The organism is Bacillus cereus group sp. BfR-BA-01408, assembly GCF_022663305.1.
Lineage (GTDB): Bacteria > Bacillota > Bacilli > Bacillales > Bacillaceae_G > Bacillus_A > Bacillus_A pacificus.
In genome coordinates, this window is sequence record NZ_JAKUFF010000001.1 from 115,344 (window position 1) to 172,795 (window position 57,452).

The window sequence follows — 57,452 nt, forward strand, 5'->3', positions numbered from 1 at the left end:
TGGTAGTATCATACTTCAACATTCAACTCCAGGTGGACGCCTGCAAGGATCTGTAGAGGCACTGGACCAAATCATTCCGCAGTTAAAAACGAAAGGGGCACGTTTTGTAACGCTGCCAAGCATGTTCCAAACATCGAAAGAGCGAAAGTGAATGTGTTGTAAAATTGGAAAAAACAGGATTGTGTCGTATAATGAAGCTGTAGGTTAGGAGGGGATATAATTGATGTATGCACTAATAAACATAGGAATGAGTATTTTAATAGGTATTATATTTATACTTGCGGCAATTGTCCTTCAAAAAAATCCACCGACCGATATTAATGCGGCATATGGTTATCGTACGAAACAATCTATGAAAAATAAAGAATTATGGGATGCAGGTAATAGGTATAGTGCAGAAGTGATGAAGCAAAACGGATTCATTATGATGTTAATTGGAAGTGTGATTAGTATACTGTTTAGATATCCACATACAATGATAGCGATTATGGTGATTATGCTGTTATTAATCATTCGTTTATTTATACAAGTAGAGAGTAGATTGAAAATACTTGAACAATAATGAAAAACTAGGACTCCTTGCAGTACGATGCTAGGAGTCCTAGTTTATTTATAGACTATTATTTTCTAGTAAGTCTTTTCCTTGTTCAACAACAAATTCATAGTATGCAAAATCATATGGATAAATATCATCAAAAGTTATCGTTAGCGGTGTATTGCTCAAAACAGAAGTAGCGGTAAAAGATGAAATCTCTCTTTTTAATAGCTGTAGAAAAGAAGTTGCATGTATTTTCATCACATCGTCTACTTCTTGACCCGGTGCGAATGGAAGTGGGTTAATGACATTGTGGAAATACATATGACAAAACTCGCGATCTGTAAGATTTGAAATTTCATAATCTATTGTAAAGATGCCCTTATATGCTAAATCAGTCGTTTGAAAAGAAAGCCCTAATTCTTCTTCAATTTCACGAAGACCACCACTTTGTACATCTTCATCATGCATAATATGTCCAGCGGAAGTAATATCCCAAATGTTCGGAGCTTCTTTTTTATTTTTAGAGCGTAATTGGAAATATAAAAACATATCTTCATCATCTTTTTCTACAAACCAACAATGAAATGTTTCGTGCCAATCACCGTCACGATGCACTTCATCACGTAATTTCTTCCCAAGTATATTTTTTTCAGTATCAAATATTGTTAACCACTCTGTCATTTAAATTCCCCTTTCTGCAAATTTTATTATACAATATTTGTAATGAATTTTGGGAAAATAAAGAAAAAAGGAGAGGGTATAAGTGGGTATAGAGAGGACGGAAATAAAATCGATTATTTCAACAGAGGAAGAATTACGGAAAATATTGGGACAACCAAGTGAGAGAGCGTTAAAGAAAGTTATTTCATCACTAGACCACCATTGTATAGATTTTCTATCCAAATCTCCTTTTCTAGTATTATCTACAGCAAATAAATTAGGAGAGTGTGATGCTTCACCGAGAGGAGATGCACCTGGATTTGTTTACGTATTAAACCATAATAAAATCATCATCCCAGAAAGACCAGGCAACCGCCGTATAGACTCTATTTTGAATATTATTTCAAATCCACGTGTAGGATTACTCTTTTTTATTCCAGGCCTTGGGGAGACACTCAGAATAAATGGCCGAGCGTATATAACAAACGACGAAGAAATTTTGCAAGAAATGCAGGCAAATGGACGCACTCCGCTACTTGGGATTGTTGTTGAAATAGAGGAATGCTACATTCATTGTGCAAAAGCTTTTATTCGTTCGAAAATGTGGGATCCAGAATCTTGGTTACATAAAGAAGAGTTACCTTCAGCAGTAAAAATGTTGTTGGAGCACGCGAAAGTAAATACTTCTGAAGAGGATGTTGCACATTCTTTAGAAGAAAGTTATACGAAAAGATTGTATTGAAAAATTTTATTGGTATAGTTTTTTGTGGGTATGTATGTGTTTTAGAATGGGATATTTATATGTGAACTGTTGATTTGAAAACTGGAGAAATAACAAAATAGGTAAATTGAGTGGCAGTTGCATAATGATATTGTGAAATATAATAAAAAAATTTCTTGAAAATAGTTAGTAAAAATAGGCTTGCTTTTTAAAAAGTTGATAACTATAATAAGTTAACAAATAGACATGAACGAAAAAGTAACGATAAGGACACGGAATCATTTTTACGGTTTACAGAGAGGGAAGTCAAGGGTGTGAGCTTCCTAACACGAGAAATGATTTTACCACCTTTGAACTTCAATAGTGAACGAGTAATCTAGTAATTATTGACGGAATCAGCCGTTATCTGAACTTGAGCAATCTAGAGAGAAATACGTCTAGATTGGAACAAGGGTGGAACCACGAAAACACATTCGTCCCTTTCCTAGGGATGAGTGTGTTTTTTATGGTTTTAGAGATTGAAAATTAAAAATAATTAAAAAATAGTATTGATTTTGTTTTTTATGCGAGTATAATGAGTTAACAAATAAACATGAACGAAAAGTAACGATAAGGACATGAAATCATTTTTACGGTTTACAGAGAGGGAAGTCAAGGGTGTGAGCTTCCTAACACGAGAAATGATTTTACCACCTTTGAACTTCAATAGTGAACGAGTAATCTAGTAATTATTGACGGAATCAGCCGTTATCTGAACTTGAGCAATCTAGAGAGAAATACGTCTAGATTGGAACAAGGGTGGAACCACGAAAACACATTCGTCCCTTTCCTAGGGATGAGTGTGTTTTTTTATTACTTTGAAAGGAGGTGCTGTAACATGAAACGATTTGTACGTACGGAAATAACCACCACCTGCATGATTGAAAAGCAGAGCAAGGTGATTGATACAGATAAAAAATAAAATTGTAGGAGGAGATTAGAAGATGAATAATGTTGTTAATGTAGGGGTGTTAGGATTAGGTACGGTCGGAAGTGGTGTTGTCCATATTTTGAAAGAACATTGTAAAAAAATTGCACTTGATACAGGGTATGAAGTGAAAGTGAAGACAGTTGTTGTACGTGATTTAGAAAAAGAACGTGATGTTTGTATTGATGGAATCGTAGTAACAAGTCATGTCGATGAAGTTCTAAATGATTCAAATATTGATATTGTAGTAGAGGTAATGGGCGGAATTGAAGAAGCGAAGCAGCATATTGTTAAGGCTTTACGAAATAAGAAACATGTCGTGACAGCAAATAAAGATTTAATGGCTGTATACGGTGCAGAACTTCTCCAGCTGGCGAACGATAATGATTGTGATTTATGTTATGAGGCAAGTGTAGCGGGCGGTATTCCGGTGTTAAGAGGGTTAACAGACGGATTAGCATCAGATCAAATTGAAAAAATAATGGGAATTGTAAATGGTACAACAAATTACATGTTAACAAAGATGAGTCAAAATGGATGGTCGTATGAAGAGGCTTTACAGGAAGCACAAAAATTAGGTTTCGCAGAATCAGATCCGACAGCGGATGTAGATGGGCTAGATGCGGCGAGAAAGGTAGCGATTCTTGCAAACTTAGGTTTTTCGATGAATGTTTCTTTAGATGATGTGCAAGTAAGAGGGATTCGAAAGGTCGAAAAAGAAGATTTACAAATGGCTGAAAAGTTAGGGTTTACAATGAAATTAATTGGTAAAGCAGAGAAACAAGGATCAGCCATTCATTTAAGTGTAGAACCGACTCTTTTACCTAGTCATCATCCATTATCGAATGTAAATAATGAATTTAATGCGGTATATGTTCACGGTCAAGCAGTAGGAGAAGTAATGTTTTACGGACCAGGAGCTGGGAAATTACCGACTGGTTCTGCTGTAGTAAGTGATATTATTTCAATCGTTAAAAATATGAATCAAGTTCAGAAAAATAAAAGTGCGTTAAAAGAACCAGAACCGTATGAATTACAAGGGGATGAAGAAGTCGTTTCGAAATATTTCTTACGTATTTCATTACGAGATGAACCTGGGATGTTGCAAAAAATAACAGAATGTTTCGTTAATTATTCCGTAAGTTTAAAAGAAGTGATTCAATTACCTTTAAATCGTGAACTTGCAGAAGTCGTTGTTGTAACACATCAAACTTCAAAGTATCAATTCGAACGAGTTTTAGGAGCGATAGAAGATGTCGCAAGTGAAATAAACAGTTACTACATTATTGAGGAGGAAAAACAATATGTATAAAGGATTATTAAAACAGTATGCTTCTTATTTACCGGTCAATGAAAATACACCTGATGTGAGCTTAATGGAAGGGAATACACCGCTTATTCCGTTATTAAATATATCAAAACAATTAGGAATTCAGTTATATGGTAAGTATGAAGGAGCGAATCCGACAGGTTCTTTTAAAGATCGTGGTATGGTAATGGCAGTTGCGAAGGCGAAAGAAGAAGGTTCAGAGGCTATTATTTGTGCATCGACAGGTAATACATCAGCATCGGCTGCCGCATACGCGGCACGTCTTGGAATGAAATGTATTATCGTAATCCCAGAAGGGAAAATTGCACATGGAAAATTAGCGCAAGCAGTTGCCTATGGTGCTGAAATTATTTCAATAGAAGGAAATTTTGATGATGCACTAAAGGCTGTAAGAAATATTGCTGCAGAAGAGCCAATCACATTAGTTAACTCGGTAAATCCTTATCGAATTGAAGGGCAAAAAACAGCAGCATTTGAAATTTGTGACCAATTGCAAAGTGCACCAGATGTTTTAGCGATTCCTGTTGGAAATGCTGGGAATATTACAGCGTACTGGAAGGGTTTCTGTGAATATGAGAAAGAAAAAGGATATAAGAAGCCAAGAATTCATGGATTTGAAGCGGAAGGAGCAGCTGCTATTGTAAAAGGGCATGTAATTGACGAGCCAGAAACAATTGCAACAGCGATACGCATCGGTAACCCAGCAAGTTGGTCATATGCAGTAGAGGCTGCTGAGCAGTCTCACGGTGAAATAGATATGGTATCAGATGAAGAAATTTTACATGCGTATAGATTATTAGCAAAATCGGAAGGGGTTTTCGCTGAGCCAGGATCGAATGCTTCATTAGCTGGCGTAATGAAACATGTTCAATCTGGAAAAATCAAAAAAGGAGAAACAGTTGTTGCAGTTTTAACTGGAAACGGCTTGAAAGATCCTGATATCGCAATTTCTTCTAATACATTAGATATTGCAAGTGTTTCAAATAATATAGAACAAATTAAAGAGCATATTAAAGGGGTGATTATGTCGTGATACCATTAAGTATTCGTGTTCCTGCTAGTACAGCGAATGTTGGACCTGGATTCGATTCAGTAGGAATAGCTTTGTCATTGTATTTGCATGTAGTAGTAAAAGAGAAATCTAATAAATGGCAAGTGATCCATTCTTTTGATGAGTCGATTCCGACAGACGATAAAAATTTAATCGTTAGTACGGCATGTAAAGTGAGTCCTTCTTTATCACCTTATATAATAGAAGTTACTAGTAATATCCCATTAACAAGAGGACTAGGAAGTAGTGCATCAGCAATTGTAGCTGGGATAGAGCTTGCGAATCAACTAGGTAACTTGAACTTAACGACTGATCAAAAAGTTCAAATTGCTACAAATTTTGAAGGTCATCCTGATAATGTTGCTGCTTCTATATTAGGAGGAACGGTAATCGGAGCACTTGATGGAAAGAATGTTTCGGTTGTAAGAATTGAAAGTAAGGAATTAGGCGTTATTTCTCTTATTCCAAATGAAGAGCTAAATACAGATGAAAGTCGATCTGTATTACCAGATGTATTCCCGTTTCATGAAGCTGTTAAGGCTAGTGCAATAAGTAATGTATTAGTAGCTGCTTTATGTCAAAAGAAATGGGAAGTTGTAGGCGAAATGATGGAAAGGGATCATTTTCACGAGCCATATCGTTTAGAGCTAGTACCGTTATTACCATCTATTCGTAAATGTGCAAAAGAATTCGGTGCATACGGTACAGCGCTTAGCGGTGCAGGACCATCTATTTTTATATTAACGCCTTATGAGAAACGTCAAGAAATTGCTGAGCAATTAGCGAGAGTATTTACGTCTATGAAAGTGTGTGAGCTAGAAATCGATCATACAGGAATTACTGTAAATAAAGAAGAACGTATAGAACTATAAAAAAGCTAGCATTGCTAGCTTTTTTTGTTGTAAATAGCTTTTCAGTTGGCATATAAAAGAAAAGTAATCATGTATAATTTAGTAAAGTGTGTATTCATTTGGAGGTGATCCTATGAAGCAAGAGTCACCAGAAGAAAAAAGAGAACGTATAAGGCAAAGTGAATTGAAAAATAATCCTACAGGTTCTTTAAAGGATGGATTAAACAGAGCTGAAACAGGTAGTCCAGTTGATATGGCAGGTGGTATGAATTGGAAAGGTACAGCGCTAGTAATTTTAGTGCTAGCTTTAGGCTATATTATATACACTTATTTCTTTAGTTAAGAAATAAGTGTTACAACTTAGAATGATTTGCCTTTATTCCGCGTTAACGGACAGTAAAACTCCCATCTCAAAATTCAGTTGGAGCAAAGAAGTTAGGTGGGAGATGAACTGTCCGTAAACGTCCGATTGGTGAGGGCTAATAATCAGTGGGGGATGAACAAAACCCCCACTGATTAAAGTTTCACTTTATTTTTAATACGCAAATAGAGCTAGTTTATGCTAGTTCTATTTTTTTGCCACATTCCTGTAACAAAGCCCCTGTATATTCGGTGGTGGAGGTGCAGAAGATGAAAAAAATGATAGCGATATGTCTTCTTACAACGATGTCATTTTCGACTTTAGTCGGGTGTGATGTAAAAGATAGCAATACTGTTCAAGAGTCTAAAATAAAGAAAGCAACGTATAAAGAATTTACTTATGATGTCAATCCAGAGACTTTCACGTTAACTGTAGAACATGATGGTGTAAAGGAACAGGCGTCACAGCCCTTGCCGAAAATGAAGGTGTCGAATGTAAAAAAAGATAAGGATCGTACATCTTGGGAATATCCAGATCAAAAAGTAAAAGTGAGTCTAGAGAAGAAAAAAGATCACTTAAATATTGAAGTAGAATCGACTGGTGCAGAAAGCTTTACTTGGCCGAAAGTACAAGCTGAAAATTATACACTTCCGTTATGGGAAGGGAAGCAAATTCCGAGTAATGATGAAAATTGGAAGAAGTTTTTAAAGGATGATGCATATTCATTTGCTGAATCATTTTCTATGAAGTTTTTTGCGTTAAATGGTTCTAAATATTCGATTGTATATATTGCGAACAATATGTTTAATAATGAATTGAAATTTCATTCGGATCCGAAAATAGGATTTGATTTTACACATGAATTTCCGCGTATAAATAAAAGTAAAACATATGGATTTCAATTATATGTGACAAATAATGATGCAGTCAGTATTGCTAAACTGTATAAGGATAATATTGCTGGAAAAGGTGAATTTAAAACATTAAAAGAAAAGGCTAGAAAAAATAAAGAGATAGAAAAGCTTTACGGTGCGGCTCATTTCTATTTTTGGAATCAAAATGGTTTGTCTGACAGTAATGTAAATTGGCCGAAGATAAGAGAGCAAATAAATAGTCCTGTATTTAGCCATATAAAAGAACTTATCCAAAAGAATAGTTCGGAGTCTGGGGAATTGAATGTATTAGATCAAGTAAGTAAACAAGATTTCATTGATAAGTATCAAAAAAATGTTATTTTACGTTATATAAACGAAGTGTTATCTATGAAAGAATTTTATAAAGAGGATATTTTTCAAAACGTTAATCAGGAAGCTAGTGTGCTATTAAAGAAAGGTGTAGGTCACTTAACGAATACAGAATTGTATAGCTTAAATAAGCATTTATTAAAGTCGCTACTTGGTGATGCGGTTGATGAGGTAAGTAAATGGGGTAATGCAGATGGAACGGACATACTAAAGGAAATGAAAGAGGCAGGAATAGAAAAAGCGTGGATTGGTCTGCCGAACTGGGAACAAGGATTTATGCAACCTAATTTCGTGACAAAAGCTAAGGAAATGGGGTATTTAGTTGGTCCGTATGACTCATATCATTCCATTCACGAAAAAAGTGATAAAAATTGGAACACAGCATCCTTTAATGACCCATCATTATACGAAGAGGCTACTGTAACGAAGAAAAATGGAGAAAAGGTGCAAGGGTTTTTAGGTAGAGGGCGAAAATTAAATCCAACTTTATCTCTTCCTAGTGTAAAAGAACGAATGAACGATATATTACAAAATGGACCTAAATATAATTCATGGTTTATTGATTGTGATGCAACAGGTGAAATTTATGATGACTATTCGGCTAAACATATAACGACACAAGAACAAGATTTAAAAGCAAGACTGCAACGAATGGATTATATTTCACAAGAAAAAGGTATGGTAGTGGGTTCTGAGGGTGGAAATGATTTTGCAAGTAGCACGATTGCATTTGCTCATGGTATTGAAACACCTGTAATTAAATGGGACGATGAAGATATGAGGAAAAACAAAACAAGTCCGTATTATGTAGGCGGATATTGGTCACCGAATCAAAATGTTCCAGAAAAATATGCAAAACAAGTACCGTTAAAAGAAGAGTATAAACAAGTGTATTTAAATCCTGTATATTCAGTACCGTTATATAAATTAGTATACAATGATTCTGTAATTACAACGCATCACTGGGAATGGGGAAGTTTGAAAGTAAAAGATGAGGTCGGAAACCGTATGCTATACGAATTATTGTATAACGTTCCTCCGTTGTACCATTTAGATGAAGTAGAGTGGAATAAGCATAAACAAGAAATTACGCAGCACCTGAAAGTTTGGAATGAAGTTCATGAAAAGGCAGTAAAAGAAGAAATGACGGACTTTGCATATTTGTCAGAAGATAAGTTAGTACAATTAGCTTCGTATGGAAAAAATATTAAAATTATTGTGAATTTCTCAAATGAAGAGATAGAAATACAAAGGACGAAAATAAAAGCAAAATCAGCTTTCATTAATAATCATGGGAAGAAAACAATGTATACACCGTTGGAGAAAAAATAATATGAAATGTACATTACTATATTCATACGGATTGTATTACTAATTTTGTTCTTTATTCTTGCTGCCCATTAAAGTCCGATTGGTGAGGGCTAATAATCAGTGGGGGATGAAGAAAACCCCCACTGATTAAAGTTTCACTTTATGGGGGAATTGAACGATTCGAAATGAATGAATTTATAAATCGGTAATTTTGGAAAATGCGAAATGCGAAATGTTAAATATTTGAAGTTGAAAAATAGTGACTTGCCAAAAATAAGCACGAGAGTATAATGTGAAATGGAGTACATATTGAATTTGCGCAGTAACATTACAAAATTGTAAGGTAATTGAAAGGAAATTCAATATGAAGGTTAATAGACTTGCATTATAATTGGGAAAGAGAAAGAGAGGCGAATGGATATGAGCTCTGAATTAGAACAAAATACGAGAAGCAGTAAAAAACGTTCTAAAAGAAAGTCAATAAAATGGTTCATTTTAATTCCGTTTTTCCTACTTATTTTTGGTGGAGTAGGATATGGATCGTTAATATATAATAAAGCAAAAGCAGTAGTAAGTGATGCATATGCACAAATTGATAAATCATCGAAGCGTGATAAAGAAGTGGAACCTTTAAAGGATAACATTTCAATTCTAATCATGGGTGTTGATGGTAGTGAAATGAGAAAAAGTCAATACGGAGAAGCTGTTCGTACAGATGCACTCTTATTAGCAACAATTAATAAAGATGATAAATCAGTTAAATTAGTAAGTATTCCGCGTGATTCACGTGTATATATTCCATCTAGAAAGAAATTAGATAAAATTACACATGCACACGTATTTGGTGGTGTTGAAAGTACACGCGATACAGTGGAAAGATTTTTAAATGTTCCCGTTGATTATTATGTGAAGTTTAACTTTGAATCATTCGTACAAATTGTCGATTCACTTGGTGGTATTGATATTGATGTACCAGTTACTTTCACAGAACAAGATAGTAAAGACCAAGCTGGTATGATCCATTTAGAAAAAGGGTATCAACATTTAAATGGAGAACAAGCACTTGCGCTTGCAAGAACGCGTAAAATTGACAGTGATGCAATGCGTGGTCAAAGACAACAACTTGTAATTGAAGCAATTGCTAAAAAAGCGATGTCTGTTCAATCTATCAGCAAAATGGGCTCTTTACTTGATGCGGTTGATAAAAATATGAAAACGAACTTAACTTTTGATGATATGCTTGCTATTACGAAAAATATGGCAGGATCTAATTTGGAAATGGAAAAAATGCAAGTGGAAGGTACGGATAAACGTATCGGAGGTATTTATTATTACATTCCAAATGAAAAAAATGTAAAAGATATTTCGAAAAAATTAAATGAACATTTAGGTGTAGCACCAAAGCCAGTTCGAAATGAATAATAAAAAAAGATTGGCCTTTGCCAATCTTTTTTTATCGAGATGGATTAGCAACTTTTCTGTAACGATTTTTTATACTTAAATCATTTCAATTTATATAAACAAAAGGTGCAATTATACGATATACTAGAGGAGACGATTTGGCAATTAACTCCTAATGCTGAAGAGAAGCAAATGCAATTCATCAAAACTATAGAACGAATTGAATTGATAGGAGATCGAAATAGGTTAAAGCAAATTTTCTTGAATATTGTTCAAAATGCCATTAAATATTCACATAAAAATGGTAAAGTATATATTGAAGCGACTAAAAATGAAGGACAAGCAGTGATAAAGGTGAAGGACGAAGGGATTGGAATTGCTAAAGAGCATTTACCATATATAGAATAGTCATTTTACCAGATTAATAATCATGCTACAGGTGCGGGTCTTGGTTTAGCTATCGTTAAAAAGATGGTGGAGCTTCATGGAGGTACAATAAATATTATAAGTAAAGAAGGAATAGGAACGACCATTTTGATAAAACTCCCATTATAATACATATACAGTTTGTTTTATATAGTGTAATAAAATAAATAGATGTATAATTACATTGGGTGATTTATATATAAGATTAATAGGGAGAGGAATTCGATAGAATGGAAAAAGCTTTTAAAATTAAACGAGTAGTATTCGTTTTAATAGCGATTGCAGCAGTAGCTATTGGGTATTTCATGTTTCAATCCATTACTTCACCAGCAAAGGCTGTTGCAAAACAAGAAAATGTAGTACAACTCGCAAGTGAACAACCAAAAGTAGAAATGAATAAAACGGCACCAAGTCGTTTTAATGGCAAGGAAAGAAAAGTTGCTTATCTTACATTTGATGATGGCCCAGGGAAATATACGGCTGAATTATTAAATACGTTAAAACAACATGATGCGAAGGCGACATTCTTTTTAATTGGAGCGAATGTAAAAGAGTTTCCAGATTTAGTGAAACGTGAAAATGCAGAAGGTCATTATGTAGGAATGCATAGTATGACGCATAATTTTGCAAAGTTATATAAAAATGGCGAGTATGTAAATGAGATGAAAGAAGATCAAAGTTTAATCGCTAATATTATTGGGAAATCACCTAAATTAACACGTCCACCATACGGTTCAATGCCTGGATTAAATGAAAGTCTTCGAAATAAAGTGGTAGAAGGCGGCTTTAAAGTGTGGGATTGGACAATTGATTCATTAGACTGGAAATATAACAAAATGCAAGTTGATGCAGCTGCAGCACAAATTGCTCAAAATGTATTAACAAATGCAACAAAACCACAAGAAGTCATTTTAATGCATGACATTCATCCACAATCAGTTGCTGCTGTGCCAGCAATTTTAAAAGGGTTAAAAGAAAAGGGTTATGAGTTTGAAGCTTATCATGAAGAGAGTCACTTCCCAGTGAATTTCTGGCATGATAACCGTATGTAATGGAGGAATGAACGTTGAAGTATGGAAAAGTAGCAGTAGTTGGAGCACTATCAGTAGGACTATTAACAGGTTGTTTCGGTGAAAAACCAGAAGAAAACTTATATACAGCTTTTGAAACAGCGGCGAAGCAAGAAAAATCATTAGTTGATGAAGCGAAAAAATTAGAGAAGTTAGAGAAGGAAGGCCAAGAACTATATTCTCAAATTTTACAAGAAGGTAAAGATCATAATGACGCTGTTATGAAGAAAATAGAGCAAGCTACTGCAAATGTAGATGATCGTGAAAAAGTATTGAAAAATGAGAAAGAAATGCTAGAAAAAGCTCAGAAAGAAACAAAATCTGTTCAAGGAAATATAGAGAAGCTTGAAGATAAAAAGTTACAAAAACAAGCGAAAGCAGTAGAAGAGTCGTATAAAAATCGTTATGATGCATTCCAAAAGATGAATGAAAATTATACGAAGGCGTTGGCGACTGAAAAAGAACTGTATGAAAAATTAAAAGTAAAAGAAACGAAATTAAAAGAGATTGGTGAAAAAGTTAAAGCTGTTAATGAATTAACTGTGGAAGCACAAAAATCAAAAGAGCAATTTAACAATTTTACAAAAGAGTATAATGACAGTAAATTAGCATTCTACAAAGATGCAGAGATTAAGATTAAAGATCAGAAATAAAGAAGAATCTTAAAAGTAATAAAAAGCCGGGGAAACATCGTCACAAATGTTTTTTCGGTTTTTTACGTTAAATGAATAGAAAAGACTGGAATTGATATCATAAAAGAGTTATAGTGAATTATTCTAAGGGAAACATTGTTAAGTAAGGAGACTAGAAATATGTCATATGAATTTTTACTCAAATTAGGTTTAGCACTCTTTTTAGGATTATTCATCGGGATAGATAGGCAGCTAAAGAATAAACCGCTTGGCGTGAAAACAAGTATGGTTATTTCTGTAGCAAGTTGTTTAATTACGATGGTTTCAATTGAATCTGTACATGTATATTCTGTTCCAGGGCATACCAATATGGATCCAATGCGTTTAGCTGCTCAAATTGTGAGCGGGATTGGTTTTCTTGGAGCAGGTGTTATTTTAAGAAGAAGTAATGATGTTATTTCGGGATTAACGACAGCTTCTATGGTGTGGGCTGCTTCAGCTTTAGGTATTGCGATTGGAGCAGGATTTTATTTGCAAGCGACGGTTGCTATGATTTTAATCATTTTAGCAATTAATGTACTTCCGCAACTTGTGAAAATTGCAGGACCGTATTCATTAAGACAAAAGGACTTGTCTATTAAAATTACTGTAAAAGAGCATCATGAGTTAGATGGTATATTTAAGCAGATTAAAAATTTAGGAATGCATGTAAAACGCGTGAAGATTAAAGATATAGATAGTGGGGCATTTCAGCAATTAGAGATGGTTATTTTAGCTCCAGAAGACTTGTATACGACGGAGTTATATAGTTCCCTAAAAGAGATTGATCGAGTAGTTTCAGTTGAAGTGGAAAGTAGATAATGGTGCTAAAAAAGAGTGAAGTGAATTTACTCTTTTTTAATTTGGATTTTTTAGGAAATAAATTGATATAATGGTGAATAACAAGGGGGGAGAAATGATGGAAATACATATTAGAAGAGCGATAAAAGATGATATACCAGGTATAGCAAAGGTCCACGCTGATAGTTGGAAAACGACATATAAAGGCATATTCCCTAACGAGATTTTAGAAAATATAACATATGAGCAACGGGAAAAACAATGGGAAAATATTTTTCAAAAAGAATGTAATCATCAATTTAGATTTGTAGCAGAGACGTTAAATGGAGAAATAGTTGGATTCATCGATGGGGGAGTTGAAAGAAGTGGTGCATATAATTGTAATGGAGAATTATATGCGATCTACCTTTTACAAGAGTATCAAGGAATGAAAATAGGACAAAAGTTATTTCAAGCTTTACTATCTGAATGTATAAAAAATGATATGCAATCACTTTTAGTATGGGTTGTTACGAATAACCCTTCTAAAACGTTTTATGAAAAATTTAATCCAGAAAAAATTGATACAAAATTTTTAGAGAGATTACAGGTGGAAGAGACAGCGTATTGTTGGAAAGATATTAATAATATTATTATGTAAAGTGTATGTTTGAGAGAGGTATACCAATTAAAGTTTACCTCTTTTGTTTCACTCGAATGGTTTGGACATAATGCGAAAGATATATGAAAAGAAGAAATGAAAGTACTAACAAATAGAAATTTAGAAGTAGTAACTTCTTAGTATAAAATGATGTAAGAGTCTCTCATTGTAGAGACTCTTTTTTTAAAATACAAATAACCAAAAATTACCATGTATTTAAATTAAAATTTAACACAATTTATATATAAATAAGGAGGTGATTGGTAATGGCTAGAAATCGTAATTCTAATCAATTAGCATCACATGGAGCACAAGCGGCTTTAGATCAAATGAAATATGAAATTGCACAAGAGTTTGGTGTACAACTTGGCGCTGATACTTCTTCACGTGCAAACGGTTCTGTAGGCGGTGAAATTACAAAACGCCTTGTAGCGATGGCAGAACAACAACTTGGTGGCGGATATACTCGCTAATTGTAGAAGGTTATAGGAGAAAGGAAGGATTCTTCCTTTCTTTTTTTTCAATTAATTGGTATGGATATATTGTGAACTGGATTCAAAGAATAGGAATAATACTATATTTTCCCCAATTTCTTTTGTTATGAATGGGAAGTAGTAAAAATGTAATAGCCCTGGTGGAATGAAAAGTTACGTTCCAGCAGGGCTATTATATGGTAAGAAATATATGATGAAAGGTTTCGAAGCCAACATGTTAAAAAAAGAAAACTGTTGTTTAATTGCGCTTGCATCAGTTCCACTTGTTATGACATTAGGGAATTCAATGCTCATCCCAATTCTGCCGACTATTGAAAAGAAATTACATATTTCATCATTTCAAGTATCCATGATTATTACAATTTACTCTATCGTAGCCATTCTACTTATACCGATTGCTGGTTATTTATCAGATAGATGGGGACGAAAGATGGTAATGGTTCCGAGTTTGCTGATTGCGGCTATAGGAGGAGCGATAACTGGTTGGGTATCTTGGAAAGTTGATAATCCCTACACTTGGATATTGATTGGTAGAGCGATTCAAGGTATTGGTGCTGCTGGTGCAATGCCAGTTGTTATACCGTGTGTTGGTGATTTATACAAAGATGAAAAACAAGTTAGTACAGGTTTAGGAATCATCGAAACATCCAATACATTTGGGAAAGTGTTGAGCCCTATTTTAGGGTCTGCTCTTGCTGCCATTGTATGGTTCCTACCGTTTTGGGCGATTCCAGTTTTATGCGTAGTATCAATTGTTTTATTACTTGTTCTAGTAAAGGCAAAGAAACAAGAAGGAGAAGTACCACCGCTTAAAGAGTTTATAAAATCAATTCTTGCTACGTTTCGAGAAAAAGGAAGATGGTTAATTGCCATTTTTGCATTAGGTGCAATTATTATGCTTATTTTATTCGGAATTCTCTTTTATTTGTCAACTATACTGGAATCAAAGTATGACATTCATGGTATTTGGAAAGGGTGTGTACTTGCAATCCCGTTACTTGTACTGTCACTTAGTTCATATATGGCTGGCAAAAAAATTGGAGACAACCAAAATGTGATGAAGAAGTGTATTTACATTGGTTTTTTAATGGCTGCTGCATCAGTCATCATTCCTTTATTTATAAAAGGAATTTATTTACTACTTCTTTGTCTCGTTATTATGGGGGTAGGAATTGGTATGGCACTCCCATGTTTAGATGCTCTCATTACACAAGGAATTGAAAAGGAGCAAAGGGGGACGGTTACGTCATTTTATAGTTCTATGCGATTTATCGGTGTAGCAGCTGGACCACCTCTATACTCTTTTTTCATGAAAGGTGCTGACCATGAAGTGTTTTATTTAACAAGTATTTTCGCTGGGATCGGTGCTGCTATAGCAATCATTTGGATTAAACCAGCAAAAGATGCAAAGAACGTAAAAAAGAAACCAGAACCTACTTCATAATTTGAAAGAGAATTGCATGATGTTTTCAGTAACATGCAATTCTCTTTCGTTCATTAGGAATAAATAACTTGTTTTAACATATAAAGTGCGACACTCCATATGATGAGACCAGAAAATTTATTTAATAATACGATTGTCTTTCCGGTCGAGTCTAGCCTTTTTAGAAATTTCCCCGCTAAAGCTAAACTTATAAACCAAATCCAAGAAACGATAATAGTTGCAAGTGTGAAAGCCCATTTTTCATTTCCTATGTATTGAATAGAATTGGTTCCAATTACACCGATTGTATCTAAAATTGCATGTGGATTTAATAACGAAACCGATGCGGCGAAAAGGATTTGCTTTTTTAAGGGCATGCTTTTTTCTTGTTTTACATCGTTGGAAGGGTTACTTCTCCAAATAACAAAGCCCATGTATAGGAGAAAGAAAAATCCAATTATATATAACGAGTTAGTTAGCCAAGAAAAAGTAAGGAGTACAAGGGAAACACCTTGTACCGCTATCAATATGAGTAACGTATCACATATAGAGGCAGTTAATACGACAGGGGCTGCTCTCCAAATATTCGGTTGGCTCGCACCTTGGTTAAAGACGAAAACATTTTGAACACCTAATGGAATGATAAGGCCAAATGCAAGAATGATACCATGAATAATTGCTTCACTCATCATATTACCTCCTATTTTAATTCGTTATGATAGTGTATATTGTATAGAAGAAATGAAAATTTGTATCCATCCATATGGTTGGGGAGGTTACCAACCAAAAAGAATGTAAGGTGATATGATGGAAAGAATCGTTTGGAAACCGAATATGTCTCTAGCGACGCCTCTATATAAACAAATAGAAATGTATATAAAAGAAAGAATCGTTAATGGAGAATGGACTGTTGGAACGAAATTACCTTCACAAAGAGAATTGGCATATACATTTGGTGTGAATCGAAGCACAATTGTAATGGCTTTCGATGAACTAGTTGCAAAGGGGTACATTGAAGGGAATGGCAGGAAAGGAACAATTGTTGTAAATAATAATGTGAATGCTTCCACATACGCACCCCCGCCTAATTGGCAGTCTTATGTAGAAACAGGACTTCATTATCCGAATCTGCCTGCTATTCAAGAAATAAATCAAGCTGAATTTGATCCGCATGTAATTCGTTTAGGAACAGGTGAGCTCGCGCCAAGTCTTTTACCTGAAAAAAAGATGAAAGATATTATGAATAAGCTTTTAGGAGCCAAGATGATACTTGGCTATGAAGAGCCGAAAGGAAATCTTTCTTTAAGGAAGAAGATTGCAGATTATTTAAAAGGACAGGGTATATATGTATCTCCTGACTCTATATTGATTGTTTCAGGAGCAATTCAAGCGCTTCAACTTATTTCTATTGGGCTTCTTCCGAAAGGAGCGTCAATTTTATTAGAAAAACCATCATATTTATACTCTCTCAATGTTTTTCAATCAGCAGGAATACGTTTAATTGGAATGCCATTGGATGAGAGTGGGCTAGATGTGTCATATATTGCGAAATATAAGAAGCAATTTAATGCTTCTATTTTATATACAATCCCTTCTTTTCATAATCCAACTAATTTTAGCATGGATACGAAGAAGCGGACAGAAGTGATGGAGATATGCAATGAGATTGGATTGCCTATTATAGAGGACGCAGTGTATCAAGACTTATGGTTTGATGCTCCTATTTCGAAACCTTTAAAAGCATATGATAAAAATGGAATCGTACTACATATTGGAAGTATGTCTAAAGTTATTAGTCCGGGATTAAGAATTGGATGGATTGTTGGGTCTGAGCCTGTTATTCAAAGATTGGCAGACATAAAAATGCAAACAGATTATGGATCGAGTTCTATATCCCAGCAAATTGCAGCGGAATGGTTTACAAATGGATTGTATGATGAACATTTACAGTTTGTAAGAACTAAGTTGAAAAAACGCAGAGATTTTATGTTACAAATGTTAGAGAAATATTGCCATGATATAGCAACTTGGTATGAACCAGCAGGTGGTTTTTATATTTGGTTACATATGAATATCCCCGTTTCAAATCGTAGCTTATTTGACAAAGCTTTGAAAGAAAAGGTTTTATTAAATCCAGGTACTTTGTATGATAGAAGTGCAAATCAATTTTTGCGTTTATCATATTCATACGCAACGTTAGAAGAAATTGAAATAGGTATAAAAAAACTTGCACAACTAATGAAAAAGTAAGAGGAGAAAGTAATGAAACAATATGTAATTTGCCAAATTATCAATGGAGAAAAATATTTAGCTGCTTATGCGGAGACGAAGCAGGAAGCAATTGAAAAAGCAGAATTGTTAGGATTACGAACGGGAAATCGATACACCGTTATTACTGCAGAGGAAGCAGAAGGGTTAACTTATCCTTAAACAACGTATAATAATGATGCAGAAAGTAAATAAGCTTAGTAATATATTATTACTAGGCTTATTTTTTTGAAAGCGTTACGTGTTCTCGTATAAAAGATAATAATATTATGAGTCAAGTTGACGGAAATAACGATTTGATTTTCGATCCTGATTTCCGTTTCTATAGTTATCAATATATTGTCTGAAGTTCCACGATTGTAAAAACTTATTTGCGGCGTTATAACCAGAATTGTATAGCCACTCTTTTTCTTCCATTGTTAACTCAAAGTTTGTACTAGTAATGGACCCTGTTGGGATTGTAATTGTTCTTGCTTTTGATTCCTTGTCTAAATGACGTAAATCATGGGCTTGCATCATTGTTTTAAAAAGTCCTTTGAACATGGAGATCGGCTCGTTGTAGTGGGCTGGGTCAGCTTGAATCTCATCTTTTACGAAATGAAACCCAAAAGTCGGCCAGCGGGGAGAGGTAGGGGAGTCGAAAATCCAAATTGGATAATTGCTTAAAATTCCTCCATCAACCATATAACAAGGCTGCTTCCATTTTGGGGTTCTCCATTTCACCGGTTCAAAAAAGAAGGGGATTGTACTACTCATTCGTACAGCTTTAGCAATAGAGAAGCGATAATTTAAAAATCCGTAGTTTGGTAAATCATCGGGAAAGATAACCATTTTACCATTACTTATATCAGAAGCGATAATTTTAAGCTTATTTAAATCAGGTAAATCTGTAAATAAATGAACTCCTTTTTTTCGAAGTAATTCTTCAATCCATTCTTCTATAAAAATATTAGAGTAAATACCAAGAGTAGTCCATGCGCTTAATCCTTTTCCGATAAATGGGATTCTGTCAATAAAGGTTTTCTTCGTAAATTTATTATAATCAATATTTGTTATAATCGTTTTTAGCTCTGAGCAAGAGTATCCTGCTGCTAGGAGCGCAGCGATAATCGAACCAGCTGATGTTCCAGCTACACGTTCCCATTCATAGCCTTTTTCAGCTAACGCGCAAATTGCCCCTACATGCGCAATTCCGCGTACACCGCCTCCTTCAAAAACACCATCAATCTTCATAAAGCATACTTCCTTTCACATAAAAAATTTGAAAATGGCAAAAAAGCACGTATTGTACGTGCTTTTTTACAATAGTTTTTAAATTTACTAGCAGCCTACAAAGCCGCCCCAACAGCTAGCTCCGATGATGATTAGAAGGATGAATAAAACGATTAATAAAGCGAAACCTCCATAACCACATCCACCACAACTACCGCCGTAACCGCCGTAACCGTAACCGTAGCCGCCGCAACTATATCCGTAACCCATGTGGAATTCCTCCTTATATTAAAAATAAAAATGAACGAGGGGAAAATGTACTGGAAGAAATAATGAACTATCGTGTTTGTAGGAACAATGTATACTATGCTTTTTTAAACTTGTTCGCGTATGAAGGAAGAGCCCGTTTTTTCGGAGGCTTGTTGTTTTTATAAAGAATGGAGTATAATTTTTGTGCGATGATACAAATAAGTATGTAAATATAAGGAGAATGTATGAATAAACAAATTGAAGTATTAATTGATAAATATGGGCTGACGCATTTAAAAGAGGAACTTATGAATACTGTATTTCCTTGTATAAAAGTTGTGCCAAAGCAGGAGGAAACAGTAGCGATAGGTAGTTCGAAAATGGGAGGGGTTCCTGACTTGCCATTTACATTTGAATATCCAACGCATAAAGGAAATCCGTTACAGTTTATTGCACAATTTAATTTAAAGGATTTACAAAATGTTGGTATAGATCATAATCTTCCTAAGACAGGGATGTTATATTTCTTTAGCGTTGAAAATTACTTTGAAGAAGATGTGAATCCAACCGAAGCGGGACGTGTACTTTATTATGATGTTCCTGTTGAGCAATTACGGAGAGCGGATGAATTGCAAACGGATTATAACCAGTGTGCAACTACTTTTGAACTGACATATAAATTGCCAGAGCTTTTCATTGAAGATGAGAATGATTCAGATCGTTTCTTACAATTACTTGAAGAGCTAATCCCAGATAACTACGATAACCATCAAATATTTGGTGAGCCATTTTCTGTACAAGATGAGGTATTGTACGAAACTGGACAGTATATGGAAATAGACCCGCAGCAAATGACGCTTTTATTCCAAATTGACTCAGATACTAAAAATTGTAATATGATGTGGGGAGATTTAGGGATGCTTTATTTCTGCATTGGAAATGAAGACTTGAAAAATCGACGTTTTGAAAATGCATGTTGTGTATTACAAACTTGTTAAGGAAGAAGGTTGTTCTTATAAAAAGAACAGCCTTTTTACAATGTTAAATATGCATAATCTCATATGACCTATACGAAAAAGTATTGTATACTCTGAAACTATACGATACTTTTTCGTATAGTTATAGAATGTAAGGAGTGACATGATGGGAAAGACAAGTAAGTATGTGACAGCTGCCGCACTTTGTTCAACGATAGTAATGGGAGGCTTACAGGCTTCATCTGTATCTTATGCAGCTACGAATTCAACTGTAGCGACATCACAATCAGATGCAAAGTTGTTAAATGATTTTAGAAAAGAATTAAAAAAACAGGTTGATAATCGAGAAGAAAATATTACAATCACATATAAAACGAAAGATAGAAATGCTAGAAATGTGATGGACCAATTGTACGGCGAGTTTAATAAAGTTGTAGATGCAGATGAGTATGTAAAATATAATGTAGCGTCTACTAAATATTCTATTAAAGGGTTACCAGGAAACTATACGTTTACACTGCAAGTTAAGTACCGTGAATCAAAAGAGCAAACACAATATGTAAAATCCCAGGCGAAAGCGATTATAGGCTCGATTGTAAAACCAGGAATGGATGAGCATGAGAAAGTGAAAGCTATTCATGATTACGTTGTAAAACATGTATCGTATGATACGTCTTATGGAGCATATACAGCATATGAAGCGTTAGCGAATCGTTCTGCCGTTTGCCAAGGATATACGTTATTAACATATGAATTACTAAAAGAAGCGGGTATCCAAAACCATATTGTAACAGGTACAGGAAATGGACAAGCTCACGCATGGAATTTAGTGAACATTGAAAACAAATGGTACCACCTTGATACTACATTCGATGATCCGGTACCGGATAAAGCTGGGCGCGTAACATATTCATATTTTAATATGTCTGATGAGCAATTAAGTAAAGATCACGACTGGGATCGTAGTAAATATCCTGCAGCATCTACAAGTTATTTTAATGAATTAACAAACAAAATAAAAGCGGGTAGTTCAAAGACTGCGGCGTATGAACAAATGTTAAAAGAAACAAATTTAAAATATATGTCTACACAATACGGAGCAGAGAATTATAGTGAGTTTAAGAAGAAATTACAGCAACAATTTGCTTCTAAGCCAGAAAAGGTAGAAGTACGATATAAGCAGTCTATGGATGGAACAATGCAAGATATAAAGAAAGTGTTAAATGAAATAAATTGGCCAAAAGGTGCAAAGCGTGTATCTTATCAAGTAGCACCTTATAGTGCGATGGCAGATTATTCATTAGCGACAATTACATTTACGTATTAAGTAATGAAAAAGAGCATCTGTAAAAAGGTGCTCTTTTTACATTTGTTTATCACTTTAAAATATTGGGAATTATGTGATAAAATAACGAGGAGAGGATGTGAATGCTGAATGAACTTCTTCGAAAGTAATATATTTACATTGATATATACTTGTTTAGTAATCGGACTTATTGTTTTGTTTTTCATATCATTTACTTTGTTTATTAGAAGCGTATTACAAAGCAGTGCTGCAAAGAAACACCACGCGATTAATATGAACCAGAAGCTAGATCGAATTATTGAATTGCTTGAAAAAGATAAGAAATAGTGATAAAAGAAGTATGAAAAGGGGAAAGAGAATGGCCAATTATATAAAAGAATTACGTGAAAAAGTAGGACATGATTATGTTTTCTTAAACTTTGCCGGTGGTTGTGTATTTAATAAAGAAGGAGAAGTATTACTGCAAAAAAGAGGAGACTTTAATGCCTGGGGCTTTCCTGGCGGGGCAATGGAAATTGGAGAATCGGCTGCAGAAACTGCAATTCGAGAAATAAAAGAAGAAACCGGGTATGATGTAGAAATAAATGAGCTTATTGGAGTGTATACAAAATATTTTCAATCATATCCAAATGGAGACAAGGCACAGTCAATTGTGATAGTCTTTTCATGCTCAATTGTTGGAGGAGAGAAAAGAACAGACGGTGATGAAACATTGGATTTGCAGTTTTTCCCGTTAGATAAAATGCCGCCTTTATTTTGTAAACAACATGAAGATTGCTTGCAGGATGTATTGGAGAAAAGAGTAGGGGTATATCGTTAACATATAAAAAAGAAGCTAAATGAGATTAGCTTCTTTTTTATGTTTTACTTACTTCCACCAATCATCAAACATAGATGCTGGAACTTGTCTCTTATGTTCGCTCACTGTGTAACGTTTTTCAATTTTTTCTGCAACGTCAGTTGGAACTGCTTTACCTTCTAAATAGTCATCAAGTTGATCGTATGTAATACCTAACTCTGTTTCATCAGCTTGACCAGGTTTTTCATCCAATAAATCAGCTGTTGGCATTTTTAAATAAAGTCGCTCGTCTGCACCTAATTCTTGTAGTAAAGCACGTCCTTGGCGCTTCGTTAATCCTGTTAATGGTAATAAATCTGCACCACCATCTCCGAATTTTGTAAAGAATCCCGTTACAGCTTCTGCAGCGTGATCTGTTCCGATAACAAGAAGGCTGTTTTGTCCACCGATTGCATATTGTGTAACCATGCGGATACGTGCTTTCACGTTACCTTTATTGAAATCTGTTAATGATTCACCTAATAAGTTTTCGTATTGATTTGAGAAAGCATCAACTGTTGAAGCGATATCAAATGCAACAGATTGATCAGCTTGAATAAATTGTAATGCTAATTGCGCATCATCTTCGTCTTTTTGCACTTTATAGGGAAGGCGCACGGCGATAAACGTTGCGTTACCACCTTCATTACGAATTTCTTCAACTGCAAGCTGGGCTAAACGTCCCGCTAATGTAGAGTCTTGTCCGCCACTAATTCCAAGTACAAATCCTTTCGCACCTGTTTTTTTTACATAATCTTTTAAGAAATCAACACGTTTACGGATTTCTGCTTTCGGATCAATTACAGGTTGAACGTGTAATGCTTTCATAATCTGTTCTTGCAATGTCATTATGTTTTCCTCCTATTCATATTAAAGCGGTAAATAAGTTTATATGTATATTGGTACATACTTCTATCCTTTATTATTTCGCAAAATTAACGAATATACAATAGGATGTGTGTATGAATATGAATGTAGTCATTATAATGAAACTGCATCGTTTAAGCAATTTTTTTGAAACCTTTCAATAATGTAAGGTTTTTGTCATTTGAATCGATGGAAGCTATTTCCGCATTTTACTAATATAAGAACATAGTTAGTAGAAGGGCGGAGAAGGAATATGAACATTAGAGAACTTGCATACCGAAATGTAACGCGAAATAGACGAACATACTCAGCATATTTTTTAAGTAGTGCATTTGCTATTATGGCTTTTTTTGTTTATTCATTTTTTGCGTTTCATCCGGCGTTAAGTGCTGGAGAATTGGGACAATACGTGTTCGTAAGTATGTCGTTTGCACAGTCCATTATTTACTTATTTACATTTTTCTTTATTTTATATTCGATGGGAATGTTTTTAAAAACGAGAAAGCGTGAATTAGGAATTTTAATGATGTTAGGTATGACGAAATATCAATTAAAGCGTCTTATCTTTTTTGAAAATATTATGATTGGGATAGGGGCAATTATTTTTGGAATTCTAGCAGGAATGTTATTTTCTGGAGTATTAATGTTTGTAGCTCCCATGATATTAAAGTTAGATATTTCCTTGCCTTATTACATTCCAATGAAAGCCATTGTTGTAACGAGTATTATGTTTTTCGTATTATTTATGATTATTTCATTGTTTAGTGCAGGAATGATCCGGAAGAATAAAATTATGAAATTGTTTAGAGGATCAGCAGAAGCGAAGCCGGAACCGAGAGCATCCATTATTTCTTCTATATTAGCAGTCATATTGCTTAGTGCGGGATATGCAGGAGCGCTTATGTCACACGGTGCAATGGTATTTATCATGATGATTCCTGTTACAACGGTAGTCATTATTGGTACGTATTTGCTGTATAAGCAGTTGAGTGTCTTTATTATTAGACTATGTAAAAAAAGTAAACGTTTCTATTGGACACAGACAAATATTATTACGTTGTCAGATTTAGCTTACCGTATGAGAGATAATGCAAGAATGTTCTTTATTGTAACCATAATTTCAACTGTAGCATTTTCAGCAATAGGTACATTAGTTGGCTTTACATCAATGACAAAGGCGATTATGGAGAGACCAATTGCGTTTCACTATCATTCTAAGCAAGGAAATAGTAATGAATCACAGCATTTGAAAATGATTGATGAAGGATTAAAGAAACATAGTATAGCAGCTTCAAAAACTAATATTTCAACGAAGAAAACGGAGGAGCAGTCGTTAAAAAGCGCCACCTTTATAAAGGAATCAGACTATAAGGAATATGCGAAGTTAACAGGAGAACCCTTTCATGCGGTATCCCAAAAAGAAGTTTTATTTTTGTCAGTCGATATACCAGGACCACCGATGAAGGAAAGAAAAGAAATTACTTTACCACATTTGAGTGAACCTTTACATGTGAAAAAAGTTAATACTTCTTCATTAAGTAAAATATTAAGAGGTAACGTTTATGTAATCTCTAAAAATCAATATGATGCATTACAAGATGGGTTTAAAGAGGAAAAAGATTATGTGTACAAAACAGAAGGAACGAAAGATGAAGTTGAGGTTGGTAAAGAACTAACGCATCTGATGAAGCCTTATGAAGAACATACAACGTTTAGTGCAGAAGAGTACGAACAAAACCAAAGTTTACAAATTGCAGGACCAATTCTATTTGTAGGTTTCTTTATTGGTATTGTATTTTTCGTATGTGCAGGAAGCTTCCTTTATTTCCGTTTGTTTTCTGACTTGGAGGATGATACTCGTTTGTTTGAAATGATTCGAAAAGTAGGCTTAACAAGTGGAGAATTATCGAAAGTAGTTACAATTCGATTGGGACTTTTATTCTTCGTTCCAATAGGTGTTGCAACATTACATGGGGCAGTAGCGTTAACTGCACTCGGACAGATGTTTGAGTACTCACTATTTAAAGAAAATGCGATTGTATTAAGTATTTTCATAGGAATTCAAGTTGTATATTTTTTACTGATTCGATCTCGTTATTTAAAACAATTGAAAGAGAGATTACGTATTCGTTAAATGTGTTTTTTTAACTTGAGTACAAAATTTTCTAAAAAGAGGCAGGTATTACCAAAAAGTGATAAAATGGAAAAAGCGAGGTGGAAAAATTAATAAAAAGTAAGGGAGGAAGTAATATGAAAGCAACAGGAGTTATTCGAAAAGTAGACGAATTAGGACGAATTGTAATTCCTAAAGAATTACGTGATGTATTGGGAATACAAATTAAATCACCGCTTGAAATTTTCGTAGAAGAAGACAAAGTCATTTTACAAAAATATCAACCTTACAATGCTTGTCAAATAACAGGTGATGTTTCAAATCAAAACATATCATTAGCAAATGGAAACATTACTGTTAGTATAGATGGAGCGAAATATTTAATAAAAGAAATAGAAAAATTTTTAAACAAGAGTGAGGTTTAGTCTTAATTCAAATTATTTTTAAAATTTCATATCATTCTTTAAAAACTATAAAAGGACCATTCAATTGGTCCTTTTATTTATCTCGTAATTTTTCGTTTCTAAAAATTACGAGATAAATAAAGTGAAACTTTAATCAGCCCTCACCAATCAGGCTGCCCATTAAAGCGGGATAAAAGAGTAGTATAAAATTCGTAAGCCTTATTGAGAAACATTTTTAAGGAAGGAAAACGAAACACATAAAACGAATGTTACATGTAAGTGTTTTCAAAAGTGGTCTGAAATGAAAATAATATATTTTCAGGAGGGATTACGATGAATAGTAGTACAGCGAATAAACAAAAAGGTATACAATTGATTCCTTTTACAGTAGATAAGGTGGTTGAACAAGTAAATGAAATTCCACCAGGTGTACAACTCATTCATGCTCCGCAAGTATGGGAGAAGAGTGCGAAAGGAAAAGATATTGTCGTTGCCGTATTAGATACAGGGTGTGATACGAATCATATAGATTTAAAGGATCGTATTATCGGCGGAAGAAATTTCACGAAAGATTACGAAGGAGATCCAAATATTTATCTTGATAATAACGGACACGGTACTCATGTAGCGGGGACAATTGCAGCGACTGAAAATGGAATCGGTGTTTTAGGAGTGGCACCACTTGCTAAAATGCTAGTGTTAAAGGTTTTAGCAGGGGATGGTTCTGGAAGTTATGAGCAAATTATTGAGGCGATTCATTATGCTGTAAATTGGAGAGGGCCTAATAAAGAAAGAGTTAGAGTCATTTCCATGTCACTTGGTGGCCCGCAAGACGTTCCGGAATTACATGAAGCAATTCAAAATGCGGTAAAGCAAGATGTTCTCGTCGTATGTGCTGCTGGGAATAATGGAGATTGTAATGATAACACGGAGGAACTAGATTTCCCAGGTGCATACTCAGAAGTAATTGAAGTCGGCGCTGTCAATTTAGATCGGAAAATCGCATGTTTTAGTAATTCAAATCAAGAAATTGATTTAGTGGCGCCAGGCGATGAAATATTATCTACGTATCCTGAAGGGAAATATGCTGTATTAAGTGGTACTTCTATGGCGACACCGCATGTCGCTGGAGCACTGGCATTGCTCATAAAGCAGTGTGAAAGGGAATATGGTAGAAAGTTATCAGAACCAGAAATATATGCACAACTTATTAAAAGAACTGTACCTTTAGGATATGAACGTACATCTGAAGGGAATGGTTTATTAGATTTATTGAAAGAATAACAATTACTAAAAAACATCTCATATTTTTATGAGATGTTTTTTAGTATGGCTCTGTCGCATGTAATACGACATCTAATAAACCGGGGAATCTAGCATTTAAGTCATCTTCACGAATTGAAATGAAACGTTGAGTTCCTTCAAGGCGTGTATACATAACACCGGATTCACGTAAAACTTTGAAATGGTGTGATAAAGTTGATTTCGCGATTGGAATGTTTAACGCGCCACAAGATTGTTCGTTTTTTTCTAGTAGCATAGTTACAATTTGTAAACGAATTTGATCGCTAAGTGCATATAGAACAGAAGAGAATTGAATTTCTTCTCGATTTGGATGATAGAGAGTACGCATTTTTTCACCTGCTTGTATAAGTTAATATATTTGCACTATAACATATAAAGTGGTATATTTCTATTGTTCGAATATATTCGAACAATAGAAATATAGGGGGAGAAAAAATGAAGTATACAAAATTGCAAAAGGCAGGACTACATATTTCAAAATTGGGGTTAGGAACAAACGCTGTAGGGGGACATAATTTATATGCTGATGTGAATGAGGAAGAAGGAAAACGATTAATAGAAGAAGCTATCGGGCAAGGGATTACATTTTTTGATTCGGCAGATTCATACGGTTTCGGTAGATCAGAGGAATTGGTGGGAGAAGTATTGAAAGGAAAACGCCATGAAGTTGTACTTGCTACCAAAGGTGGAATACAACCGTTATTAAATGGAGAGGTTTATATGAATAATGAACCGAGCTATTTAAGAAATGCTGTAGAAAATAGCTTAAGAAGATTACAAACTGATTATATTGATTTATATTATTTACATTTTACAAACCCAGAAACAAGTTACATAGATTCAATTGGAGAACTTACTCGCCTAAAAGAAGAAGGGAAAATTCGTTCAATTGGAATATCTAACGTAAACGTAGAGCAATTAAAAGAAGCGAATCAGCACGGACACATAGATGTTGTACAATCACCGTATAATATGTTAGATCGTACTGCTAGGGAAGAACTTTTGCCATATTGTATAGAATCAGGTATTTCATTTATTCCTTACGGGCCTCTTGCTTTTGGGATACTAGGTGGTAAATATACAGAAGATTTCAAATTGAATAAAGGAGATTGGCGTCAAAGTGTAAATCTATTTGAAGAGAATACATATAAGAGTAACTTTAAGAAAGTTGAAAAATTAAAAGACTTAGCTAAAGAAAAGGATCTCGAATTATCGCATTTAGCTTTAGCGTGGTTATTAAACCAAAAAGGAATTGATACTGTTATTCCTGGTGGGAAACGAGCGGAGCAAATAAGAGAAAGTGTAAGAGCGGTGGAAGTTTCATTGAATGAAAAAGTCATGAAAGAGATTGAATCTATTTTAGAAGATTAATTGAAAGGGGGATAGTTTCCTCTTTTTATCCCGCTTTAATGGGCAGTAAGACCCCCATCTCAAAATTCAGCGAAAGTAAAGAAGGTAGGTGGGGGGATCAACTGCCCATAAAAGCCCGATTGGTGAGGGCTGATTAAAGTTTCACTTTATATAAAAGGAGAAGATTTAAATGAAAAGAGTACTAGCTGTATTCTTTACAATCATGTTTATGATCGGTACAGATACTTTCTTAATTTCACCACTTTTACCAACTTTACAACAGGTGTATCATATTTCAACTGAGTTGTCAGGGTGGATGGTAAGTTCATATGCTTTAGGATACGCTGTATTTGCACTTATCGCTGGTCCTATATCAGATGGATTAAATAGAAAAAAAGTGATGGTAATAGGAATGAGTTTTTTTGCGTTAAGTACGTTTTTATGTGGGATTGCGTCATAAAGTCTTTACAAATAAAAAAAGAGCCCAAAAATAAAAATCCCTATAGAGATAGGGATTAATATATCGGCATATAGTTCCTTGGAAAAGGATATACTGAGTATAACATATAGGACTACTTATAATTGTGAAATAGATGTGAAAGTAATGTGAAAAATAACATAATAAAAGCACTGTTTTAGCTAATGAACTAAAACAGTGCTTTTCTTTTTGATTGAACAGTTGCTGCATTTTCATCATGTATGCCTGCATCTTTAATAATTCGTTGTTTTGCTTTATTTAATAGATGGTTTACTGCTTCACCAAAATAGTTAGCTTCGCTTTTTGTGCGGGCTTCTCGTAAACATTTATAGTTTTCTAGCAGTTCCTCTTTTTCAGTGTTTGTTAAGAAATCTTCTATTTTCTTTTTTGTCATACGAAACACCCTTTCTTCTGACAAACGACGCAATAGAAAATATTTATTGTTTATTATAGCAATAATTTTTAAAGAAAGTACAGACTAACGTCGTAATAATTTGTCAATTTCTTGAATCTTCTCATCAGCTTTCCCAATTTGTTTATTTTTAGCCTGCTCACCACCGAGCGCTTGGTGTAGTAAGAAAGTCTGACCGGAAATAGCAGTCACAATGGATACTTTAATAATTTCTTTTATTAAGGTGACATCGAATAAAACGAGTCCAAGAAGTGCAGCTAGACTACCAGTGAAAATATCAGTCAAAAACCCAAAGTGAAAAAAAGTTTTCAAACGGCGTGGAAGCAATAACTTACCTTGGTTATTGATTAGATGGGAAACGAAACCGGTAATGCCACCAACGAGAACAGCAGTTAGCCATTGATACATTTCCATCGAATCCACTCCTTTTAGTGAATAAGATTCGATTATTTTATATTGATTCCTTTTAATATTTCATAGAAGCATATTGAGAAAGTTTGTTTGGTTTTTTCTATATTCAATTTAATTGTATCAGAAAAATCTGATATATATGAGTCTATTATATGAAGCAGTTATTCCTTAATATGAATGTAGAAAGGGGTGCGTGATATGAATATAGATTACCGAATAAGAAGTGTGGATGGTTATACAAAAAATATAGGGGAATTAGTCAGCATGCTGGAGCATACGAGGGCTGTAACATTACAGGAAATTAGCAATCTATCAGTTGAGCAATTAGACTCAATGCTAAGTGGTGGAAATTTCATCGGAGCTTTATTAAAGCATATAGCAGCTATTGAAAAAGCATATCAGCTTATTTCATTTCAAGAGCGTGACTTTACAAAGGAAGAATTAGAAATATGGAAAGACGCACTCTATTTAGGAGAATAGGGGAAAACGATTCGTGGTCATGAAATAAAGTATTATGTACAACTTCTACAAAGTGTTCGAGAAGAATCTCTGAAGTATTTGAGTAAACAAGATGATGAATGGCTTATGTCAGAAAGAAAGTGGCTTAACGGTGTAGCGCATAACCAGTACTATTTGTGGTTTCACGTGCTAGAAGATGAGATGAGTCACCGTGGGCAAATTAGAATGATAAAAAATAAATTATTCGAAAATTAAGTTAAATAAGGTAGCTTTTTGTATGGATATTCCATATAATGAGAGTAATTAAAATGAGAACGGGGTGATGTATTATGGCGAACATAACTTATATGAATAATAAACCAAATACAAAGGTGGATGGAAAGGGCGAGACTGTATAAGTTAGCGCACGATCCTTCCGCTTAGCTTACACTAGGGAGGATATCAATTTGAATCAAAATATTTTAGAATCGTTCGGCTGGGATTCTTTCTTTGAGGAACAGGCTGTAGAGAACTTTGAGGTAGGGCGTATTTTACTTGAGCATAAGCATATATATCGAATTATTTGTAATGATGGTGAATATATGGCTGAGCTGTCTGGTAAGTTTCGGCATGAAGCAGTAACGAAGGGGGATTATCCAGCGGTTGGTGATTGGGTGTATATAAAGAAAATAGAGAATGAAAAGAAAGCGATCATTCATCGTATTTTTCCGAGAAGAAGCTCTTTTTCTAGACAAGAGGCTGGTACTCGAACGGAAGAGCAAGTAATAGCAGCAAATGTAGATTATCTATTTTTAGTGAATGCACTTAACCATGATTTTAATGTAAGAAGAATGGAACGTTATTTACTATTAGCGTATGAAAGCGGTGCAATGCCTGTAATTGTTTTAACAAAGAGTAGCTTATGTGAGGACGTGGAACAGAAAATCGTTGAAACAGAAGCTGTGGCAATTGGTGTTCCGATCTTCGTTGTTGATAGTTTAGAACATACTGGTATTGAATCGTTGCAGCAATTTGTTTCTTCAGGAAAAACAATTGCTCTAGTCGGATCATCTGGGGTTGGAAAATCCACTTTGTTAAATGCACTTATAGGAATTGAAGTAGCAAAAACGGGTGATATTCGTGAGGAAGATAGTAAAGGAAGGCATACGACAACTCATCGTGAATTGTTCCGATTACCGAGTGGTAGTTTAGTTATTGATACTCCTGGTATGAGGGAGCTACAGCTTTGGGAAGGAAGCGATGCAATTCAAACAACATTTTCTGATATTGAAGAACTAGCAAAAACGTGCCGTTTTAGGGACTGTAAGCATGAAAATGAGCCAGGGTGCGCAGTGCATAGTGCAATTGATAACGGGATTATGACGATAAATCGTTTGCAAAGCTATAAAAAATTACAAAGAGAACTAGCGTATTTCATTAGAAAACAAGATGCTATTCTTGCAAGGGCAGAGCGTGATAAGTGGAAAAAGATTTCTAAACAGCATAAAAAAATGTGAAAAGTCAAAGGGTGGTTCCCTTTGGCTTTTTGCATTTGTAAATTTTATAATAATATTATTCATATATATGGACAAAGGGAAATTAATTGTTTAAACTTTACAAAGTATTCATCATAATAGGTTATGAAAATAATAATTAGGGAATGGGAAATATTTATAATTCGTTAGATTTAACTTTTAAAATTGAAAAGCAGGAGGTTTGTAATGGGTAGACTATTAAATTGGTTTCGTGATATGAAAGTAGCAAAAAAACTATTAATTTCATTTTTTGTTATTTTAATTGCGGCTGTCTCTATTATAGGAGGCATGTCTTATCAAACAGCTAAAAAGAATTTTGAATCACAAATTACGAGCAGTGCTCACGACAATATAAAAATATTAGATAATTTAATCAATCAAATGATTGAGGCGAAATTTAATGATGTAAATAATTTTGCACGGGTGATTCAAGGGAATATGTATCAAGGGGATAATCAAGAGGAATTAAGAAAAATATTATCACAATATATCAATTTGAATAAAGATGTTGAACAAGTATATGTTGCTGGAAACGATAAAAAATTTGTACAAGAACCAAATATACAAATGGCAGCAGACTACGATCCAACAGAACGTTCTTGGTATAAAGATGCAGTAGCAAAACAAGGTGGTATTGTAATTACTGAGCCGTATAAGGCAAAAGGAAATGGACATATTGTCGTAACGATTGCAAAACAAGCAGAAGATAAAAACGGTGTTGTAGCGGTAGATTTAAGTTTAGATAATTTATTAAAAACAACGAAGTTAATTAATATTGGTAAAAAGGGATATGCTTTCATCTTAGATGGGAAACAAAAAATAATTGCACACCCTCAAGAAAAATCAGGAGAAAAAGCAGCCGATTCTTGGGCAAAGAAAATTTATGAAGATAATCATGGGGCTTTTTCTTATACGTATGACGGTAGTGAAAAACAAATGGTATTTGCTACAAATGTAAAAACAGGTTGGAAAATTGGCGGGACTATGTACTCAAATGAAGTAATTGAAGCTGCGCAGCCTGTATTTTATAATATGTTAATTGTTATGTTCATTTCATTAGTTATAGGTGGGGCACTTATTTATTTTGTGACACTTTCTATAACAAAGCCCTTAAAAAGATTAGTTGTCACTTCTAAAGAAATAAGTGAGGGAGATTTAACGCAAACAATTGATATTCATTCTAATGATGAAATCGGTCAACTTGCAAAAGGATTTAATGAGATGACAGATGCATTGCGAACATTAATCGGAAGAATTAATACTTCGGCTGGACATGTTGCAGCAGCATCAGAAGAGCTAACAGCAAGTGTAAGACAGGCGAGTGAAGCGACTGAGCAAATTACGATGGCAATGGACGAAATATCAAGCGGGGCAACAACGCAAACGACAAGTGTAGAAAATGGGGCAATGTTACTATTTGATGTAACAGAAGGCATTCAGCATGTAGCAAATAGTTCATCATCAATTAGTACGGCTTCGGCTCATACTCGTGAAAAAGCAGAAAATGGTGGGAAACTAGTCGGAAAAACAGTAAATCAAATGCAGTCAATTGCAGAATCTGTTTCACAATCAGATGAGGTTATTCAGTTACTAAATAATAAATCAAAGCAAATTGGTGACATATTAGAAGTAATTCAAAATATTGCAGATCAAACAAATCTTCTAGCTTTGAATGCAGCAATTGAAGCTGCAAGAGCGGGAGAGCACGGAAGAGGATTTGCAATTGTTGCAGATGAAGTACGTAAATTGGCGGAGAAGTCTAGCGTATCTTCTAGTGAAATAAGTAAATTAATATGTGAAATACAAGATGACATGAGTAAGACGGTAAAGTCTATGGGTCATGTAAATGAAGAAGTTCAATCTGGACTTGTTATTGCAAATGAAACGAAGCAAAACTTTACTGAGATTTTACAATCTACAAATGAAATTGCCAATCAAATTAAAACGATGGTTGAAACGGCTAACGGGATGTCAAAAGGTGCAAATGAAGTGTCTATTTCGGTAGGACAAATTGCAATGACAGCGCAGAATAATGCGACGAGTACTCAAAACGTTGCAGCATCAGCAGAAGAACAATTAGCGTCCATTGAGGAAATTAGTTCTGCGGCGGGTACATTATCTCAAATGGCTGAAGAGTTACAAGGGTTAATTGAAAGATTTAAAGTGTAATAAAGGACAGACTACTCCAAAATAGCAGTATGCGATTTTGGAGTAGTCTGTTTTTACTATGTAACATGAAATGTGATAAAGAGTATGTTTATGATGTTTAAAGGTATATCATGTATAATATTTGTCGAAAAATAGAGGTATTTGTTAACTTTATGTATAATTATAATCATATAGAATGCAAATAAAGGAGATTATTAATATGGGAGTGTACTGGGGGACCAAAAGACATTCTTGGCTTAGTTATGTCTCATTTTGGTTAAGTATTTCGTTTTTCATGGTTTTTCTCATTGAAGTGTTTATTTTAAAAACACTTTCAAATAGTTCGGTGCAAATTGTTAAATACTTTTATTTTATATTTGTACCAGTAAACATCTTTCTTAGTTTAAAGTTACTCTTTAAGAAGAATGAAAAGAAAGCATTACCTATTTTTAGTTTCATTGTATCCTTATTATTTACAATTTTAATACTAGTATTAGCATTAGCAGCTACGGGGAAATTCTTTTAAGGAGAGTGTTATAAGTCACTCTTCTTTTTTGTTGTTGCAAGGAAATAATAAGTGGAGGATGGACAAAGAAAGCATTTCCTTAAGTTTGATATGATTTGAAAGCTTTAGAAGGGTATTAAGAAATGAATTAAGATACAATCCACAAAGTAATACAGAGAATCAGGTGTTTTATATGCAGTTATGAAGCAAATGAATACGGTAAAAACGGCGATATATGGTACAATACATATGGATAGTGATAGAGATAAAGGGTATATAAAATACTCATCGTTTTTTAGTAAGAGAGGGGTTATCTTATGCTATACGAGGATTTGATGACATTGTTTCAAGCAGCTCCGAAAGAAGAAGGTAGAGGCGGCTGGAAATATATAATCCAGGAACGAAATGATAAATATGAAATTGTTAATGAAATGTTGAAAAATCAAATGAGTGTTGAATTGTATTTTAATGAATATGATGAGGTGAAAATCACTTTATATAAAGATGGAATGCCTATTTCGACGATGCAAAGAATTGCGATTTCAAAAGTTGAATTAGACGAAGAAGAAGAAGGGATTCAATTCGTTTTAGAACGTATGCCTAGTCGGATGATTCGGTTGCAATTAAAGCCGTATTTAGCACTCGAAATGGGGCCGTACTGGGAAGTATGTGATGATTGTGAATGAACATATAAAAAAAGCATCCAATAACATGGATGCTTCTTTTATGTTTTTTGAAGTTGTTTAAAAGCAATAATCGGAAGTAAAATGATGCTGACCCACCCGATTATAGGATATAGAATGTGGAGTAATTCACTGTAACCAACGTAACTAAAGCAATAACTTATTAGTAAAATGAAGAAAATAATATTATTATTTTTCCAGCCAGTGATGGATTGCATTTGTTTTGTCATTCCGAACACATTGCCAACTAAAGTTGTGAATACTTCACCGAAAATGATAAGAACAAAGAAAAAGTGAAAAGTGGCATTGAATTTTCTTATGACTTCAGCCATTGGAATGTTATATTGATAAAATTGGTCGACTGATAAGATAGCTAAATGGCTACATAATAATATTAAAGAAAGTCCTGCCCCACCTAAAATACCGCCCCATAAAATGGCCTTTCGATCTTTTACTTCACTGGCTAACGGGACGAGGACGCTTTGGGCGAGAGAAAGATTTAAGGCGACATATGTAATAGGACTAGTTATCCACTTCATATTCCAGCTTTCTGCAGGAATAGTATTACTAATAGGAGTTGTACCGTGAAAAAACGTTGTAATAGCAAGTCCGATAATGAAAATCATCATAATAGGTACGACAAGTGTATTAACTTCAAAAACCCCTTGTAATCCGCGACTACCTATAATGAGACAGGCGATTACTGTAATGAAAATACCGAGTTGTCTTGGTAAACGAAGTTGCTCTTCAAATACCGCTCCAGCGCCTGATAACATAACGCTCGTTACACCAAATAATACGAGTAATAATAGTGTATTTACAACATTTCCAAATACATCCCCAAATAAGTATTTGTTAAATTCTTGCGCTGAAAATGCACCGATTTGTGAGGAGAGTAACATCATCTTTGTGCCAAGCCAAATAAAAAAAAATCCACTTACACATATACCAATAGTTCCATAAAATCCGTTCACTGTAAAAAATTCAACAATTTCTCGTCCAGTAGCAAATCCAGCTCCAACGACTGTTCCAATATAAGTAGCAGCGACTTTCTTTGCTACTTGCCATTGTTGATTGTCCATGTTATCCCTCTTTCTACTACGATGAGCTTGATTTACTATTATGCATATGTATGAGCTTGGACAATTAGACGTATGAACTGTTAGAAAACATACATGAATGAAAAGATATTAGGGAAGTATTAAAGGTGTTAAAACTTTGTTACATATGAGCCAATCGTTCGAAAGGATAGGAAAAGTATGGTAATATGTAACTAGGTTCTTAAAAGACAAACATTATGAAATGATAAGAGGAGTGGATTGTATGAGTACGAAAACAAATGTTGTTGAAGTATTAAACAAGCAGGTAGCAAACTGGAATGTGTTATATGTGAAACTACATAATTATCATTGGTATGTGACAGGACCACACTTCTTTACATTACATGAGAAATTTGAAGAGTTTTACAATGAAGCTGGAACGTATATTGATGAATTAGCAGAACGTATTTTAGCATTGGAAGGTAAGCCGTTAGCGACAATGAAAGAATATTTGGCAACATCTAGTGTGAATGAAGGGACAAGCAAGGAATCTGCAGAAGAAATGGTGCAAACATTAGTGAATGATTACTCTGCATTGATTCAAGAATTAAAAGAAGGCATGGAAGTTGCTGGTGAAGCTGGCGATGAAACATCAGCGGACATGTTGTTAGCAATTCATACAACATTAGAACAACATGTATGGATGCTAAGTGCGTTCTTAAAATAAAGTGAAACTTTAATCAGTGGGGGGCTTACTGCCCATTAAAGTGGGATAAATATAAGAATATAAAGAAAAAAGTCATTGAAAAATTCTTTCAATGACTTTTTTGTGATTTTTCAGTTTTCTTTTATGCTATAATATAGTAAAAAGGAGGCGATGCGATGTTTCGCTTTTTCAAAACTGGAAAAGAAGAGCGTGAAATTACGAAAGATGAATTGGAACAAGCGATGGCCAAGTTTTTAGAAAAGAATGCTAATATCGTTTATACAGTATTAGTAAATGATGATTATACAGTGAATTATGATTTGTTAAAGCCGTATTTACCTGCATTTCCAACAAACCATTTTCTTATTACGAAGGAAACGCTTGAGGTATTTGAACATACAGAAGAAAACTTAAACTTAGTGAAAGAAATTGATATCGTACAAAAGGCAGTAGATCAGTATGTAACAGAAAAAGAAATGTTTCCAATTGTAGAAGGTAGTGAAGATCGCCTCATATGCGGAATGAAACTAGGACCTTACTTAGATCGTATATTAAAAAGAGACTTATATATTTCAGAAAAACATTATTTAGTTTCAAGTAAACCAGATAGAAAAAAACAAAAGAGTGGGTAGATGTATTGAGAACAACAATAAATATATTGTTGTCTTTTTTTGTTTATAAAAATATTGATTTTTCAGTTTATTCAACTTTATACTAAACTTATTGGACGAAGAGGAGTAATGATTAAGTACCATTAGCGTGAGTTATATATAGTGATTACAAAATAGTAAAAAGGCTTGAGAAATACATATTATAAAAGAATATGGGGGAATGCGTGTATGAAAAATAGCATGACTTACATTCAATTATTAAATGAAACGTTACATTGCTATGCAAGTAAAGGAAGTTTGGAAGCATACACTTATATAATGGAGCATGCGAAAGGTATAGTAGGGAATGAGGCTCAAATATATAATTTTAAATATGCATTAGCGAGTGCAGCAGGACTTGAAGAAGAAGCGATGCATGTAATGAAGGAAGCTATTATAGAAAAGGGTTTTTGGTATGGAAATGAGTATTTAATTTCGGACGACGATTTAAAACCACTACATAAATTTGAAGAGTTTCATCAAATGGTTCAATTATGTAAAGAAAGAGAAGAGTTAGCAAAGAAAACAGAACGAGCAGATGTGAAATATATAGACAGTAAGAAAAAAGAAAAACTATTTATTGCAATGCATGGTGATCAAGAAAATATAGCAATAGTAGAACCATATTGGAAATCTGTTTTGGATCAAGATTATACGTTAGCTTTACCACAGTCTTCGCAAATTCAGTTTTCAGATGGGTTTGTTTGGGATGATATACAGAGAGGGAAAGAAGAATTAAAAGAGCATTACGTTAAGTTTATAGAAAATCATAGGGGAGAAAGTGTAATAATTGGTGGTTTTTCTGCTGGTGCCAGAGTAGCTTTGTATACAATTTTACATAAAGATATAGATGTAGATGGTTTTATTTTTATGGCGCCGTGGCTTCCAGAGATTGATGAATGGAATGAGTTGTTGGAAGTGCTACAAGATAAAAATATAAAGGGATATGTAGTGTGCGGGGATCAAGATGAAGATTGTTTCGAATGTACGCAGCAATTTGTACAAGTATTAAAAGATAAGAATATAGAACATGAGTTTAAAGTTGTACCTAATTTAAAACATGATTATCCTGAGGATTTTGATGAACTATTAAAAGAAGCTATTAAATATATAGAAGACAAAAGTAATAAGTAGTAAGAAAGGGAGATGCATCATAATGGATGTATCTCCCTTTTATCCTTATAAATGAAAAGCATTCGCTAGTAAGCGATAAGAATTTAATTTATCTTCAAATCGATGAGTAATTGTGACAATCATAAATTCATCAGTATTGTACGCTTTGCTTAAGTTTACGATTTGTTCTTTCACAGAAGAGGGATCACCGACGATCATACGTTGACGATTCTCTTTTATACGGAATAAATCATAGGCGCTGTATGAATAATTTTGTGCAGTTTCAATAGAAGGTGTACCAGTTGTACGCTTTCCTTGTTCTAGTAATAAGATTGATAAATCTAAACTAGAAGCAATTTTTTCCGCCTCTTCAGTTGTTTCACCGCAAATAACAAAAATAGCGACGATTGATTTTGGTTTATCTCCTAAATAGGAAGGGTGGAATTGTTTTTGATAGGCCTCCATTACCTCGGGTCCACCGTATCCGTTTATGAACTGTGCGAATGCAAAAGAAGCACCTTGTTGTGCGGCAATCTTTGCACTCTCTCCGCTAGAGCCAAGCAACCACATGTCAGGAGATGTGGGAATTACAGGAGTAGCCTTTAAATTTGCATAATGATGGTTTTCTGGTACTTGATCATGTAAGTACATTGCAACATCTGCAATTTGCTCTGGATATTGATCAAGTGAGACCATTTTTCCTTCTTGAAGCGCGCGAGTTGCAATGGGCATACCGCCAGGTGCTCTGCCGACACCAAGGTCAATACGATTTGGATAAAGCGCTTCTAAAACACGGAAATTCTCAGCAACTTTATACGGACTATAGTGTGGCAACATGACACCACCCGAACCGACTCTCATCCGCTCCGTTTTCGCTGCAATATGAGAAATAAGTATTTCTGGACTTGAGCCAGCAAGGCTTACAGAATTGTGATGTTCTGATACCCAAAAGCGTGTATATCCGAGTTTTTCAACTTCTTGCGCAAGCGTAACTGTATGTGAAAAAGCTTGGGCTGCCGTACTACCATCTGAAATAGGGGATTGGTCTAATACACTTAATTTGATCATAGAATATACCTCTCAATCTTAATGTACATCCTATTATATATTTACTTACGAAAAATGCGTAATGAAATGCTCAAAATAAAAAGTGGATAAATTACATATCCACTTTTAACGTGAAAATCCTCGTTCATAATGATTCATTTCGACTACATTTAGAATATATTCGTAGTTATCAATCTCAAGTTTTAGTTGTTCACGTTCTTTTTTAGATAGATGCATATTACTAAGTTTGGTATATAGCTGTTGTTTCTTTTCTTCTAAATACTTCTTTGTAGCATTGTAGTCGTAAGTTGGTTTCATTTTCAACCACTCCTTATTTGCTGTTGCTATATTATACGAAGCGTAAAGAGATGTGAGAGCGATCTCTTATGTATTTTTAGTGAATATTCAACTTGCTCTGTTGTTATGTTTATAGAAATTTATGAATAAAATGCACTAAACGACTAATGCCCATTTGATGAAGTAAGGGGTGGAATTGTGCAGAAAGATATAATGTATAACACGGAGATGGATGAAACGTTAAAAATTATAGATAAAGGATTAAAGAAGACGACGAGCCCGAAGCAAATTATTGTAGTAGGGGCCGGCATGGCTGGATTAGTTTCGGCATCTTTATTAAAAGCTGCGGGACATGAAGTGAAGATTTTTGAGGCAAACAACCGGGTAGGTGGCCGCATAGAGACAGTTAGAATGGAAGATACCGGTTTATATTTGGATGTAGGGGCGATGAGAATTCCGTATTCGCATACATTAACGATGGCATATATAAGAAAATTTGGGCTACAGGTAAGCCCTTTTATTAATAGGAATGAGACTGATATTATTTACGTAAACGGCCGAAAAACGACATTAAAACAATATGAAAAAGATCCAAATATATTAAAGTATCCTGTGGAAATGAATGAAGTTGGGAAAACGTCTGAGGAGCTATTATTGTTAGCGGTGCAGCCTATTATAAATTTTATTAAAAAGAACCCAGAGAAAAATTGGGATGTTGTAGTAAAGGATTTTGGGAGATACTCTACAGGGCAATTTTTAAAATATCACCCTTATCAATATAATACTTACTTTTCACCAGTAACAATTGAGATGATTGGCGTTTTGTTAGATTTAGAAGGTTTTTTAGAAAGGTCATTCGTTGAGACATTACGTTTTTTATACATTATGCAAGAGGAGAGCGGATTTTGTGAAATAATAGGCGGGAATGATAGATTGCCAAAATCTTTTTTACCACAATTAGAGGAAGATATTATATATAATCAAAAATTAATGAAGCTACATCAGCATGATAATGGTGTGACAGCTTTCTATCGAAACGAAGAAACGTTTGAATATAGTAGTATTACAGGGGACTTAGTTATTGTGACCATTCCGTTTTCAACAATGCGGTTTGTAGAAGTAGATCCATTTGATTCTATATCGCATGAGAAATGGAAAGCAATTCGTGAATTGCATTATATGCCTGCGACAAAAATAGGAATTCAATTTAAAAGTCGATTTTGGGAAGAACAAGGACAATTAGGTGGCAGAATTATAACGGATTTGCCAATTCGTTACGCCTATTATCCAAGCTATGGAATTGGAGGAAAGGGACCAGCAATGATGCTAGGAAGCTATACGTGGTCATATGATGCGTTGTTATGGGATGGATTATCAAAGGGAGATCGTATTTATTACACATTACAAAACTTAGCAACGATATTAGGTGGTCAAGTATATGATGAATTCTTATCTGGTATATCAAAAAGTTGGACGTTGGATCCATATGCACTTGGAGGGTTTGCTCTATTTCAGGCAGGTCAAGAATCAGAGTTGCAACCAGCGATTGTCAAACCAGAGGGAAGAATATTCTTTGCTGGAGACCATACAACGTTATATCACGGATGGATACAAGGGGCAATTGAATCTGGCGTTCGTGTTGCGGTAGATGTAAATGAATTAAATGTATAAAATTCAGAAATTTCTTTACTGTATAGTTTGAGATGGATATTATTATATATAAAAGAATTATAGGGAGTGTTGAAAGTGAATCCGTTATTATTCGATTTTCCTTCTGAATTTTATACTGAAAGGCTATTGATTCGAATGCCGAAACCGGGTGATGGTAAAGCTGTATACGATGCCATTCAAGCTTCTATGAAAGAATTAAAACCATGGATGGTTTTTGCACAAAAAGAGCAAACAGAGGAAGAAGTAGAAGTGAGCATTAGAAAGTCACATATTCAATTTTTACAGCGTGAGGATTTAAGGTTACTAGTATTTTCGAAAGAAACAGGCGAGTTTATCGCATCTAGCGGATTGCATCGTATTAATTGGGATATACCACAATTTGAAATCGGGTATTGGATTGATTCGAGGTTTAGTGGAAAGGGTTATATGGTCGAGGCTGCAAAGGGGATAAAAGATTATGCTTTTTCTGAACTGAAAGCAAACCGCGTAGAAATTCGTTGTGATGCTTTAAATAAGAAGAGTAGAGCGATCCCTGAAAAATTGGGCTTTAAATTAGAAGGTACGTTAGAAAGTGCGAGTGTTGCAGTAGATGGAAATGGATTAAGGGATATGTGTGTATTTGCGATGACTAGAAATACATATGAAAAAGAAGAGCTGTAGAGAAACGGCTCTTCTTTTTGTGCATTATGGTACAGGATGTCCGTTAGAGCTTTCGAAAATTGTAAACCATTGTTGACGGTCTAAGTTAACTTTTGTAGCAAGAGCGGCTGTTTTAACACGATCTAATTTACCTGAGCCGATGATTGGCAACATTTTAGCTGGATGTGCAAGTAACCAAGCATACATAACCGTATCGATACTAGAAACACCTAGCTCAGTAGCGACTTTTTGCACAGTTTCACGTACACGTACAGCACGTTCTGATTGACCAGTAAAGATTTCTCCGCCAGCAAGAGGTGACCAAATCATTGGATTGATTCGTTTTTCCTGACATAAATCAAGTGTTCCTTTTTCAAAATGCTCAAGTTGCAGAGCTGATACTTCAATTTGGTTCGTAATAAGCGGGAAATCTAAGTATGAACTTAACATATTGAATTGGGAAGGTAAAAAGTTAGATACACCAAAATGACGAACTTTTCCTTCTTGTCTTAAGCGAGAGAACGCTTCTGCCACCTCATTTGGATCCATGAAAGGATCAGGACGATGGATAAGTAATACGTCAATATAATCTGTATGTAAATTTTTAAGTGAAGCTTCTGCGCTTTGAATAATATGTTCTGCACTAGTGTTGTAGTGAGCAACATAACGCTCTGGAAATTTCGGTGATGGGGGAGCGATTCCAGATTTTGTGATGATTTGCATGTTTTCGCGTAAGGAAGGCTTTAGTTGTAATGCCTCTCCGAACAGTCCTTCACACGTATAACCGCCATAAATATCAGCGTGATCAAAAGTAGTAATTCCCATATCCATACAATCTTCAATGAAAGAAAGTAACTCTTGTTTCGTCATATTCCATTCTGCTAAACGCCAAAACCCTTGAATAATACGAGAAAATTCTAGCGTTTCGGCCATTTGAACTCGTTCCATTATAAGTACCCCCCTGATGAATGATTATTATTTTGAAAAGGCTTTCTTACTACATATTATTATATAGTTTGAGGGGCGTACAAACAATAAATATGTTTTGCTATAAAAACGATTTTTTCTATGTGCTATAATGTAGAAACATATAGCTATAAGGAGATGTAAGGCATGATTCCAGTAACAATATTAACTGGTTTTCTTGGATCAGGGAAAACGACATTATTAAATCGTATTTTATCAGAGAATCACGGTCAGAAATTAGCGGTGATCGTAAATGAAATCGGGCAAATTGGTATTGATAATCAGTTGATTATGAATGTTGAAGAAGAAATTATGGAAATGACAAACGGCTGTTTGTGCTGTACTGTACGTGAGGATTTACTCGTTGCGTTAAAACAATTACTGGACGTAAAAGCAGAAGGGAAAATGGACTTTGATGGATTAGTAATTGAAACGACTGGTCTTGCAAATCCAGGTCCTATTATTCAAACATTCTTTTTAGATCCTGTTATTCAATCTGCATACCAAATTAACGGTGTTGTAACAGTAGTAGACAGTTATCATATACATAAACATTTTGAAAAAGGGCTAGAAGCAAAAGAACAAATTGCATTTGCTGATGTTGTATTAGTGAATAAGTTAGATTTAATTGAAGAGAGTGAAAAAGAAAATCTCTTACATGAACTTCAAGGAATAAACCCGACTGCAAAGTTAATTCAGTCGACTAATTGTGATGTGGATATTCCATCGTTACTACAAATTCAAACGTTTAAAACGAAAGATACGTTACAAATTTATCCTCATACAGAGCATAATCATTTAGAAGGTGTAAAATCGTTTGTACTACGCGAAGAGCGTCCGTTAGATTTACAAAAACTAAATGAGTGGATGTCAGCTGTCGTTCAAGAACTAGGAGAATATTTATATCGCTACAAAGGAATTTTATCGATTGATGGAGTGGATAAACGTATCGTTTTCCAAGGCGTACATACGTTATTTGCTGCTTCGTATGATAGAGAGTGGCAAGAGGGCGAAGATCGAGTAAGTGAAGTTGTTTTCATCGGAAAAGATATTAATAAAGAATGGTTCCAAGCACATTTTGAGGAGTGTGTGAAATAAGTCTGCGCATATTGCAGGCTTATTTTTGGATTAACTAAGCACTTTGTAGAAAAATGCTAGATTGCAAAAAATGAAGGATAATAAAAAAGCCTGTTTTCACAGGCTTGTATGTTCATCTAAAAGTAACTCCATTACAACACCTACAACAGGGCCTTCATCATCAATATCGCCATTTAAACGGAATCCAAATGATTCATATAATCCCATTGCAAGTTTGTTATCTGGATGTAAACTTAAATAAATTGTTTTACATTCAAATTTATTTTGTAAGAATTGAATGAGCAAGCGAAGGAAACGTTTTGCGTATCCTTTTCCTTGATATTGTTGGTCAATCATAAAGCGATCTAACCATACGCTTTTACGTTTTTCACAATACCATCCATACATTGCATATCCTACAAGTGTTTCTCCATCATATAAACCTACTGACGTTCCGTTTCCCTCATATAATGATTCTGCTAAAGAAAACGCATTGCTTTCAATAAATTGCTGCTGGTCTTTTGCGACGTTTAAAGCAGCTACCGAACGCCAATTTTTTTCTGTTACTTCACAAATGTGAAGAGTCATAATTCCAACTCACCTTCTAAAATGATATAGCTTGAAAGCTAATATGGATAATTTTACTTGTTATTTTGGTCAAGTCAAGCAGAAACACATAAAAAAGAAGGGGTTGTCCCCAAAGTAGCTGAATAGCTACTTTGGGGACAACCTCTTTAATGTTTATGCTTCATTATGCTAATAAGAGCATCTCCATTAGTGAGCTCAATATTTTAATTCACTGCACATTGAGCTCGTTGAAGGGCACTTGGTTTTGTATTGTCTGCTGTATGTAATATCCTACAGGAGAAATTCTGGATTGTGTTTTTAGTAACAAATTGATCCTTATATTTATCAATTTGGATAGCTAGTTAAAATAAAGATGCTGGTTTAGGATTTGCTATTGTTACAAAATAGGTAAGGATTATAAAAGCAGAACCCTTATAAGGTTCTGCTTTTATTTGGTGTAATTAATTGTCTATATCTAGTGTAAATCCCCATATAGGTTTTTTTTCTTCAATTAACTCAACATCTGTCCTATTTACTTCCATATGAAATTCCCCACGACCTGGTACAGACATATTTAGTTCGTGTCCTACCTGTGGGTTATTTGTAGCAATAACTACTTTGAATTCGCTTGCAGTTAGTACTCCAAAATTATGTCCTTTATATTTTGCGAATAATGTAACATTATAGGCAGCATCTAAATCTGACTTTTTAACTTGTTTTATCAATAGATTATTATCCCACGCATGAGGTATAAATCCATTTTTTAACTCCGCAATGTCTCTTGAAACAATATTAATGAATTCACCATCTTCTTTACCTAAAGAATACTCTTTGCCTTGATAGATCCCATATAAACCTTTTCTAATCACAAAAAACAACCTCCATTATTTATTTTTGGTAGCAGGTATAAATCTATCTAAATCACTACTAAATACTCCTACCAATGTCTCTTCTCCATTTATTACAGTATAAATCTCGGCACCATCACTAGGTGACATATATTGCCCCCATGCTGTTTCGTATTCTGGAATAATGTGTCCGTTTTCGGCAGCTGTAAAACCATTTCCTGTTTGAGGAAATGTAACATACTCATTCGGTTTTACATTTAAAGAATCTCCAAACGATTCAGCGTAAGGAATTTTCATTTTATCAACTTGATTTGTTTTAAATCTAATAGTTGCGTAATCACTAGTTGTAGTGTAAGGTGTTCCTTCATAATCTAAGCGTAGTGATTCATATACATCCTTAGGGGAGTGAATTTGTTTCACATCTTCCATTTTAGCTACACAACCTCCTACGGAATTAAAATATTCAGTTTCCTTCAGGTAATTTTCGACACTGTCCAAACTAATTACTTTTTGTAATAATGTATCTTGATTTGGTGCTGGAACAGAATCTCGTATTTTTTTCATAATTTGGATTTCTTCAGCATTCAATTCAGTGTAATGTTTCACTTTAAGGTTATGGAATTGTTCGTTTGATATATTTGCCTCTTTTAAAACATTATCTATTTGCGAAGCAAATCCCTCGCCTATATGTTCCGATAAATTTTCACGGTTAAAACTTGGAGTAACCTCTACAGCTTTTGGAGTAGTACCTATATTACCTTCACCTTTAGCAAACTGGTAGGTTGAAAGTTTTTCTTCAGCTTGTCTAAAAGCAGCACTATCAAATACAGATCTACCACCATTACCGCCTGCGAAAGCCAAATTATCGCCTTTATTAAATAATTGTCCAGCTTTTGAGATACCTTGAGAGAATTTAGCCCCTTGTGCTAGTTTTGCAGCCTTACTAACCCCTTTATCTCCAAGAAGACCTAATCCAATTTGTGTTAAAGCATAAGATCCCCATCTCGCACGGGTCTCTGCATCACCATTTATTACATCTTTATTAAAAGAGTCGGATAATGCATTCCACATAGCAGGTAAAGCTTCATCTAAATGGGTGACAGTGTAGCCCATGCCTTTCCAAGTTTCCCAGTCACCTAATGCTTTTATACCGTCAATTGTATCTCCAACAGCATCTCCCGCACCATCTACTATACCATCCCATACTTTTCCTAAGAAAGATTTTTCAGGTGCTTTACTAGACTTAGTCGTTTTTTTGGATGTTACATCTTCACTATCTGCAACGCGGAATTTCTCAGCAATTCTCTTTAATTCTTCTTCAACATGTACAAGCGCATTAATAGCTGTGAATGCGGATGGTCTCGCATTGTTAAACATTTGAATGAAGTTTTGATTTGATGCGCCTGTCCATTGAAAACACATGTAATCAATTTGATTGCATAAGTTATTATGTATGGATTCTAATGCGTGCTTTGTATCGTTTGCCCGTTTTGCAACTCGTTCCAATTCTTCGGGCGTTACTTTTATTTGAACCATTTTTTTCCTCCCTTTCCCGATTAAAATTATGAGGTAAGGAAGGGGAAATGTAAATACTTAATATTAAGAAAAAATAGCTATATTATATGAAAAAATTATGGATGAATCTAATGTAAATGTGAAGTGGATATAGAGTTTTTATGAGCATGAAAAGATGTAGTTTCAATTGAAACTACATCTCTAAAATGAACTACTCTTGATTCTTAAAGATTTTCTCATCCATATTAAAGTTAAAATAAAAAACTGTCTCCAAAAGGTCTTATTTAAAGACCTTTTGAGACAGCCTCTTCTTATTAAAAATTGGTTAGTTAGTAGCTTCTTTCAATGTGTTTACGTTTTCTTCCATTAAAGTGAAGTAATCTTTATTATTTTTCGCATCGTCTTCAGAAATAGTAGCTAAGTGATTTAAGCGTAAAATCTTTGTACCTGTTTCTTTTTGAATAACGGATGCTACTTTTGGAGTAGAAAATGTTTCAAATAAAATATATTTTAGATTATGTTCTTTTACTGTTTTTGTAATGTCAGCAAGTTGTTTTTGAGATGGTTCATCAGAAGCTGAAATACCGGCGATAGCAATTTGTTTCAGGCCATAGCGTTGTTCCCAGTATCCATAAGCCGCATGAGAAACTAAAATATCTTTCGTTTTTGCATTCGCAACTGCTGCTTTAAACTGATCATCTAAATCAGTAAATTTTGTTTGAAGTGCTGCGAAGTTTTTTTCGAACTCTTGTTTATGGTCAGGTTGTAATGCTACAAGTGCATTTTTAATTTTTTCTGCCTGTTTCATTGCTAGAGTAGGGTCTAACCAAATGTGTGGGTCTTTATCGTGATGATGTTCATCCTCTTTATGGCCGTCTCCGTGATCATGATGCTCTTCTTCAGTAGAAGTACGCAGTTCAATACCTTTTGATGCATTTACAATTTTAACGTTTTCTTTTTGTAATGTTTTTTCCATTTTTTCAGCAAATGGTTCTAATTCAGCGCCGTTATAAACGAATAAATCGGCTTTTGCAACTTGTACTGTTTGTTTCTGACTTGGTTCAAATGTATGAGAATCTGCACCAGGTGGGTAAATTGCTTCAACAGTTACATAGTCACCACCAATTTTTTTTGCAAAATCTGCAAGAGGAAAAATAGTTGTATAAACAGTTAGCTTTCCGTCTTTCTTGGCATTACCTTCTTTTGTATTTGAGCAGCCAGTAAAAATTAAAGTGAAAATAAGTAAGAATGAAAGTATAGTCAATCTTTTAGGCATGAAGTTCTCCTCTTTTCTTTTTTTACGGATATATTTTCCCCAATTATAGAAGAAAAATATCATTTTAATACAAAACGGAATAATTACGTTTTAGTTTGCGAACTTAGTATAATACATCTTTTATAAAGTTGCAATAAATAATAATCATTCCGATTTGATTTTGTTATAAAGTTGTCAAATATAGATGTGTTATTTTTGCAAATACATGCATATGTGACAACGCAGTGTTCATATATATGAAAGGAGGGTATAGAGGGGGATGAGTGTTTGGGTTACTTAATGGAAGCTATTTTATTGATATTAGCGGTAGTACTACCATTAGCCTTAGTCTTGATTTTTTTAAGAAGATTAATAAGTAATTTAGGAGATGCATCAACCGTAACAAAATTACGAGAGAAAGATGAGAAAAAAGAGTGAGTAAAGCACTATGCGTACGCATAGTGCTTTACTTGTGGTAAAATGAGAGAAGGAAACTCCTAAAAGTTGTATGTTACTAAAGGAGAGAAAAGTAAAATAAGAGGTATATGCATATATGAATAAGCGAACAGCGTTAGTACTTGGTGCAAGTGGTTTAGTTGGGCAAGAGATAACGCGTCTATTACTTGAATCAGATTACTACGATTCGGTTACTATTTTTGTAAGAGAACCAATGCAATGGCAACATGAAAAGTTACAGCAAAAGCAAGTAGATTATTTGGCATTAGAGGAATATAAAGAGTTCTTTGCTGTAGATGACGTATTTAGTTGTCTAGGAACAACAATCAAAAAAGCAAAAACGAAAGCTAATTTCAAAAAGGTAGATTATGAATATACGTTACGAGCGGCTTGTTTAGCTGAAAAACAAGGTGTGCAAAATTTCCTTGTTGTGTCCTCAATGGGAGCGAATCCTAAATCGTTTTTCTTTTATTCACAAGTGAAAGGAAGAATGGAAGAGGAATTGCAAAAGTTAGTAATCGGTGGTATTCACATTTTTAGGCCATCTTTATTAGTAGGAAATCGACAAGAATTTCGCTTTGGTGAACGAATGGCGGAAAAATTATCTCGTATGATTCCTTTTATATTTAAAGGAGCCTTCAAAAAGTATAAACCAATTTCAGCTAAAGATGTGGCAAAAGGGATGTATATAACTGCATTGCGAGAAGAATCAGGTATCCACATTTATAATTCGAATGAAATTACAACGATAGAATAAATAAAACCGAGAAGAAAAGCTTCTCGGTTTTATTTATTGGTACTGATTTTCCCAGGCGCTCGCTCGTATTGATACGGTTCTTCTAACTCAAAGCCAAGTTCATTGGCGGCTATTCGTGGGAAGTAAGGATTGCGAAGTAACTCACGTCCGATAAAAATTAAATCTGCTTCGTTATTATTTAAAATTTGCTCTGCTTGTGCCCCAGTCGTAATCAATCCCACTGCACCAGTTGCAATGTTAGCATGTTCTTTAATATGTTTAGCATATTGTACTTGATACCCAGGATAAACATCGATGCGTGCAGGTACAACAGCCCCAGAGCTACAATCGATTAAATCTACTCCTTGTTCTTTCATCCATTTCGTATACTGAACATAATCTTGAACTGTTAACCCGTCAGGATGATAATCATTTGCTGAAATACGAACAAATAACGGTCCGTTCCAAACTTCATTTATGGAGTCAATGATTTCGCGTAAGAAACGATAGCGGTTTTCAGGTGAACCACCATATTCATCAGTCCGCTTATTGGTAAGTGGAGAAAGAAATTCATTAATAAGATAACCGTGAGCACCGTGTATTTCAATAACGTCAAATCCAGCTTGTTTGGATCGTACTGCAGCTTGCTGAAAAGCTAATACAGTATCTTTAATTTGGTGTTTGCTCATCTCTATTGGCATTTTCATTGTTTCATTAAATGGAATGGCTGAAGGAGCTAACGCATCTGTTTCTAATTCTGCTTTTCTTCCAGCGTGAGCGAGTTGGATGGCAGCTTTTGCACCATTATCGTGTATAAAAGTTGTCGTTTTATGTAAGCCTTCAATTAAACTGTCATCCCAAATGCCTAAGTCTTTATTTGAAATTCGACCTTCAGGTAACACGGCTGTCGCTTCAATTATAACTAAACCAACTTGACCGGCAGCTCTTGTTCCATAATGAATGAGATGGAAATTTGTTACTTGGCCATCCCCGTTTTCCGATGAATACATGCACATAGGTGACATAACAATCCGGTTTTTTAATGTAACATCCTTAATTGTATAAGGTGAAAAAAGTTTGTAATTCATCCAATAGCCTCCTAGATTGAATTTTCTTACATTGTATCATTCTCATTTTTGTTTCTCGAATAAAACGCTTATACGAAAAATTTTGTCTATTCGTGTTACAATAATGAATATGAATTGAATTGGAGGATGACATATGTACCAAGCTTATTATGAAAGTGAATTAGGCTTGCTAGAAATTACAGCGAACGATAAAGGAATTACGTCTGTTATATTTGTTGATGAGAGACAAGAAGAACATATAAATGAAATGATAGATCAATGTATAAATGAGCTAGATGAATATTTTAAGGGGAATAGAAAAGAGTTCACAGTCCCGTTGTCTGCTGAGGGAACAGCATTTCAAAAAAAAGTATGGGATGCGCTCTATACGATTCCTTATGGCGTAAGTGCTTCATATTTAGATATTGCAGAGAAAGTCGGAAATACGAAAGCTGTACGAGCCATAGGAGGAGCAAATAGTCGCAATCCGATTTCAATAATCGTTCCGTGTCATCGTGTAATAGGAAAGAGCGGGAAACTTGTTGGGTATGCGGGCGGTTTATGGAGGAAAGAGTGGTTATTAAAACACGAAGGTATTTTGAAATGACGTATGGATGGGAAGAGGGATTGTTTTGAAATGTATAAATTGTGGGCAACTTTGCGAGGGAAATCAGTTAAATTGTGAAAGTTGTCAGCGGACTTTGCATACTGAACAGAGTGAAGGAAGTTCGCTAATAGACAAGGAATTAGAAGTATATGTAGGGAGACAATATCCGTATTACAAAAGGAAATGGGAGCTTGAGGAAAAGCGGATTGCTAGGTGGAGCTGGAATGGTTGGGCAGCTATTTTCAATGTAGGTTGGCTCGGATATCGTAAGTATTATTTACCTGCAGCTTTATTTGTATCGTTATTATTAGCGTGTGATGCGTTTTCTTATTATATGGGCTTCAACGTAGCATTGCCGATCATTAATATGGTGCCTCTTACGTTTCTATTACTCGTTTTTATTTTATTTGGAATGGCGATTTTTGCGAATGGATTATATTATCAATTTGCAGAAAGGCGTATATATCGAATAAAAGCACGAGAAATTCAAGATGAATCGGTTGAAAAGTACCTCATTCGTGATAGTGGTGGAACGAGTAAAATGGGAGCAACAATTGTTACGATTTTAGCGGTTGCTAGTATTTTTATCAGCCATTTCTTTTTCCCGACTGATCGAGATATTATTCAAAAAGTTCGTACAAGCTCGCTATATGAATATCCATTCTTTTCAATTGGTGAATCGTTTGAAAATTATTTTAGAAATCCGGGTTGGGCATATTATCGTGGCACTGAAGGATTAGAATTGGTAGAGTTCCAAGGGGATAGTCCGGATATGTCGAAGAAAAAGGTTACGATCCAATTTGTTGTTGATTATAAATTGGGTGAGATCGAGCCATACTCACTTATGATTAATGGCGAATCTAAAAATGAGGAAGAATTTTTAAAGATAATGGACGAAATATTTAAAGTTCAAAATCCATTTGACATAGAGGATGGATTACAAGTAAAAGAAATAGAAAAAGAAGTGGATAGTAGAGCTCTCTATCCGCTTCTTTTTTTGTATATACGAAAATAATATTTGAAATAATCTGAATCTTTTGTATAATAATATGTATTATACTGGCTTTCATTTATCCCGCTTTAATGGGCAGTAAGACCCCCACCTCAAAATTCAGTGAAAGTAAAGAAGTTAGGTGGGGGGGCAACTGCCCATAAAAGCCCGATTGGTTCAACTAATAATCAGTGGGGGATGAAGAACCCCCCCACTGATTAAAGTTTCACTTTATACATATAGATTGGGGGAAGGAACAATGAAGAGAAAGGCAACAACGATTGCTGCAGTTGCATTATCGACTAGCGTATTAGTTGCAGGTTGCGGAAATGGGGAGAAGGCATCTACAACGAAGAAAGAAGCAGGTAAGGGGGTAGCAGATAAGCAAGTATTAAACTTACTAGAAACAGCAGAAATTCCTTCAATGGATACGTCAAAATCAACAGACTCTGTATCATTCCGTGCCTTTGTAAATGCAATGGAAGGATTATATCGCTTGGATAAGGATAATAAACCAACTCCAGGTATGGCAAAAGACGTGAAAATTAGTGAAGATAAAAAGACATATACATTTGAATTACGTGATGCGAAATGGTCAAATGGTGATCCAGTTCGAGCACAAGATTTTGTATATGCATGGCAACGTACATTAGATAAAGCAACGGCAGCTGAGTATGCATTTATTTTATTTGATGTGAAAAATGCACAGAAAGTAAATAAAGGAGAGTTACCGTTAGATCAATTAGGAGTGAAAGCGAAGGATGATAAAACGTTAGTAGTAGAATTAGAACAACCAGCACCATATTTCCTTGAGCTTACTTCATTCCCAACATTCTTCCCTTTAAATGAAAAATATGTGAAAGAACAAGGAGATAAATACGGATTAGAAGCAGATAAATTATTATATAATGGACCGTTTACGATGAGTGAATGGAAACATGAAAGAAGTTATCAGTTAAAGAAAAACCCTAATTATTGGGATAAAGATACTGTGAAGTTAGAAGAAATTAATGTGAATATTGTGAAGGAAACAAGCACAGGAGTAAATTTATATGATAGTGATCAAGCGGACCGTGTTATTTTAACTTCTGAATTTGTTGATAAATATAAAAAGAATAAGCCAGATGAATTTAAAACGAAGTTAGATCCACGTATGTATTTCTTACGATTTAACCAAAAAAATGCAACGTTTAAAAATCAAAAAGTTCGTGAAGCAATTGACCTAGCATATGATAAAAAAGGAATTGCAAATGTTATTTTAAATGACGGATCATTGCCAGCATATTTCTTAGTACCTGAAAAATTTACGACAGGACCAGATGGGAAAGATTTCCGTACTGTAAATAAAAATTTCCGTGACAGTAAAGATAATGCAGCAAAAGCGAAAAAGTTATGGGAAGAAGCAAAGAAAGAACTTGGCCAAGATACAATTACAGTCGAATTACTAAATGATGATAACGGTAGTCGTAAAAAAGTAGGAGACTTTATTAAAGAAGAGTTAGAGAAAAATTTACCTGGTATTAAAGTGAATTTAAAACAACAGCCATATAAACAGAAGTTAGATTTAGAAAAGAAATTTGAATATGAATTCTCTTTATCTGCATGGAGTCCAGACTATCCAGATCCAATGACTTATATTGATATGTTTGTTACTGGAAGCTCATTTAATGAAATGGATTATTCTAATCCGAAGTATGATGAGTTAGTAGCGAAGTCAAAAGGAGAACTATTAAAAGATGATAAAGCACGCTGGAATGCACTTGCAGAAGCGGAAAAAATCTTAATTGGTCAAGATGCTGCCATTTCTCCTACGTATCAACAAAGTACAGCATATTTAGAGAAACCGTACGTAAAAGGTATTGCGAATCATACGTTTGGTGGGGACTTCAGTTATAAGTGGGCATATATTACAAAAAAATAGTATAATAAAAGATGAGTGAATTTTCGCTCATCTTTTATTTGTATAGGAGGAATTATAGTTGTTAAACGGAATCAATCATCTTTGTTTTTCAGTATCTAATCTAGAAGATTCTATTGAATTTTACGAAAAAGTATTGGAAGGAGAATTATTAGTTAGAGGAAGAAAACTTGCATATTTTAATATATGTGGAGTATGGGTAGCACTTAATGAAGAAATACATATTCCGAGAAATGAGATTTATCAATCTTATACACATATTGCGTTTTCTGTTGAACAGAAAGACTTTGAAAGTCTACTGCAGCGATTAGAAGAAAATGATGTTCATATTTTAAAAGGAAGAGAACGTGATGTAAGGGATTGTGAATCTATCTATTTTGTTGACCCAGACGGGCATAAGTTTGAATTTCATTCAGGGACATTGCAAGACAGACTTAATTATTATAGGGAAGATAAACCTCATATGACATTTTACTAAGGAGGAAAAGAAGTTGCATGCGCTAGTAATTGGTGGAACAGGAATGCTAAAGAGGGTGTCTATGTGGCTTTGTGAGCAAGAGTTTCATGTTTCTATTATTGGAAGAGATGAAGTGAAATTAGAAAATGTTAAACGAGAGAGTGCTATACCAGAAAATATCACATGCCTTCCGTTAGATTATCATAATGATGACGATGTAAAGGTAGCTATTAAAAGCACAATTGAGCGGAATGGCCCAATAACATTAGTTGTCGCATGGATACACTCAAGTGCAAAAGATGCGTTATCACTTATTTGTAGAGAATTAGACTTGTCGTCTGAAACATACGAAGTTTTTCATATTTTAGGCAATAAAGCGTCGAGAATAGCCTCACAAAAAATAGGCGGTACGCGATGTAGCTATCATAGAATAATTTTAGGTTTTATATTAGAAGATACATACGCAAGATGGCTTACTCATGAAGAAATATCGGATGGGGTAATAAAAGGAATTGAAAGTAAATGTAATGAATGGATTGTAGGACGAGTAGAACCGTGGGAATTGCGGCCAACATGGTAAGGGGGAATTGAAGTGAAGACAACAGTATATGTAACAAGGCATGGTGAAACGGAATGGAATGTAGCGAAGCGAATGCAAGGACGGAAAAATTCTGCTTTAACTGAAAATGGTATACTGCAAGCTAAGCAATTAGGAGAGCGAATGAAAAATTTATCTATTCATGCGATCTATAGTAGTCCGAGTGAAAGAACCCTTCATACTGCAGAGTTAATAAAGGGAGAACGTGATATACCGATAATCGCGGATGAGCATTTCTATGAAATTAGCATGGGTATATGGGAAGGACAGACCATTGATGATATAGAAAGGCAATACCCAGACGACATACAGTTATTTTGGTATGAACCACATCTTTTTCAGTCAACATCAGGAGAAAATTTTGAGGCTGTTCATAAAAGGGTAATTGAGGGGATGCAGATTCTTTTAGAAAAGCATAAAGGAGAAAGTATATTAATTGTTTCTCATGCGGCAGCGGCAAAGCTACTTGTAGGACATTTTGCAGGTATTGAAATAGAAAATGTGTGGGATGATCCATTTATGCATAGTGCTAGTTTGAGTATTATAGAATTTGAAGAAGATAAAGGTGAAGTGAAGCAATTTGCAGATATAAGTCATTTTCAGTAAGCATACAAAAAAGGCCGTGAAAACGGCCTTTTTTGTATGAAAAACTAGCAATTGCGTTTTTTGTACCAGAAGTGATCGAATTTCTTGTTTTTGCAAGATGGGAATTTATGTCCGCCACCTTTGCAATCGTTCCATTTCTTTCCATCATCACACGAATCGTCGCAAGAGCCACCGTGTCCATTAGGGAAGAATTCGCATTTTTTACAGTAACATCGTTTTGTCCAGTAAAATTTCTTTTCAAAGCGTACACATTTTGTAACGAACGTACAATGCTTTCTGCGAGTGCGTTTTGTAACTAACACACATTCTTTTCTACGTGTTACTTTCGTAACGAACGTCCATTTTTGAACGCGAACACGCGTACATTTCGTAACAAATGTCCATTTTTTAACATGCGTACATTTTGTAACGAACGTACAATGTTTCACGCGAGTGCATTTTGTTGTAGGGCAGTTACAATCTTCGCTACAGTCTATTTTTGTAGTGCAATCATCATCGCAATCAAACGTACTTGGATCTTGATGTAAGAAATCTTCCATCCCCGCACTTTTGATTTCCTCAACAGCTTTTCTAATATCACGTTTCATAGAAATCCTCCTTATCATGTATTCAGGTGAAAAGGTATTCTTTTTCATTAACAGGATATGTATATAGGTATCTTTCTGAACAGGACAAGAGTGTAATTTTATATAAATGGTTGATAGCGGATGTATGGACAAGGCAAAGTGCATACATTGAATGAAGAGAACTGAGAAGGGATGTGAAAATATGCTACCTTCATATGATTTTTTTATTCATCCAATGAACCTAGTGGAATTGAAAAAAGACATTTGGTCAGACAGTCCAGTGCCAGCAAAATTAACTTATGGAAAAAAGAAGTATGACATTGATATCGTATATCGGGGTGCTCATATTCGTGAATTTGAGAAGAAATCTTATCATGTTATGTTTTATAAACCGAAAAAATTTCAAGGTGCGAAAGAGTTTCATTTAAATTCTGAGTTTATGGATCCGTCTCTCATACGAAATAAATTATCTTTAGACTTTTTTCATGATATTGGTGTACTTTCACCGAAATCACAACATGTGTTTATAAAAATTAATGGGCAAATTCAAGGTGTATATTTACAGTTAGAATCAGTGGATGAAAATTTTTTGAAAAATAG

General features: G+C 34.6%; 62 protein-coding genes, 3 pseudogenes and 2 other annotated features (2 of these 67 cut by a window edge). Of the genes and pseudogenes, 47 read left to right on the forward strand and 18 right to left on the reverse strand.

The genetic code is table 11. From position 1 onward, the window contains the following. Both MR083_RS00540 and MR083_RS00545 read left to right on the forward strand, forming a co-directional pair. Positions 1–151: the 3' end of a peptidoglycan-N-acetylglucosamine deacetylase gene (locus MR083_RS00540; protein ID WP_000291219.1), read on the forward strand. 677 nt of this gene lie to the left of the window's left edge; 151 of the gene's 828 nt are visible here — the last part of the coding sequence; its start codon lies off the left edge, out of view; the stop codon is at positions 149–151. A 72-nt stretch (positions 152–223) separates the two neighbouring features. Further along, positions 224–562, forward strand: coding sequence for an SdpI family protein (locus MR083_RS00545; RefSeq protein ID WP_049112599.1), 339 nt, complete (start codon positions 224–226; stop codon positions 560–562). A gap of 48 nt (positions 563–610) precedes the next feature. Here the strand turns inward: MR083_RS00545 and MR083_RS00550 are convergent, their stop codons facing one another. Continuing rightward, on the reverse strand, positions 611–1,219 hold the full coding sequence (locus MR083_RS00550) for an NUDIX hydrolase (RefSeq protein WP_242268240.1): 609 nt from the start codon (positions 1,217–1,219) through the stop codon (positions 611–613). Positions 1,220–1,301: 82 nt separating this feature from the next. Between MR083_RS00550 and MR083_RS00555 the strand changes: the two genes are divergently transcribed. The 14 genes and pseudogenes from MR083_RS00555 (at position 1,302) to MR083_RS00620 (ending at position 15,981) form a co-directional block, all read left to right on the forward strand. Beyond that, positions 1,302–1,940, forward strand: coding sequence for a pyridoxamine 5'-phosphate oxidase family protein (locus MR083_RS00555; RefSeq protein ID WP_242268241.1), 639 nt, complete (start codon positions 1,302–1,304; stop codon positions 1,938–1,940). A 231-nt stretch (positions 1,941–2,171) separates the two neighbouring features. Continuing rightward, positions 2,172–2,403, forward strand: a binding site (T-box leader). A gap of 113 nt (positions 2,404–2,516) precedes the next feature. Continuing rightward, positions 2,517–2,748, forward strand: a binding site (T-box leader). A 154-nt stretch (positions 2,749–2,902) separates the two neighbouring features. Further along, positions 2,903–4,198: a homoserine dehydrogenase gene (locus MR083_RS00560; protein WP_242268242.1), complete on the forward strand. Its 1,296-nt coding sequence runs from the start codon at positions 2,903–2,905 to the stop codon at positions 4,196–4,198. Then, a complete protein-coding gene (thrC, locus tag MR083_RS00565) occupies positions 4,191–5,249 on the forward strand; it encodes a threonine synthase (RefSeq protein ID WP_000276440.1) in 1,059 nt (352 codons plus the stop codon). The genes MR083_RS00560 and thrC overlap by 8 nt, the downstream gene beginning before the upstream one ends. Continuing rightward, the gene (thrB, locus tag MR083_RS00570; protein ID WP_000612678.1) at positions 5,246–6,139 is read left to right on the forward strand and encodes a homoserine kinase; all 894 of its coding nucleotides are present in this window, start codon (positions 5,246–5,248) and stop codon (positions 6,137–6,139) included. Before thrC ends, thrB begins: the two co-directional genes overlap by 4 nt. Before the next feature lie 112 nt (positions 6,140–6,251). Beyond that, complete coding sequence (locus MR083_RS00575; protein ID WP_000808278.1) at positions 6,252–6,461, forward strand: DUF6366 family protein; 210 nt, start codon at positions 6,252–6,254, stop codon at positions 6,459–6,461. Positions 6,462–6,748: 287 nt separating this feature from the next. Then, entirely contained in the window at positions 6,749–9,055 is a 2,307-nt protein-coding gene (locus tag MR083_RS00580; protein ID WP_000738133.1) for a glycoside hydrolase, read from the forward strand. A gap of 399 nt (positions 9,056–9,454) precedes the next feature. Continuing rightward, positions 9,455–10,456, forward strand: a complete 1,002-nt coding sequence (locus tag MR083_RS00585; RefSeq protein ID WP_011040234.1) for an LCP family protein — start codon at positions 9,455–9,457, stop codon at positions 10,454–10,456. 69 nt (positions 10,457–10,525) lie between these two features. After that, a pseudogene (locus tag MR083_RS00590) lies at positions 10,526–10,990 on the forward strand (sensor histidine kinase); the annotation flags it as partial. 101 nt (positions 10,991–11,091) lie between these two features. Next, the gene (locus MR083_RS00595) at positions 11,092–11,913 is read left to right on the forward strand and encodes a peptidoglycan-N-acetylglucosamine deacetylase (protein ID WP_000409387.1); all 822 of its coding nucleotides are present in this window, start codon (positions 11,092–11,094) and stop codon (positions 11,911–11,913) included. A 14-nt stretch (positions 11,914–11,927) separates the two neighbouring features. After that, positions 11,928–12,584, forward strand: a complete 657-nt coding sequence (locus MR083_RS00600; protein ID WP_242268244.1) for a YkyA family protein — start codon at positions 11,928–11,930, stop codon at positions 12,582–12,584. A gap of 159 nt (positions 12,585–12,743) precedes the next feature. After that, the gene (locus tag MR083_RS00605; protein WP_000119508.1) at positions 12,744–13,424 is read left to right on the forward strand and encodes an MgtC/SapB family protein; all 681 of its coding nucleotides are present in this window, start codon (positions 12,744–12,746) and stop codon (positions 13,422–13,424) included. A gap of 94 nt (positions 13,425–13,518) precedes the next feature. Further along, entirely contained in the window at positions 13,519–14,043 is a 525-nt protein-coding gene (locus tag MR083_RS00610) for a GNAT family N-acetyltransferase (RefSeq protein ID WP_046646897.1), read from the forward strand. Positions 14,044–14,309: 266 nt separating this feature from the next. After that, on the forward strand, positions 14,310–14,516 hold the full coding sequence (locus MR083_RS00615; RefSeq protein ID WP_000113545.1) for an alpha/beta-type small acid-soluble spore protein: 207 nt from the start codon (positions 14,310–14,312) through the stop codon (positions 14,514–14,516). Between the two features lie 235 nt (positions 14,517–14,751). Further along, positions 14,752–15,981, forward strand: coding sequence for a bacillibactin exporter BcbE (locus tag MR083_RS00620; protein ID WP_033678375.1), 1,230 nt, complete (start codon positions 14,752–14,754; stop codon positions 15,979–15,981). Between the two features lie 53 nt (positions 15,982–16,034). Here the strand turns inward: MR083_RS00620 and MR083_RS00625 are convergent, their stop codons facing one another. Continuing rightward, a complete protein-coding gene (locus MR083_RS00625; protein ID WP_001287294.1) occupies positions 16,035–16,649 on the reverse strand; it encodes a LysE/ArgO family amino acid transporter in 615 nt (204 codons plus the stop codon). Positions 16,650–16,764: 115 nt separating this feature from the next. Here MR083_RS00625 and MR083_RS00630 point away from each other — a divergent pair, with 115 nt between their 5' ends. Together MR083_RS00630 and MR083_RS00635 are read left to right on the forward strand one after the other, a co-directional pair. Then, positions 16,765–18,210 (forward strand): aminotransferase-like domain-containing protein, encoded by a 1,446-nt coding sequence (locus tag MR083_RS00630; RefSeq protein ID WP_116733349.1) that lies wholly within the window; start codon positions 16,765–16,767, stop codon positions 18,208–18,210. Between the two features lie 12 nt (positions 18,211–18,222). Next, positions 18,223–18,390: a DUF3933 family protein gene (locus MR083_RS00635; RefSeq protein WP_000816383.1), complete on the forward strand. Its 168-nt coding sequence runs from the start codon at positions 18,223–18,225 to the stop codon at positions 18,388–18,390. A gap of 105 nt (positions 18,391–18,495) precedes the next feature. On the opposite strand, the gene MR083_RS00640 is transcribed toward MR083_RS00635, so the two are convergent. Together MR083_RS00640 and MR083_RS00645 are read right to left on the reverse strand one after the other, a co-directional pair. Beyond that, on the reverse strand, positions 18,496–19,461 hold the full coding sequence (locus tag MR083_RS00640; RefSeq protein WP_000686819.1) for a patatin-like phospholipase family protein: 966 nt from the start codon (positions 19,459–19,461) through the stop codon (positions 18,496–18,498). 87 nt (positions 19,462–19,548) lie between these two features. Continuing rightward, positions 19,549–19,710 (reverse strand): YjcZ family sporulation protein, encoded by a 162-nt coding sequence (locus tag MR083_RS00645; protein ID WP_242268246.1) that lies wholly within the window; start codon positions 19,708–19,710, stop codon positions 19,549–19,551. 224 nt (positions 19,711–19,934) lie between these two features. Between MR083_RS00645 and MR083_RS00650 the strand changes: the two genes are divergently transcribed. The 4 genes from MR083_RS00650 (at position 19,935) to MR083_RS00665 (ending at position 22,792) form a co-directional block, all read left to right on the forward strand. After that, the gene (locus tag MR083_RS00650; protein WP_001041264.1) at positions 19,935–20,687 is read left to right on the forward strand and encodes a YwqG family protein; all 753 of its coding nucleotides are present in this window, start codon (positions 19,935–19,937) and stop codon (positions 20,685–20,687) included. A 145-nt stretch (positions 20,688–20,832) separates the two neighbouring features. Beyond that, positions 20,833–21,993, forward strand: a complete 1,161-nt coding sequence (locus MR083_RS00655; protein WP_000520871.1) for a transglutaminase domain-containing protein — start codon at positions 20,833–20,835, stop codon at positions 21,991–21,993. A gap of 108 nt (positions 21,994–22,101) precedes the next feature. After that, on the forward strand, positions 22,102–22,299 hold the full coding sequence (locus tag MR083_RS00660) for a DUF4083 domain-containing protein (protein ID WP_242268248.1): 198 nt from the start codon (positions 22,102–22,104) through the stop codon (positions 22,297–22,299). 31 nt (positions 22,300–22,330) lie between these two features. Then, the gene (locus tag MR083_RS00665) at positions 22,331–22,792 is read left to right on the forward strand and encodes an NUDIX hydrolase (RefSeq protein ID WP_014893814.1); all 462 of its coding nucleotides are present in this window, start codon (positions 22,331–22,333) and stop codon (positions 22,790–22,792) included. Between the two features lie 48 nt (positions 22,793–22,840). On the opposite strand, the gene nadE is transcribed toward MR083_RS00665, so the two are convergent. Continuing rightward, complete coding sequence (gene nadE, locus MR083_RS00670; protein WP_000174882.1) at positions 22,841–23,659, reverse strand: ammonia-dependent NAD(+) synthetase; 819 nt, start codon at positions 23,657–23,659, stop codon at positions 22,841–22,843. Positions 23,660–23,930: 271 nt separating this feature from the next. Between nadE and MR083_RS00675 the strand changes: the two genes are divergently transcribed. The 3 genes from MR083_RS00675 (at position 23,931) to MR083_RS00685 (ending at position 27,478) form a co-directional block, all read left to right on the forward strand. Beyond that, positions 23,931–25,811, forward strand: a complete 1,881-nt coding sequence (locus tag MR083_RS00675; RefSeq protein ID WP_046646899.1) for an FtsX-like permease family protein — start codon at positions 23,931–23,933, stop codon at positions 25,809–25,811. Positions 25,812–25,927: 116 nt separating this feature from the next. Next, on the forward strand, positions 25,928–26,215 hold the full coding sequence (locus tag MR083_RS00680; protein WP_000648331.1) for an AbrB/MazE/SpoVT family DNA-binding domain-containing protein: 288 nt from the start codon (positions 25,928–25,930) through the stop codon (positions 26,213–26,215). Positions 26,216–26,527: 312 nt separating this feature from the next. Beyond that, positions 26,528–27,478: a serine protease gene (locus MR083_RS00685; protein ID WP_001089044.1), complete on the forward strand. Its 951-nt coding sequence runs from the start codon at positions 26,528–26,530 to the stop codon at positions 27,476–27,478. A gap of 40 nt (positions 27,479–27,518) precedes the next feature. On the opposite strand, the gene MR083_RS00690 is transcribed toward MR083_RS00685, so the two are convergent. Further along, the gene (locus MR083_RS00690) at positions 27,519–27,827 is read right to left on the reverse strand and encodes an ArsR/SmtB family transcription factor (RefSeq protein ID WP_001259918.1); all 309 of its coding nucleotides are present in this window, start codon (positions 27,825–27,827) and stop codon (positions 27,519–27,521) included. 107 nt (positions 27,828–27,934) lie between these two features. Here MR083_RS00690 and MR083_RS00695 point away from each other — a divergent pair, with 107 nt between their 5' ends. Together MR083_RS00695 and MR083_RS00700 are read left to right on the forward strand one after the other, a co-directional pair. Then, positions 27,935–28,870 carry an aldo/keto reductase gene (locus tag MR083_RS00695; protein ID WP_000877939.1) on the forward strand — a complete coding sequence of 312 codons (936 nt, stop codon included), beginning with the start codon at positions 27,935–27,937 and terminating at the stop codon, positions 28,868–28,870. Positions 28,871–29,039: 169 nt separating this feature from the next. After that, positions 29,040–29,303, forward strand: a pseudogene (locus MR083_RS00700) (MFS transporter); the annotation flags it as partial. Positions 29,304–29,496: 193 nt separating this feature from the next. On the opposite strand, the gene MR083_RS00705 reads toward MR083_RS00700, so the two are convergent. Then, positions 29,497–29,721: a hypothetical protein gene (locus MR083_RS00705; protein ID WP_000162606.1), complete on the reverse strand. Its 225-nt coding sequence runs from the start codon at positions 29,719–29,721 to the stop codon at positions 29,497–29,499. Between the two features lie 84 nt (positions 29,722–29,805). Then, complete coding sequence (locus MR083_RS00710) at positions 29,806–30,153, reverse strand: DUF4257 domain-containing protein (protein ID WP_000426318.1); 348 nt, start codon at positions 30,151–30,153, stop codon at positions 29,806–29,808. Between the two features lie 195 nt (positions 30,154–30,348). On the opposite strand from MR083_RS00710, the pseudogene MR083_RS00715 reads away from it, so the two are divergent. The 5 genes and pseudogenes from MR083_RS00715 (at position 30,349) to MR083_RS00735 (ending at position 35,462) form a co-directional block, all read left to right on the forward strand. Further along, positions 30,349–30,864: pseudogene (locus MR083_RS00715) on the forward strand (DinB family protein). Between the two features lie 191 nt (positions 30,865–31,055). Further along, positions 31,056–32,105: a ribosome small subunit-dependent GTPase A gene (gene rsgA / locus MR083_RS00720; protein ID WP_001073064.1), complete on the forward strand. Its 1,050-nt coding sequence runs from the start codon at positions 31,056–31,058 to the stop codon at positions 32,103–32,105. Between the two features lie 204 nt (positions 32,106–32,309). Further along, positions 32,310–34,292: a HAMP domain-containing methyl-accepting chemotaxis protein gene (locus MR083_RS00725; protein ID WP_000533118.1), complete on the forward strand. Its 1,983-nt coding sequence runs from the start codon at positions 32,310–32,312 to the stop codon at positions 34,290–34,292. Between the two features lie 199 nt (positions 34,293–34,491). Further along, positions 34,492–34,797: a hypothetical protein gene (locus tag MR083_RS00730; RefSeq protein ID WP_000539578.1), complete on the forward strand. Its 306-nt coding sequence runs from the start codon at positions 34,492–34,494 to the stop codon at positions 34,795–34,797. 296 nt (positions 34,798–35,093) lie between these two features. Next, positions 35,094–35,462 (forward strand): DUF3979 family protein, encoded by a 369-nt coding sequence (locus tag MR083_RS00735; protein WP_000965086.1) that lies wholly within the window; start codon positions 35,094–35,096, stop codon positions 35,460–35,462. 38 nt (positions 35,463–35,500) lie between these two features. Here the strand turns inward: MR083_RS00735 and MR083_RS00740 are convergent, their stop codons facing one another. Next, entirely contained in the window at positions 35,501–36,541 is a 1,041-nt protein-coding gene (locus MR083_RS00740; protein ID WP_000370194.1) for a YkvI family membrane protein, read from the reverse strand. 241 nt (positions 36,542–36,782) lie between these two features. Here MR083_RS00740 and MR083_RS00745 point away from each other — a divergent pair, with 241 nt between their 5' ends. From MR083_RS00745 to MR083_RS00755, 3 genes are all read left to right on the forward strand, one after another. Then, positions 36,783–37,226: a Dps family protein gene (locus MR083_RS00745; RefSeq protein WP_000105198.1), complete on the forward strand. Its 444-nt coding sequence runs from the start codon at positions 36,783–36,785 to the stop codon at positions 37,224–37,226. Positions 37,227–37,381: 155 nt separating this feature from the next. Beyond that, the gene (locus tag MR083_RS00750; protein WP_000488187.1) at positions 37,382–37,837 is read left to right on the forward strand and encodes a DUF3939 domain-containing protein; all 456 of its coding nucleotides are present in this window, start codon (positions 37,382–37,384) and stop codon (positions 37,835–37,837) included. A 207-nt stretch (positions 37,838–38,044) separates the two neighbouring features. Then, positions 38,045–38,989, forward strand: coding sequence for an alpha/beta hydrolase (locus tag MR083_RS00755; RefSeq protein WP_000798305.1), 945 nt, complete (start codon positions 38,045–38,047; stop codon positions 38,987–38,989). 45 nt (positions 38,990–39,034) lie between these two features. On the opposite strand, the gene MR083_RS00760 is transcribed toward MR083_RS00755, so the two are convergent. After that, positions 39,035–40,036 (reverse strand): LLM class flavin-dependent oxidoreductase, encoded by a 1,002-nt coding sequence (locus MR083_RS00760; RefSeq protein WP_242268250.1) that lies wholly within the window; start codon positions 40,034–40,036, stop codon positions 39,035–39,037. Between the two features lie 105 nt (positions 40,037–40,141). Continuing rightward, entirely contained in the window at positions 40,142–40,333 is a 192-nt protein-coding gene (locus tag MR083_RS00765; protein ID WP_098924186.1) for a DUF3896 family protein, read from the reverse strand. Between the two features lie 177 nt (positions 40,334–40,510). On the opposite strand from MR083_RS00765, the gene MR083_RS00770 reads away from it, so the two are divergent. Continuing rightward, complete coding sequence (locus MR083_RS00770; protein ID WP_153044388.1) at positions 40,511–41,983, forward strand: flavin monoamine oxidase family protein; 1,473 nt, start codon at positions 40,511–40,513, stop codon at positions 41,981–41,983. 75 nt (positions 41,984–42,058) lie between these two features. Next, positions 42,059–42,643, forward strand: coding sequence for a GNAT family N-acetyltransferase (locus MR083_RS00775; RefSeq protein ID WP_001068760.1), 585 nt, complete (start codon positions 42,059–42,061; stop codon positions 42,641–42,643). A 24-nt stretch (positions 42,644–42,667) separates the two neighbouring features. Here the strand turns inward: MR083_RS00775 and MR083_RS00780 are convergent, their stop codons facing one another. Beyond that, complete coding sequence (locus MR083_RS00780) at positions 42,668–43,570, reverse strand: aldo/keto reductase (RefSeq protein WP_000442802.1); 903 nt, start codon at positions 43,568–43,570, stop codon at positions 42,668–42,670. Positions 43,571–43,735: 165 nt separating this feature from the next. Here MR083_RS00780 and MR083_RS00785 point away from each other — a divergent pair, with 165 nt between their 5' ends. Next, positions 43,736–44,686, forward strand: a complete 951-nt coding sequence (locus MR083_RS00785) for a CobW family GTP-binding protein (RefSeq protein WP_000613439.1) — start codon at positions 43,736–43,738, stop codon at positions 44,684–44,686. 96 nt (positions 44,687–44,782) lie between these two features. Here the strand turns inward: MR083_RS00785 and MR083_RS00790 are convergent, their stop codons facing one another. The 4 genes from MR083_RS00790 to MR083_RS00805 form a co-directional block, all read right to left on the reverse strand. After that, entirely contained in the window at positions 44,783–45,253 is a 471-nt protein-coding gene (locus MR083_RS00790) for a GNAT family N-acetyltransferase (protein WP_000172424.1), read from the reverse strand. 440 nt (positions 45,254–45,693) lie between these two features. Next, a complete protein-coding gene (locus MR083_RS00795) occupies positions 45,694–46,101 on the reverse strand; it encodes a hypothetical protein (protein WP_242268251.1) in 408 nt (135 codons plus the stop codon). Positions 46,102–46,116: 15 nt separating this feature from the next. Next, positions 46,117–47,616 carry a WXG100 family type VII secretion target gene (locus tag MR083_RS00800; RefSeq protein ID WP_242268252.1) on the reverse strand — a complete coding sequence of 500 codons (1,500 nt, stop codon included), beginning with the start codon at positions 47,614–47,616 and terminating at the stop codon, positions 46,117–46,119. Positions 47,617–47,920: 304 nt separating this feature from the next. Then, positions 47,921–48,871 carry a metal ABC transporter substrate-binding protein gene (locus MR083_RS00805; RefSeq protein WP_001126183.1) on the reverse strand — a complete coding sequence of 317 codons (951 nt, stop codon included), beginning with the start codon at positions 48,869–48,871 and terminating at the stop codon, positions 47,921–47,923. A 267-nt stretch (positions 48,872–49,138) separates the two neighbouring features. Here MR083_RS00805 and MR083_RS00810 point away from each other — a divergent pair, with 267 nt between their 5' ends. Both MR083_RS00810 and MR083_RS00815 read left to right on the forward strand, forming a co-directional pair. Beyond that, on the forward strand, positions 49,139–49,288 hold the full coding sequence (locus tag MR083_RS00810; protein WP_000540925.1) for a hypothetical protein: 150 nt from the start codon (positions 49,139–49,141) through the stop codon (positions 49,286–49,288). A gap of 115 nt (positions 49,289–49,403) precedes the next feature. Further along, a complete protein-coding gene (locus MR083_RS00815) occupies positions 49,404–50,063 on the forward strand; it encodes an oxidoreductase (RefSeq protein WP_001042754.1) in 660 nt (219 codons plus the stop codon). Positions 50,064–50,092: 29 nt separating this feature from the next. On the opposite strand, the gene namA is transcribed toward MR083_RS00815, so the two are convergent. Continuing rightward, positions 50,093–51,130, reverse strand: a complete 1,038-nt coding sequence (gene namA, locus MR083_RS00820) for an NADPH dehydrogenase NamA (RefSeq protein ID WP_242268253.1) — start codon at positions 51,128–51,130, stop codon at positions 50,093–50,095. Positions 51,131–51,263: 133 nt separating this feature from the next. Between namA and MR083_RS00825 the strand changes: the two genes are divergently transcribed. The 6 genes from MR083_RS00825 (at position 51,264) to MR083_RS00850 (ending at position 56,286) form a co-directional block, all read left to right on the forward strand. Further along, entirely contained in the window at positions 51,264–51,716 is a 453-nt protein-coding gene (locus MR083_RS00825; protein ID WP_000283887.1) for a methylated-DNA--[protein]-cysteine S-methyltransferase, read from the forward strand. Between the two features lie 25 nt (positions 51,717–51,741). Next, entirely contained in the window at positions 51,742–52,731 is a 990-nt protein-coding gene (locus MR083_RS00830; protein WP_041184661.1) for a DUF2628 domain-containing protein, read from the forward strand. 235 nt (positions 52,732–52,966) lie between these two features. Further along, complete coding sequence (locus MR083_RS00835) at positions 52,967–54,628, forward strand: peptide ABC transporter substrate-binding protein (protein WP_000823005.1); 1,662 nt, start codon at positions 52,967–52,969, stop codon at positions 54,626–54,628. A 58-nt stretch (positions 54,629–54,686) separates the two neighbouring features. Further along, the gene (fosB, locus tag MR083_RS00840; RefSeq protein WP_000931692.1) at positions 54,687–55,103 is read left to right on the forward strand and encodes a FosBx1 family fosfomycin resistance bacillithiol transferase; all 417 of its coding nucleotides are present in this window, start codon (positions 54,687–54,689) and stop codon (positions 55,101–55,103) included. 13 nt (positions 55,104–55,116) lie between these two features. After that, on the forward strand, positions 55,117–55,662 hold the full coding sequence (locus MR083_RS00845; RefSeq protein ID WP_000543148.1) for a short-chain dehydrogenase: 546 nt from the start codon (positions 55,117–55,119) through the stop codon (positions 55,660–55,662). 12 nt (positions 55,663–55,674) lie between these two features. Continuing rightward, on the forward strand, positions 55,675–56,286 hold the full coding sequence (locus MR083_RS00850; RefSeq protein WP_242268254.1) for a phosphoserine phosphatase 1: 612 nt from the start codon (positions 55,675–55,677) through the stop codon (positions 56,284–56,286). 44 nt (positions 56,287–56,330) lie between these two features. Here MR083_RS00850 and exsB read toward each other — a convergent pair whose 3' ends face one another. Then, positions 56,331–56,873 (reverse strand): exosporium protein ExsB, encoded by a 543-nt coding sequence (gene exsB, locus MR083_RS00855; protein ID WP_061182986.1) that lies wholly within the window; start codon positions 56,871–56,873, stop codon positions 56,331–56,333. A gap of 181 nt (positions 56,874–57,054) precedes the next feature. Between exsB and cotH the strand changes: the two genes are divergently transcribed. Then, positions 57,055–57,452, forward strand: partial view of a spore coat protein CotH gene (gene cotH, locus MR083_RS00860; protein ID WP_242268255.1) — the 5' end (the start) only. Its footprint extends 679 nt past the window's final position; the window shows 398 of its 1,077 coding nt (coding positions 1–398); it begins with the start codon at positions 57,055–57,057; its stop codon lies off the right edge, out of view.

What these genes read in the sequence shown, in the direction of transcription:
- MR083_RS00585 (WP_011040234.1), top strand. Translation starts at nt 9,455, where the DNA reads ATGAGCTCTGAATTAGAACAAAATACGAGAAGCAGTAAAAAACGTTCT.
- MR083_RS00745 (WP_000105198.1), top strand. Translation starts at nt 36,783, where the DNA reads ATGAGTACGAAAACAAATGTTGTTGAAGTATTAAACAAGCAGGTAGCA.
- MR083_RS00730 (WP_000539578.1), top strand. Translation starts at nt 34,492, where the DNA reads ATGGGAGTGTACTGGGGGACCAAAAGACATTCTTGGCTTAGTTATGTC.
- MR083_RS00550 (WP_242268240.1), bottom strand. Translation starts at nt 1,219, where the DNA reads ATGACAGAGTGGTTAACAATATTTGATACTGAAAAAAATATACTTGGG.
- MR083_RS00815 (WP_001042754.1), top strand. Translation starts at nt 49,404, where the DNA reads ATGAATAAGCGAACAGCGTTAGTACTTGGTGCAAGTGGTTTAGTTGGG.
- MR083_RS00605 (WP_000119508.1), top strand. Translation starts at nt 12,744, where the DNA reads ATGTCATATGAATTTTTACTCAAATTAGGTTTAGCACTCTTTTTAGGA.
- MR083_RS00635 (WP_000816383.1), top strand. Translation starts at nt 18,223, where the DNA reads ATGAAACAATATGTAATTTGCCAAATTATCAATGGAGAAAAATATTTA.
- MR083_RS00740 (WP_000370194.1), bottom strand. Translation starts at nt 36,541, where the DNA reads ATGGACAATCAACAATGGCAAGTAGCAAAGAAAGTCGCTGCTACTTAT.
- MR083_RS00780 (WP_000442802.1), bottom strand. Translation starts at nt 43,570, where the DNA reads ATGGAACGAGTTCAAATGGCCGAAACGCTAGAATTTTCTCGTATTATT.
- MR083_RS00595 (WP_000409387.1), top strand. Translation starts at nt 11,092, where the DNA reads ATGGAAAAAGCTTTTAAAATTAAACGAGTAGTATTCGTTTTAATAGCG.
- MR083_RS00695 (WP_000877939.1), top strand. Translation starts at nt 27,935, where the DNA reads ATGAAGTATACAAAATTGCAAAAGGCAGGACTACATATTTCAAAATTG.
- MR083_RS00710 (WP_000426318.1), bottom strand. Translation starts at nt 30,153, where the DNA reads ATGGAAATGTATCAATGGCTAACTGCTGTTCTCGTTGGTGGCATTACC.
- MR083_RS00665 (WP_014893814.1), top strand. Translation starts at nt 22,331, where the DNA reads ATGGCCAATTATATAAAAGAATTACGTGAAAAAGTAGGACATGATTAT.
- MR083_RS00800 (WP_242268252.1), bottom strand. Translation starts at nt 47,616, where the DNA reads ATGGTTCAAATAAAAGTAACGCCCGAAGAATTGGAACGAGTTGCAAAA.
- MR083_RS00625 (WP_001287294.1), bottom strand. Translation starts at nt 16,649, where the DNA reads ATGAGTGAAGCAATTATTCATGGTATCATTCTTGCATTTGGCCTTATC.
- MR083_RS00630 (WP_116733349.1), top strand. Translation starts at nt 16,765, where the DNA reads ATGATGGAAAGAATCGTTTGGAAACCGAATATGTCTCTAGCGACGCCT.
- MR083_RS00610 (WP_046646897.1), top strand. Translation starts at nt 13,519, where the DNA reads ATGATGGAAATACATATTAGAAGAGCGATAAAAGATGATATACCAGGT.
- MR083_RS00825 (WP_000283887.1), top strand. Translation starts at nt 51,264, where the DNA reads ATGTACCAAGCTTATTATGAAAGTGAATTAGGCTTGCTAGAAATTACA.
- MR083_RS00750 (WP_000488187.1), top strand. Translation starts at nt 37,382, where the DNA reads ATGTTTCGCTTTTTCAAAACTGGAAAAGAAGAGCGTGAAATTACGAAA.
- MR083_RS00640 (WP_000686819.1), bottom strand. Translation starts at nt 19,461, where the DNA reads ATGAAGATTGATGGTGTTTTTGAAGGAGGCGGTGTACGCGGAATTGCG.
- namA (WP_242268253.1), bottom strand. Translation starts at nt 51,130, where the DNA reads ATGAATTACAAACTTTTTTCACCTTATACAATTAAGGATGTTACATTA.
- MR083_RS00560 (WP_242268242.1), top strand. Translation starts at nt 2,903, where the DNA reads ATGAATAATGTTGTTAATGTAGGGGTGTTAGGATTAGGTACGGTCGGA.
- MR083_RS00685 (WP_001089044.1), top strand. Translation starts at nt 26,528, where the DNA reads ATGAATAGTAGTACAGCGAATAAACAAAAAGGTATACAATTGATTCCT.
- MR083_RS00755 (WP_000798305.1), top strand. Translation starts at nt 38,045, where the DNA reads ATGAAAAATAGCATGACTTACATTCAATTATTAAATGAAACGTTACAT.
- nadE (WP_000174882.1), bottom strand. Translation starts at nt 23,659, where the DNA reads ATGACATTGCAAGAACAGATTATGAAAGCATTACACGTTCAACCTGTA.
- MR083_RS00765 (WP_098924186.1), bottom strand. Translation starts at nt 40,333, where the DNA reads ATGAAACCAACTTACGACTACAATGCTACAAAGAAGTATTTAGAAGAA.
- MR083_RS00575 (WP_000808278.1), top strand. Translation starts at nt 6,252, where the DNA reads ATGAAGCAAGAGTCACCAGAAGAAAAAAGAGAACGTATAAGGCAAAGT.
- MR083_RS00785 (WP_000613439.1), top strand. Translation starts at nt 43,736, where the DNA reads ATGATTCCAGTAACAATATTAACTGGTTTTCTTGGATCAGGGAAAACG.
- MR083_RS00705 (WP_000162606.1), bottom strand. Translation starts at nt 29,721, where the DNA reads ATGACAAAAAAGAAAATAGAAGATTTCTTAACAAACACTGAAAAAGAG.
- MR083_RS00725 (WP_000533118.1), top strand. Translation starts at nt 32,310, where the DNA reads ATGGGTAGACTATTAAATTGGTTTCGTGATATGAAAGTAGCAAAAAAA.
- MR083_RS00805 (WP_001126183.1), bottom strand. Translation starts at nt 48,871, where the DNA reads ATGCCTAAAAGATTGACTATACTTTCATTCTTACTTATTTTCACTTTA.
- exsB (WP_061182986.1), bottom strand. Translation starts at nt 56,873, where the DNA reads ATGAAACGTGATATTAGAAAAGCTGTTGAGGAAATCAAAAGTGCGGGG.
- MR083_RS00645 (WP_242268246.1), bottom strand. Translation starts at nt 19,710, where the DNA reads ATGGGTTACGGATATAGTTGCGGCGGCTACGGTTACGGTTACGGCGGT.
- MR083_RS00620 (WP_033678375.1), top strand. Translation starts at nt 14,752, where the DNA reads ATGTTAAAAAAAGAAAACTGTTGTTTAATTGCGCTTGCATCAGTTCCA.
- MR083_RS00615 (WP_000113545.1), top strand. Translation starts at nt 14,310, where the DNA reads ATGGCTAGAAATCGTAATTCTAATCAATTAGCATCACATGGAGCACAA.
- MR083_RS00680 (WP_000648331.1), top strand. Translation starts at nt 25,928, where the DNA reads ATGAAAGCAACAGGAGTTATTCGAAAAGTAGACGAATTAGGACGAATT.
- MR083_RS00580 (WP_000738133.1), top strand. Translation starts at nt 6,749, where the DNA reads ATGAAAAAAATGATAGCGATATGTCTTCTTACAACGATGTCATTTTCG.
- MR083_RS00655 (WP_000520871.1), top strand. Translation starts at nt 20,833, where the DNA reads ATGGGAAAGACAAGTAAGTATGTGACAGCTGCCGCACTTTGTTCAACG.
- MR083_RS00545 (WP_049112599.1), top strand. Translation starts at nt 224, where the DNA reads ATGTATGCACTAATAAACATAGGAATGAGTATTTTAATAGGTATTATA.
- MR083_RS00675 (WP_046646899.1), top strand. Translation starts at nt 23,931, where the DNA reads ATGAACATTAGAGAACTTGCATACCGAAATGTAACGCGAAATAGACGA.
- MR083_RS00790 (WP_000172424.1), bottom strand. Translation starts at nt 45,253, where the DNA reads ATGACTCTTCACATTTGTGAAGTAACAGAAAAAAATTGGCGTTCGGTA.
- MR083_RS00650 (WP_001041264.1), top strand. Translation starts at nt 19,935, where the DNA reads ATGAATAAACAAATTGAAGTATTAATTGATAAATATGGGCTGACGCAT.
- MR083_RS00835 (WP_000823005.1), top strand. Translation starts at nt 52,967, where the DNA reads ATGAAGAGAAAGGCAACAACGATTGCTGCAGTTGCATTATCGACTAGC.
- thrC (WP_000276440.1), top strand. Translation starts at nt 4,191, where the DNA reads ATGTATAAAGGATTATTAAAACAGTATGCTTCTTATTTACCGGTCAAT.
- MR083_RS00760 (WP_242268250.1), bottom strand. Translation starts at nt 40,036, where the DNA reads ATGATCAAATTAAGTGTATTAGACCAATCCCCTATTTCAGATGGTAGT.
- MR083_RS00660 (WP_242268248.1), top strand. Translation starts at nt 22,102, where the DNA reads ATGAACTTCTTCGAAAGTAATATATTTACATTGATATATACTTGTTTA.
- MR083_RS00735 (WP_000965086.1), top strand. Translation starts at nt 35,094, where the DNA reads ATGCTATACGAGGATTTGATGACATTGTTTCAAGCAGCTCCGAAAGAA.
- MR083_RS00690 (WP_001259918.1), bottom strand. Translation starts at nt 27,827, where the DNA reads ATGCGTACTCTCTATCATCCAAATCGAGAAGAAATTCAATTCTCTTCT.